Here is a 57,671-nt window from a genome sequence, read left to right on the forward strand (position 1 = left end):
CTCGGGTTTGCTAGAAAAAGTCGGACTCAAAGAAAAAGCGGGACTTTGGCCTTCGCAGCTCTCTGGGGGACAGCGTCAACGGACCGCTTTGGCACGGGCTTTATCGCATAAACCACGGATTTTATTGCTCGATGAACCTTTGGGAGCACTCGATGCCTTAACCCGCTTAGACATGCAGAATTTGATTGAAAAATTATGGACGGAACAAGGCTTTACCGCCATATTAGTCACCCATGATGTTAGTGAGGCCGTTCAACTGGCCGATCGGATTATTTTGCTAGACCGTGGCCATATTGCCAAAGAGTTTCAAGTCGACCTACCCCGCCCTCGCGTCAAAGATATGCAGTTCAATACCCTTGAACAGCAGGTGTTAAATGCAGTTTTAGCCACATAAGTAGACTAAAAAATCCTTAACTTTAGGGCTAAGGATTTTTTATGCTGAATTTCAGTAAAAAAGCAGAAGACTGTCATATGACTTAAGCATACTTTATTTTAAATAATGTAGGACTTACGCATTGACGGATTCAAAAAAGTATTAAAATACTTTATAAAGTATCTGTGATCAGACGAATTAAACATGCTTCTACAGCAACTTGTACATTACCCATTTATATGGGCTTTCTCATGACAGAACCGAACTCTATTAGCTGCACACAACTTGCCGAGACTTATAACATCTCGCATGATAGTGTAAATCGCTTTCTAGAACGTGAAGACTACACACCTCACGACCTATATCAAGAAGCAATTCAACATATTGATAATAATAAACTTATAGTCAGTATTGATGATACTGTTTTAGATAAACCCTATAGTCAACATATGGACTTGGTTAGCTATTTTTGGTCAGGCAAACACCACCGATCCGTCAAGGGTATTAATCTCATTACCTTGTATGCGACAGATCAGAATGGTCAAAATATTCCAATTAATTTCCGAATTTATGACAAATCTGAAAGTAAAACCAAGAATGATTACTTTATGGATATGTTAAGTGAAGTACTCAGTTGGGGTGCAAAGATTCAATTTATTACAGGTGATAGTTGGTATTCATCGACTGGAAATCTAAAAACCATAAGAAAATATGGTATTCGATTTATGTTTGGTATCGACTGTAACCGTAAGGTTTCCCCAGAAAAAGGACAATGGTTTCAACTGCGTTTATTGCCAAATTTCCATCAGGGTCAAGTGGTCTGGCTCAAAGATTTTGGCTTTGTACAATTATTTAAGACTCAGTTAAAAGAACAGCAGAGGTTTTATATTGTGCATCAAGATGAAGATGATTTATTGTCCTTTGAGGGTTTTCATGAATTACATTCAAGTCATTGGAAAATAGAGCAATATCACCGGGTGATTAAACAGGTTTGTCATATTGAAAAGTTTCAAGTAAGACGATCTAAACTGATTTTGAATCATATTTTTTCAGCCTTGATGGCCTACGTCGAGATACAAAAGAACCAGTTTGAGCGGATCTTTGAAAATGTATATCGTTGGCAGAAGAAATTATTTAGACCAGTTATCAAAAACTTCATTGATGACTTTATTCTCGATAAAAATCATCTGCTACCACAGAGAATCTATAAATAATAGTGCGTAAGTCCTATAATGTAATAAATTTCATGTTATTTTTATCAAAACATACCACTTCACATTGAATCATTTCATATAGTTTAGACAAAATAGTTTTTATATAATTATATTTTATTGGACAACTTTTAGAATTTATCGCAATTTAAGAGCCAATCTACAGAATAAATGATCATTATTCAAAAAATTAAATTTCCACTTTGTGCACAAATCTGATGATTTGCCGTACAATTTGTCCTTCCCCCTTTTTATTGTTTTTTAAATTAGAGAATGGAACAGAAAAAGAGTACTCAAAAACGCCACCAGCTGCTGAATGCTGCACTAGACGTCTTCTCGCTCTATGGATTTAATGGAGCAAGCTTAGATGAAATCGCACAGATTGCTGAAATGCACAAATCGAATATTTTCTATTACTATGAAAATAAAGAAGCTTTGTACGTTGAAGTTTTAACGACGGTTTTACAAAAATGGTTAGCCCCACTACAGATGTTAGAAGCTGACTTAGAGCCGGAAGAAGCGATCACCAACTACTTATTGCAAAAGATTGAGGTTTCTCGGACTCAACCAAAAGCATCTCGCTTATTTGCGTTAGAAGTGATCCAAGGGGCTCCGCATATTTTGGAAATCCTCAAAGGGCCTTTAAAGAAGTTGGTCAAACGTAAAGCCAAAGTCATTAGCAATTGGCAAGAGCAAGGTAAAATTTCAACTGAAATAGACCCTGAGCTGTTAATCCTCAACATTTGGGCATTAACACAAAATTATGCTGACTTTGCCACGCAAATGGAAATGGTAACAGGTAAAACCCTACGTAACCGTAGTATGCAACAACGAGTCATTCAACATACCGTGCATATGATGCTGTATGGCGTGATCCCGCGAACACCGTCTGAATTATTCAAAGCTGAGTAATTTTGGCATACGACCATAGCACTCTATGGTCGCCGAATTGAAAAAGACAGAATCAAAACCTCAGATACTTTCAAATAATGCTAATAATTTCTGAGCTCCCAATAACAAATTGTCTTCCCAGTCCAAATGCGCGGTGTCGTTGGCACCATCTGAAATATATTTGACCGAAATCAGACGGACACCCTGTTTTTTACAGACCTTTGCCAGCGCATATCCTTCCATATCAACCAAATGACACGGTACTTTGGGTTCACCCGTTTCAAAGCTATCCCCTGTTCCACAGATACCAGTGCGGAGCTGCTGGAAAAATGGTTCTAAATGAATTTCCGCAGGATGCATGGTGTCAAATGGGGTAAAACCGACAGCAAAACCGAGTGGCGAGACATCCATGTCGCGTTGTACAAATTGAGAGACTTCAACCAATTCATGCTTATCAAAATACGTACTGCCTGCTGTACCTAAATTAATCAGGGTTTTACAGCCTGTTTTTTGAATCACTTCAAATGCTTTATAAGCCGCGTTGACTTTACCAATACCACTGTAGTGAACTTCAATCCCTGCTTGCTCAAATAATCCTTTAGACTCATTTGGCAAAGCCATGATTAGTGCAATATCCGACATAAAATACTCAAAGAACAGACTTCATTCATGCCATTAGAAAACAAATCGATCCGAAAGAAAAGCGCCTCTGGTCTCTGCTCAAACAACCTACATAAGATCAGATGGCGCTTTAAACTGAAAGGATTTCAGAGCTCATTTATACTGCTGTTCTAAATAGGTTTTTAAGCACGGTGAAAAGAACAAATGACCTTGATAAAAACCCTGTGCCGTCTTGGTTGCGACCAAACTCCATAACAACATCAGTATGGCTGCAAAAGCATAGCCAACGGCATACAGGAAGGCCAAATTGAGTTGTTGGGCTAGAGTTAAGATTGCCAGTGTATATACGCCCAATGGAAAAGTCAGTCCCCACCAACCCAAATTAAACGGCAAATCCTGTTTGGCATGGTGCAAAGTCGTCAGTACCGCAATCCCCAACCACCACAGCCCAAAACCCAGCAGAATTAAACTGGCCAAAATTCCCGCCTGCTGAAATAACTGACCCAGTTGTGCTAAGCCCAAACTCGCCATCAGCATCGGTGCCTGATGCCCCAGAACCAATAACGCCAAAGCAGCAGTGCCTATCGGTCCCAAAGCCAACCAACTGCTGACCGCCAACTCTTTTTCAGGCAATTTATGTAAGACCAAACGCAACATTAAAATCGTTAAAATTGCAAAGGCAGGTAATACTGAAACACCCCACAACACATAACTACCCAATAAAATCGCAACAGCATGAGTATCAGCTGCCAAATGCCCCAGCAATAAACCACCACTGCTGGCTGCAACTTCACAGGCCACGATCGGCAATAACCACACCGCGGTCATCTGCTGTAAAGCATGCTCCTGATGTCGATACATGGCAAAAGGAACTGCCCACGCCACCAAGAGCGCCAAGACCACATCGGCATACCAGAGCGTTTGCGCAATCTGTACAGCTGTATCGCCATAAATAGGCTGACCATACTTTAAAAAGCCATTGAGGATGGTAGCTAGCGCCATCGGGATCGTCCCTAAGAATAGGCTCATGCTTGGATGTTGAAAAATCTGTTTGGCTTCGTGCGAATAAAATGCCCAACGTAAGCCATATAGCACACTAAAAAGTACGAACAATAAAATATTGAAATACCACAGCCCTGTGCCGAGTTGCCATGTGAGTGCCTTTAACATCGGAAACTCTGATACAATTAACGCCACAACACCTGTTCCCATACTGACAGTGAACCAGTTGGGGGTGAACTGACGAATGATATTGTGGCGCTGTCCAAGTTGTGTAAATGGTTTTTGCATGAGTTCGGCCTCATTTAAAATCTACATTTATACTAATCAAATTTATAAATAAGAAAAATTGATTAATTTATATTAAATAAATCAATAAAATTAATATAAATATACTTTGCACTAAATTTTGCGTTGTCAAAAAACAACCACAAGACGAATGCCCAAGAATATGGCAATATATAAGCCGTTCTTAATTCCAAGCACTTGATTTGCCCATGAAGCTGCTCCGTCTAAATGCTTTGCCTTCACATACCCAATTAGAAAAAACCGCTGTCACCATCGGTAATTTTGACGGGGTGCATTTGGGTCATCAAGCCATGATTCATCAGCTCAAAGCCGTTGCAAAACTACAAAATCTAAAAACAGTGGTGATGATTTTTGAGCCTCAACCACTTGAATTCTTTAAAGGTTATGATGCTCCACCGCGTATTTCATCATTACGTGAAAAAGTCGAATATTTAACTGAGCTGGGTGTGGACTATATTGCGGTCGCGAAATTTGACAACAGCTTCCGCAGTTTAAGTGCAGAACAATTTGCCGATATTTTAAAAGAAAAACTCAATGCCCAAAGTTTGGTTTTAGGCGATGACTTTCACTTTGGTAAAAACCGCCAAGGCAACAGCGAATTTCTCGAAAAGTATGGTTTTCAAGTCCACAATCTAGAAACCATCCTCTCAGAAGGTGAACGCGTCAGTTCAACTCGGATTCGCCAAACACTGGCCGCAGGGGACTTGGCGCTGGCTGCTCAGTTATTAGGGCGCCCTTATAGCATTACGGGTCGCGTACAATATGGCGACCAAATTGGCCGAACCCTTGATTTTCCAACCATTAACGTACGTTTAAACCGACATAAACCCTGTTTAAACGGCATTTATGGTGTAGATGTGATATGTGAAACCACGTCTTTACGCGATAAAGTGAAAGCAGACCATCCTGATCGATTAGGGGTTGCAGGATATGACCATTCAGCGCTTTTTGGTGCGGGTCATGTCGGAACACGTCCAGCCATTCAACAAGCACAGCCAGAATGGCGATTAGAAGTACATTTCCCTGATGTTTCTGCTAATCTGTATGGCTTGTTAATGCGGGTCACTTTCTTGAACTACTTACATGGTGAAAAGAACTACCCTTCGCTGGAAGCACTAAAAGCGGGAATTGATGATGATGTGGTGAAACTGCTTGAGTTCCGCCAAAACACCCCCACATTTCCCTTTTAAATACCAATCAATTTTATGTAAAACGCGTCAGCCGAGCCGCTGATTAAATTGGAAGACATCTTGCATGAGCGATAAGCAAACTACTGAAAATGCAGTGGATTATAAAGCCACACTCAACCTCCCAGGTACCGAATTTGCCATGAAAGCAAACCTTGCGGTACGTGAAGCAAAATGGTTAGAAGAGTGGTATGCCGACAACATTTATCAGCAGATTCGTGCGTCGCGTATTGGCAAGAAAAAATATGTCCTGCATGACGGCCCTCCTTATGCAAATGGCCAAATTCACTTGGGTCATGCGGTCAATAAAGTTTTAAAAGATATCATTATTAAAAGTCGTATTCTCGACGGCTTCGATGCCCCTTATGTACCAGGTTGGGACTGCCACGGCCTTCCAATTGAACTGAAAGTAGAAGAGAAAGTCGGTAAAGTGGGCGTGAAGGTGGATGCTTCTACTTTCCGTAAAGCCTGCCGTGAATATGCTTACACCCAAGTTGAACTGCAAAAGAAAGACTTTGTGCGTATGGGCGTGTTTGGTGACTGGGACAATCCTTACCTGACCATGAACTTTAAGCAGGAAGCAGACATTGTGCGCTCTGTTGGCGCAATTGCGAAAGCAGGCCATATCGAACCAGGTCTTAAACCTGTGAACTGGTGTTTAGACTGTGGTTCAGCTTTGGCTGAAGCTGAAGTGGAATATGAAGATAAAAAATCTGACGCGATTGACGTTGGTTTTACGGTTGTCGACTTAAAAGACTTAAGCGCACGTTTAAATATCAACGTAGAAGCCGCAACAGATATCGTAATTTGGACCACCACACCTTGGACTTTGCCTGCAAACCAAGCAGTTGCCGTCCATGCTGAAATTGACTATCAACTAGTTCAAGTTAGCACCGACCGTGGCGTGCAAAACTTTATTTTAGCTAAAGACTTAGTTGAGTCGGCAGTTGAGCGTTATAAGCTTGAAAACCCTGTGGTTCTCGCTGATTTTAACGGCTCAGCAATCGAAAACCTATTATTACAACACCCGTTACTGACCGATCGTCAAGTGCCTGTGATTTTGGGTGAACATGTCATTGCAACCAGCGGTACAGGGGCGGTACATACTGCACCTGGCCATGGTGTAGACGACTATAAAGTTGGCTTACAGTACAACTTAAAAGTTGAAAACCCAGTGGGTGGTAATGGTGTGTATTTACCAACTTCACCGATTTTTGCAGGCGAGCACATCTACAAAGCCAATCCAAAGATTATTGAAGCTTTGGATGCAGTTGGTCGCTTATGGGCACATCAACCGATCAAACATAGCTACCCACACTGCTGGCGCCATAAAACACCGATTATCTTCCGTGCGACCCCACAGTGGTTTATCAGCATGGATGCACAAGGTCTGCGTCAAAACGCTTTAAATGCGATCGAAAACGAGATCAGCTTTGTGCCTGATTGGGGTAAAAATCGTATTCAAGCCATGATCGAAGGTCGTCCAGACTGGTGTATCTCACGTCAACGTACGTGGGGTGTGCCAATCCCATTCTTCGTGCATAAAGACACCAACGAGCTCCATCCGCGCACAGCCGAGTTGATCGAAGAAGTCGCGAAATTGATCGAACAAGAAGGGATTGACGCTTGGTATAACCGTGAAGCGAAAGACTTTATCGGGGATGAAGCGGAACAGTACAACTGTGTGCGTGACACTTTAGACGTGTGGTTCGACTCAGGCACAACGCACTATGCCGTGTTGCGTGAACGCGAAGAACTCACCGATCCAGCCGATTTATACCTTGAAGGTTCAGACCAACACCGTGGTTGGTTCCAGTCTTCATTGCTCACCTCGATTGCGATCAATGAACGTGCGCCGTACAAAGGTTTACTGACCCATGGCTTCGTGGTGGATGAAAAAGGCCGTAAGATGTCAAAATCTTTGGGCAACATCATCACCCCACAAGACATCATTAAAGATATGGGTGCAGACGGCTTACGTTTCTGGATTGCATCGGCCGATTACCGTTATGAAATGACTGCAGGTAAAGAAATCTTTAACCGTGCATCAGATGGCTACCGCCGTATTCGTAATACTTTGCGCTTCTTGTTAGCGAACCTCAATGGTTTCAAACCATCGACGGATGCACTGCCTGTAGATCAATTGATCGCACTTGATCAATACATCTTGCAACGTGCAGCGGACGTACAGAAAACCATTCAGCAAGCCTATGAAGATATGAACTTCCATATCGTGGCAAATGCGCTGACCAACTTCTGTATCAATGACTTGGGTGGTTTCTACCTCGACATCATCAAAGACCGTCAGTACACCACCAAAGCCGATTCACAAGCGCGCCATTCAGCTCAAACTGCGCTGTATCATTTGGTCCAAGCCTTTGTACGTTGGATGTCACCAATCTTAAGCTTTACCGCTCAAGAAGCATGGCCACTCATTCCAGAACAAACTGAGAAATATGTGTTCACTGCGGAATGGTATGACATTCCTATGGCTTCAAAAGCAAACTTATTGTCTGAAGCCGATTGGCAAACCCTGATTGCAGTGAAGTCTGCTGTGAACAAGTTCATCGAAACTGCGCGTACCGCGAAAATTGTGGGTTCAAATCTCTCTGCCAAAGTTGAACTGTGGGCAGATGCAGAACTCAAGGACGTACTGGATCGTTTAGATGATGAACTTCGTTTTGTTATGATCACTTCACAAGTCTTGGTCAATGCATTCGATGCAACTCAAGGTGAAGCCTCTGATCTGGCGGGTCTGAATGTGCAAGTCTCGGCGGCTGATGGTGAAAAATGTGTACGCTGCTGGCATGTTCTGCCAGATGTAAATACACATGTTACACATCCAGGTCTATGTGGTCGTTGTATTATCAACCTTCCTACAGGCCAAGGCGAAGAGAGAAAGTATGCCTAACCCTCAACAAAAAAAGGGCTTATTCCAATTCTATCCGCACAATTTGGTGTGGGTAGGTTTGGCTATTCTAGCGATTGTCTTAGATCAATGGACCAAATGGATTGCAAGTTCCCATCTGAATTATGCAGATCCAGTACCAGTCCTGCCCTTTTTAAATTGGACTTTATTGCATAACTATGGCGCAGCCTTTAGTTTCTTGTCCGATGCGGGCGGCTGGCAACGTTATTTCTTTACCTCTCTTGCAGGTATTGTGTCTGTCATTTTTCTGTTTTGGCTAATGCGTATGCCTAAAACCGTGAAAGTGCTGCCCATCGCGATTGCCCTAATTTTAGGTGGTGCTATAGGGAATTTAATTGACCGTGTAACCTTAGGCTACGTGGTTGATTTTATTCATGTGTACTATCAAAACAGCCACTTCCCTGCGTTTAATATTGCAGATAGTGCGATTACGCTAGGAACGATCCTTTTGTTGATCGATACCTTTTTTCTCGAAAAAAACCGTATCCAACGTGCCGAAGTAAACCATGACTGATTTTATTAATCCCAATGAAGAAACTCGCGTGAGCGAAGGTTCAAAAGTAGAGTTACATTTTTCTGTTTGTATTGAAAATGGCGTAGAAATTGATAACACACGTAGCCGTGAAGAGCCTGTAAGCCTAGTGATGGGTGATGGCAGCTTACTTCCTGGTTTTGAAAAAGCCCTGTTCGGTTTACGTGCTGGCGACCGTCGTACGGTGAGCCTACCACCAGAAGATGCTTTTGGCCCGTGGAATCCTGAAAACGTACAACAGTTTGATACGGTCAAATTTGAACAGCGTCCTATTGAAGGGCACATGATTGAATTTGAGGACAAAGCTAAACAGAGTCTTTATGGTGTGGTTAAAACTGTAGGTGATGACATCACCGAAGTCGACTTTAACCATCCATTGGCAGGTAAAGATATTACCTTTGAAGTTGAAATCTTCAAAGTGACGCCTGCTGGCCAACAAGGCATCAAAATTATGTAAAGCCACAGATCGAACGTCTGTGTGTCATTTAAAGCTCCTTCGGGGGCTTTTTTAATGCCTCAAACATTTGTCGATCAGATACATATTCAATCTATGCAAAGCCTAATTTTCATACTACCGTAACGTAATCACATTTATTTTCCCAAGGATTTTTCATGAAAATTCAGGTCATTATAGGCAGTGTGCGCGAAGGTCGGACAGCCATTAAAGTTGCGCGATGGGTGCAAAAAGGCTTTGAACAACTTGGACTCAGTACGGTCCAACTCGAATTGGTCGACTTAAAAGAGTGGGATTTACCGATTTTTTCAGGTGCAAATCCCCCAATGACAGGGATTTATGATCAACCCAAACAACAAGCATGGGCCGACCACATTGCCCAAGGCGATGCCTTTATTTTCATTAGCCCCGAATACAATCATGGTTATAGCCCTGCGCTTAAAAATGCCTTGGATTACTTAGGCAAAGAATGGCAAGGTAAACCTGCTGCCTATATCAGTTATGGTGGTACCAATGGCTCACGTTCCATCGACCAAATTCGCCAAGTCGGTACTCAGCTCGGTCTGGTCGATACCAATGCGGTGATTGAAATTCGAGATATTTTTTCACGCAATAAAACCGAAGATTTTGAACCAAATCCTTTTGATGAGAAGAATCTAAAAGCAGCAATTGATAAACTCATTAAATATGTCAGCGCATAAGCATGAAATTCTTCTGTACGCCATTGCTTACAGTAACTTGAGTATTTGTCGGCTTTTCAATAATAAACATCGACGCTATAGTTAAACCATACAGAGACAGGATGTCTCAGATGAAAAACAAAAATAACAACATACACAGCAGGATGCTGATCGGTAGGACAGGAGTTATACCGCTTGAAAGAATTTAAAAAGCCCTCGACAGGATGTCGGGGGCTTTTTAATTGTATTGATTTTTAGCTCAATATTTCTCTAAAAGCCCAAATCACGATCAGATATTAACGAACCTCTTATATGCTTCAATACTTTAGAAGAAACTCGTGAATACAAATCAAATTGGTCTGTCAGGATGACTATCCCAACTTAAATTTTCTAAAAATAACGATATAAAACATATAAATAAATACCAAATGTTTCCCAAGTGATCATTTCCGTCCAACGTATATATTTAAGCGCTAATCTATAAATTAGATCCATCAAATATTAAGACTTTCACCGTTTATCGGTATGTTCTTCTGCACCACAAAATATTACATCTGGCGCTCGAACTACACTTTATACTCTCGCCGACTGAACATCTGCTGCTTCACCCAAATACTTCAGTCCAATACAATAAATTAAAAAAAACAACAATAGAGACCATTCACATGCACCCAAACACCGCACTTTTAAATGATTATTGCAAAATTTATGTTGCTGCCCCCGAATATACAGATGTAGATGCTCTAGTCGCCTATATTAGAGTCCATCGCACAGAACTTATGCAAGAGTTGCATCAGTACGGCATCTTATTATTTCGTGGCTTTAAATTACAACGTCACTATGAATTTCATGAGTTGATCGAACATCATTTTCAGCTTGAACCTTGGCATACATTTACGCCTAAAAAATCAGGTTGGTTCGCCTCTCTCATTCGTAAATATAGCGAGAATCGTGCAAGTGATGATAGACCTTACCTCAACTGCAATACGGTACAATTAGGCGCTGTTGAAAACTCAATTCAAGGTCCAGATGTCGAAGGTGGCCTACATTCGACTCGCTCACGTTTATTGCCTTGTTTTGCCAAGAACCTGCGAACCATGTGCTCGAAACAGGGTTTAATAACCTCGAAAAAATTTGGGCCCATTTTCCAGTCAGCGTACAACAAAAATACTTAGGCGCATGGAATCATTTTTCTTATATTTCAACACGTAAACTCAATCTATTTGATCGCTTGCTATTAAACAAAAGGCCCTTTCGTTTCAACAAACAACCAAATAAAGAAACCAAACTTACTTTAAAACACTCACCTTTCGTTGCCATACACCCGAACACTCAAAAGTTGATGATCCAGCCGTGTGCTTTTGCAAACAATACCAATTCTTTTGCCCACCAAGCTGCACAAAAAAGCTTTAAGAAGCGAGGAAAGCTTCAACTAGACCCCACGGCTAATTGCATGCAACTGTCATGGGAACTTTTCACCCATGAAGGTGAAAAAATTGAATGGACCGATCAGGAAAAACAACACTTCTTTGAAGCCTTATATCACGATGCACTCTTGCTCCAGTGGCAAAAAGGGGATGTCGCCTTGATCGATAATATTAAAATTGCCCATTGGCGGATGAATGGTAAACAAGGACAACGAAAACTGATGCAGATCCAAGCCAATGTCTTCAATGCTGATCGACATGCTGCGCTTTAAGACTGTCTTTCCTCGCAATACTCTGTTTAGGTGATTAATGTGAAAGCAGCTGAATTAAATCTGCATGTTTTCCATCCTCAATCACCCAAATACTGCCATCTTTCGCTTGTTGTAAACCACGGATACGTTCTTTCATATCTATCCGTTGGATTTCTTTTACTGGCTGTGCTGTGGTGTCTACAATAATTAATACTTTAGATGAAAGCCCACCAATGATGGCTTTATCCTGCCACTTTGGAAACATCTGTCCCGTATAAAAAATCAAACTCGATGGAGAAATTACGGGTGTCCAGTCTAATTTTGGCGCTTCAAACTCAGGCCGCGTGGCGTGGTCAGGGATATTCACACCACTATAATGATCACCATTCGAAACGATTGGATAACCATAGTTTTTAGCCTTTTGAATTAAATTAAGCTCATCCCCACCTTTGGGGCCCATCTCCACCACCCAAAGTTGTTTTTTGGCATCCAAAGCCATTCCCAAAGGATTACGATGCCCCAAACTCCATATCTGTTTTGCGATATCCCCCTGCGTCTGAAATGGATTATCTAAGGCAACCGAACCATCATCATTCAAACGAATCATTTTCCCAAGGTTCGATGTCAAATCTTGTGCAGGATCAAACTTTTGCCGTTCTCCTGAACTAATCCATAATTTTCCTGCACCATCAAATAACATCCGATGTGCATAATGCCCCTGCCCACGCACCTTCGGTGCTTGTTTCCATATCATTTTAAGGTTGTCTAATTGTGGCTGCGCCTGATCTAAATTCAAATCAGCACGAATCACAACCGCACCATAACCACCTTGCCCTGCTTCAGCATAGCTAAGATAAATTTGATGGTTTTGTGCAAAATCAGGATGTAAAACAATATCACCCAATCCGCCCTGACCACCGTAAGCCACTTTAGGTATATTCCTAATGAGAGTCTTTGTCTGATCTATAGGATTAAATAAAATCAACTGTCCTGATCTTTCAGTAATTAATAATCGCCCATCAGGCAATACCGCTAATGCCCATGGCTCATTGAATTCAGAAATACGTTTGAGGTGTATAGATGTGCCTAAAGAAGCAGAACTGTCCTGTTGTTCATGTGCTGCTGACTCCGCTGATCTTTGTGCATGACATGCCATTAATCCAAAAAATGCACTCACTGTCATCAACAAACAAAAAGCTTTTTTTCTCAGCATTGCCTTCCCCATTAAACGCACGATCCCAATTCATTGTAGAGAAATCATAAGTACAGCGTTATCCGCTTTGGTAACAAGATGAATCCGTGTAAGTCAAAGCTTACAAAAACTGAGGAAAGTGACCACTAGCCTTAAAACAGCTTACAGCATATATTGAATACATCAGGAGACAGGACGTTTCCCAAACTTAAAACAACAATAATCAGTTTGAGCATCAGGACATGAGATATGACAGGAGTTGTATCTAAGCACTGAAATACAAAGAAACCTCGACAGGATGTCGGGGTTTCTTTTTTATTGAGCACATTAAAACTTAAATGAAACCTTGTTTTGACACATTTTGCATGATCACGAGTTAACTATAGCCATTCTTTCCCAACGGATATAGATGGAATAGTTGTTAAAATTGCTCAGAATATATTCGGATACTTAGTTATAATCTCTTTTAGTGAGTAATAAATCATCAAATTTAAGTGAAAAACTAAATCTCTTAAGTGTTAACAGCTACCTTTTAGCCAATCTTTTATTATCTAACATTATTTAATATATTCAGCATAAAAAAATCCCCCTATCTCATTTGAGTTAGGGGGATTTAGAATTAATGAGCTGGCGATGACTTACTCTCACATGGATAACTCCACACTACCATCAGCGCTAAGAGGTTTCACTTCTGAGTTCGGGAAGGGATCAGGTGGTTCACTCTTGCTATTGTCGCCAGCACAACTGTTTATGACTATTCGTTGGGTCTAACCTCAGAGCAGTGCTCTTCGTGCCTAACTTTCATCAAATGAGTTATTAACAGACATATTTGAGTTGGATATTTTATCTAGCTTTATAACTAAATCAAGTTGTTTGCAGTGATTTGAACCACAACACCAACTGTTTGGGTGTTGTATAGTCAAGCCTCACGAGCAATTAGTATTGGTCAGCTTCACATATCACTATGCTTCCACATCCAACCTATCAACGTCGTAGTCTTCAACGGCTCTTTAGAGGACATAAAGTCCTAGGGAAATCTTATCTTGAGGTAGGCTTCCCGCTTAGATGCTTTCAGCGGTTATCCCTTCCGAACATAGCTACCCGGCGATGCGACTGGCGTCACAACCGGTACACCAGAGGTTCGTCCACTCTGGTCCTCTCGTACTAGGAGCAGATCCTCTCAAATTTCCAACGCCCACGGTAGATAGGGACCGAACTGTCTCACGACGTTCTAAACCCAGCTCGCGTACCTCTTTAAATGGCGAACAGCCATACCCTTGGGACCTGCTTCAGCCCCAGGATGAGATGAGCCGACATCGAGGTGCCAAACACCGCCGTCGATATGAACTCTTGGGCGGTATCAGCCTGTTATCCCCAGAGTACCTTTTATCCGTTGAGCGATGGCCCTTCCATACAGAACCACCGGATCACTAAGACCTACTTTCGTACCTGCTCGACTTGTGGGTCTCGCAGTTAAGCGCGCTTTTGCCTTTATACTCTACGCGTGATTTCCGACCACGCTGAGCGCACCTTCGTACTCCTCCGTTACTCTTTAGGAGGAGACCGCCCCAGTCAAACTACCCACCAGACATGGTCCTCGTCCCGGATAACGGGACAGAGTTAGAACCTCAATATTACCAGGGTGGTATTTCAAGATTGGCTCCACCGAAACTAGCGTCTCGGTTTCAAAGCCTCCCACCTATCCTACACAAGTAAGATCAAAGTTCAATGTCAAGCTGCAGTAAAGGTTCACGGGGTCTTTCCGTCTAGCCGCGGGTACACCGCATCTTCACGGCGAATTCGATTTCACTGAGTCTCTGCTGGAGACAGCGCCCCCATCATTATGCCATTCGTGCAGGTCGGAACTTACCCGACAAGGAATTTCGCTACCTTAGGACCGTTATAGTTACGGCCGCCGTTTACTGGGGCTTCGATCAAGAGCTTCGCTTACGCTAACCCCATCAATTAACCTTCCAGCACCGGGCAGGCATCACACCCTATACGTCCACTTTCGTGTTTGCAGAGTGCTATGTTTTTAATAAACAGTTGCAGGGGCCTGGTTTCTGTGGCTGCCAATAGCTCAAGGAGTAAATCCTATCACCGTCGGCAGCGTACCTTCTCCCGAAGTTACGGTACCATTTTGCCTAGTTCCTTCAGCAGAGTTCTCTCAAGCGCTTTGGTCTACTCGACCTGACCACCTGTGTCGGTTTCGGGTACGATTCCTATGTAACTGAAGCTTAGAGACTTTTCCTGGAAGCATGGTATCAGCCACTTCACTGTACAAGTACAGCTTGCTATCAGTTCTCAGCATAGAGTACCCCGGATTTGCCTAAGATACATGCCTACAACCTTCCACCTGGACAACCAACGCCAGGCTGACTTAACCTTCTCCGTCCTCTCATCGCATTACATAGAAGTATTGGAATATTAACCAATTTCCCATCGACTACGCCTCTCGGCCTCGCCTTAGGGGTCGACTCACCCAGCCCCGATTAACGTTGGACTGGAACCCTTGGTCTTTCAGCGTGCGAGTTTTTCACTCGCATTGTCGTTACTCACGTCAGCATTCGCACTTCTGATACCTCCAGCATACTTCTCAATACACCTTCATCGGCTTACAGAACGCTCCCCTACCACTTGCAATAAATTGCAAATCCGCAGCTTCGGCATATAGTTTTAGCCCCGTTACATCTTCCGCGCAGGCCGACTCGACTAGTGAGCTATTACGCTTTCTTTAAAGGGTGGCTGCTTCTAAGCCAACCTCCTAGCTGTCTATGCCTTCCCACATCGTTTCCCACTTAACTATAATTTTGGGGCCTTAGCTGGCGGTCTGGATTGTTTTCCTCTTGACTACGGACGTTAGCACCCGCAGTCTGTCTCCCGGATAGTACTCATTGGTATTCGGAGTTTGCATCGGTTTGGTAAGTCGGGATGACCCCCTAGCCGAAACAGTGCTCTACCCCCAATGGTATTCGTCCGAGGCGCTACCTAAATAGCTTTCGGGGAGAACCAGCTATCACCGAGTTTGATTAGCCTTTCACCCCTATCCACAAGTCATCCCCTGGCTTTTCAACGACAGTGGGTTCGGTCCTCCAGTTAGTGTTACCCAACCTTCAACCTGCTCATGGATAGATCACCCGGTTTCGGGTCTACACCCAGCAACTAAACGCCCTATTAAGACTCGATTTCTCTACGGCTCCCCTATGCGGTTAACCTTGCTACTGAATGTAAGTCGCTGACCCATTATACAAAAGGTACGCAGTCACCGAACAAGTCGGCTCCCACTGCTTGTATGCATGCGGTTTCAGGATCTATTTCACTCCCCTCACAGGGGTTCTTTTCGCCTTTCCCTCACGGTACTGGTTCACTATCGGTCAGTCAGGAGTATTTAGCCTTGGAGGATGGTCCCCCCATATTCAGACAAGGTTTCACGTGCCCCGCCCTACTCGACATCATCATATAAGCCCTTTCGTGTACAGGACTATCACCCACTATGGTTGCACTTCCCAGAGCATTCCACTAGAACTTATATGACTTAATGGGCTTTTCCCCGTTCGCTCGCCGCTACTGAGGGAATCTCAATTGATTTCTTTTCCTAAGGGTACTGAGATGTTTCACTTCCCCTCGTTCGCCTCGTATGACTATGTATTCATCATACGATACCTGCCTTATGACAGGTGGGTTTCCCCATTCAGAAATCTCCGGATCACAGGATATTTGCCGCCTCCCCGGAGCTTATCGCAGGCTATTACGTCTTTCATCGCCTCTGACTGCCAAGGCATCCACCACATGCACTTAATTACTTGACTATACAACCCCAAACAGTCGTAGCACCTACAAGTAGTACTAGGACAGATCGATTGCTCGATCATACAGTTTGTTGTTCTGTGTACTTAAACACCGTACAGCTTCAATTCAATTCACATACCAAAACGCTTGATTCAGTTAATTTCGCTAGTAACTCATTTCTTCAATCTTCATCATCCAGTAATAAATCACTGTTAATGTCGATCTTAAAAACGAGTATGAACAAATTATTTCAACTCAAATATATTCTGTTAATGATTTTTCCAGCCTTCGTCAGGTCAGGAAACTGTGATAAATCACAGAAGTTAATAAGCTTCAACTTACTAAATTCTATAATCCAACCTATCTGCGCGAAGCATAGCTTCTTGCTTAAATTTCAAGGAAAAGCCTTAAAGCAGTGCTTTAAGTTTTCTTGTCTTGAAATTTGGTGGAGACTAGGAGAGTCGAACTCCTGACCTCCTGCGTGCAAAGCAGGCGCTCTACCAACTAAGCTAAGTCCCCAGCTTATCATCTGTGATTCGATGTATCGTAAACTGTGTTAAGGCGAATGCTTAACTCGAGCATAGCTCTCGTCTTGCGCTCGGGCGAAACATGTTTCGCTGACCCTCGCTCATGGTGGGTCTGACAAGACTTGAACTTGTGACCCCACGCTTATCAAGCGTGTGCTCTAACCAACTGAGCTACAGACCCTCAGATACATCGTCATGAAGAACAACTTGTTGTGGATTCTTACCAATCGTCAATCTTTCGTTAAGGAGGTGATCCAGCCGCAGGTTCCCCTACGGCTACCTTGTTACGACTTCACCCCAGTCATCGGCCACACCGTGGTAAGCGTCCTCCTTGCGGTTAGACTACCTACTTCTGGTGCAACAAATTCCCATGGTGTGACGGGCGGTGTGTACAAGGCCCGGGAACGTATTCACCGCGGCATTCTGATCCGCGATTACTAGCGATTCCGACTTCATGGAGTCGAGTTGCAGACTCCAATCCGGACTACGATCGGCTTTTTGAGATTAGCATCCTATCGCTAGGTAGCAACCCTTTGTACCGACCATTGTAGCACGTGTGTAGCCCTGGTCGTAAGGGCCATGATGACTTGACGTCGTCCCCGCCTTCCTCCAGTTTGTCACTGGCAGTATCCTTAAAGTTCCCGGCTTAACCCGCTGGCAAATAAGGAAAAGGGTTGCGCTCGTTGCGGGACTTAACCCAACATCTCACGACACGAGCTGACGACAGCCATGCAGCACCTGTATGTAAGTTCCCGAAGGCACCAATCCATCTCTGGAAAGTTCTTACTATGTCAAGACCAGGTAAGGTTCTTCGCGTTGCATCGAATTAAACCACATGCTCCACCGCTTGTGCGGGCCCCCGTCAATTCATTTGAGTTTTAGTCTTGCGACCGTACTCCCCAGGCGGTCTACTTATCGCGTTAGCTGCGCCACTAAAGCCTCAAAGGCCCCAACGGCTAGTAGACATCGTTTACGGCATGGACTACCAGGGTATCTAATCCTGTTTGCTCCCCATGCTTTCGTACCTCAGCGTCAGTATTAGGCCAGATGGCTGCCTTCGCCATCGGTATTCCTCCAGATCTCTACGCATTTCACCGCTACACCTGGAATTCTACCATCCTCTCCCATACTCTAGCTTCCCAGTATCGAATGCAATTCCTAAGTTAAGCTCAGGGATTTCACATCCGACTTAAAAAGCCGCCTACGCACGCTTTACGCCCAGTAAATCCGATTAACGCTCGCACCCTCTGTATTACCGCGGCTGCTGGCACAGAGTTAGCCGGTGCTTATTCTGCGAGTAACGTCCACTATCCTAGAGTATTAATCTAAGTAGCCTCCTCCTCGCTTAAAGTGCTTTACAACCAAAAGGCCTTCTTCACACACGCGGCATGGCTGGATCAGGCTTTCGCCCATTGTCCAATATTCCCCACTGCTGCCTCCCGTAGGAGTCTGGGCCGTGTCTCAGTCCCAGTGTGGCGGATCATCCTCTCAGACCCGCTACAGATCGTCGCCTTGGTAGGCCTTTACCCCACCAACTAGCTAATCTGACTTAGGCTCATCTATTAGCGCAAGGTCCGAAGATCCCCTGCTTTCCCCCGTAGGGCGTATGCGGTATTAGCATTCCTTTCGGAATGTTGTCCCCCACTAATAGGCAGATTCCTAAGCATTACTCACCCGTCCGCCGCTAGGTTAGGTAGCAAGCTACCCTTCCCCGCTCGACTTGCATGTGTTAAGCCTGCCGCCAGCGTTCAATCTGAGCCATGATCAAACTCTTCAGTTAAAAATCATTAGTAGCTTATGGCTACAAATCTTGGCTCATCAATTTTCTGACAAATATTTCTCAAATAAACTTCGAGTAATTTTTACCTTCAATCAATGAAATATTTTCGATCGATCAATCAGTAAAAATCCACACAAGTTGTTCTTCATAATCTCTTAATGATCTTTCTAACACCTCGTCAGTGCTAGAAGCTGGACTCAATATACTCAACAACTCAGCACTTCGTGCTTCGTTCGTTTCCGTCTATCTCGTCGGTATGGGGTGCATTCTAGAGGATTTCTAAAGCTTTGCAACCCCCAAATTCACTTATTTGAAACGGGCGTTGGTTTTTTCTACAAAACTTAAGAAAAATCGTATTTTTCATCTATTTTTTGATCATATTTATCATTTTTTCTCTTATTTCTTTCAACATGAGCATTTCATTTCCAATCTTTAAAAGTCTTTTAAGCTTGAAATTTAAGCCTTAGCATTTATTTTTTCTTTCAGCAGAGTCTTACCAATCTTCTAGCAACGTTGTTTTCAGGCTTAAAATCACTCTTTATTCCGTTCATCTCTGTATTTTTGATAAATCATCTTTCTAAAGACGTAGTTCTTTATTTAATACACGCCTAAGCTGAAAAACTGCCGCATTGCTATAAAAGCACCTAATATTTAGCAAGAATGGAATGCTTAGTCTGTTTTTATTTCATTCGCGTAATAGCAAAGCCCTCTTCTATCTATACCATGGTCAAGATAATTCAAGACAGAGCTGAAATAACAACTACGATAAATCTTGATGATACAAAACATCTGGATAAATGCAGCGCTATACACCTGTAAAGGTGATAACCTTCTTTATTTAAAAGCCTATTGCACCCAACTTTTATGACAGCTCGTTATTTGTCTGCGAGAAACTGATTTTAAAAAACTAAATTTTTGCCAATAAAAAAGGAAGAGATCTCTCCCAAAACCTCTTCCTCGGAGTTAGATCGTTATCTGATCCATAGATGTCATTATTATAGTTATCTTAAAAAAGTCCCTTGGGGAAGAGACTTGAAAACTGTGGAGAGTTATTCTTATTGACCCTTCTAGCGATGTTAAAAACATCAACTAGACGTTGAAATCTTATACACAATCATTTTAAATTGCAATATTTTTGGAAAAAATTAAGCATTGTTTTTATAAGGTTTTTTTTGAATTTACTTATTTGATTTTTTTATAAAGATTAAAAAATAAAAAGCAGGCCGAAGCCTGCTTTTATATCAATAACTTAAAGCATATATATGCACTAACTTAGTCAGTAAAAGTGACTTTCGCAATGGCTTTTTTACCCGACTGGATAATTAAAGTGGCATTTTCTTTAACAGAGAAGCTCATATCAACCACGTTCCAATCGACTTTGACCGCACCACGACCCACGGCATCTTTTGCCGCTGCAGCATTTGGGTTTAAGCCCGCTACGCGAAGAATTGTTGCAATAAACAACTCGCCACCAAATTCTGCACGTGAAATTGTCACTTCTGGTGTCCCTTCGGGTAGTTCACCCTCAGTAATCAGGTTGCCTGCACCTTTATGTGCATTTTCTGCTGCTTCTGCACCATGGAAACGCTCTACCAACTCAAGGGCTAGAATTTTCTTCACTTCTTGTGGATTACGCCCTTCAGCAATTTCTTTTAGCAGGACTTTAATATCATCAACGGATTTAAAGCTGAGTAAATCGAAATAGCGTTCAATTAATGCATCTGGCATCGAAAGGACTTTCTGATACATCGCCCCTGGTGCATCAAATACCCCAATATAATTACCCAAAGACTTAGACATTTTGTTCACACCGTCTAAACCTTCAAGGATTGGCACTGTAATGCAGACTTGCGCTTCTTGATCATAACGACCTTGAAGTGTACGCCCCATCAATAAGTTAAAGGTTTGGTCCGTACCGCCTAACTCAACATCTGCCTCAAGGGCAATCGAGTCATAGCCTTGAACCAATGGATATAAAAACTCATGAATTGCGATTGGTTGATGGTTGTTATAACGCTTGGTGAAGTCATCACGCTCAAGCATACGTGCAACCGTTTGCTGTGATGCCAACTGAATTAAATCAGCCGCTGTTTTGGTTGCAAACCATTCTGAGTTGAAGCGCACTTTGGTTTTATTAGGATCAAGAATTTTAAACACTTGTTCTTGATAGGTTTTTGCATTTTCAAGCACTTGCTCACGCGACAATGGTGGACGTGTTGCACTTTTTCCAGTTGGGTCACCGATCATCGCGGTATAGTCCCCAATCAAGAAGGTCACGTCATGACCCAAGTCTTGGAAAGTTTTCAGTTTATTAATTAAAACCGTATGCCCCAAGTGCAAGTCAGGCGCAGTCGGGTCAAAGCCCGCTTTAATTTTTAAAGGACGATTTTCTTTTAATTTCTTCAGAAGATCTTCTTCAGAAATAATTTCATGCGTGCCTCGTTGAATGAGAGCAAGTTGTTCTTCAGCCGGCAGGAAATTTGACATCACAAAACCCAAACACATCAGTTATTCAATTTGTGCGATATACTAACACTTTTTCAGCACATTGCAGGCTTTAGAATAATCATGACAGCGATCTATATTGGGGTAATGACTGGCACCAGCATGGATGGTGTTGATATTGTTGCTGCTTCTTTTGATCCTTTAGAGATTCACGCGACACTCACCCTTCCTTTTGATCCAGACCTTCGCGATGAACTCATGGCACTCACTTTGCCAGATGACAACGAAATTGATCGTATGGGTAAAGCCGATGTCGCACTGGCTCAAATGATTGGTCATGGCATCAATGAGATGATTGAGAAAAATCAGCTTGATCGTAGTCAAATCAAAGCCATTGGTTCGCATGGTCAGACTATTCGACATCGTCCTGAACATGGTTTTACTCTGCAAATTGGTGATCCCAATATTATTACTGAGCTCACTCAGCTCCCAGTAATTTCAGATTTTCGCCGTCGTGATATGGCTGCAGGTGGTCAAGGGGCACCGTTGGTACCTGCATTTCATCAAGCGCTCTTCCAACACGATAGTATTCACCGTGTGATATTAAATTTGGGTGGTATTGCCAATGTTAGCATGTTGCCTGCAGGTCAACCTGAAGCCGTGTATGGCTTTGATACAGGTCCAGCTAACATTTTAATGGATGCTTGGTGTGAACGTTTTACTGGACAGCCCTATGATGAAAATGGCAATTGGGCAGCCTACGGCCATCCGATTCGCAGCCTGCTCGATCGGCTACAATCCCATGAATATTTTTCCAAAGAACCACCAAAAAGCACTGGCCGTGAAGACTTCAACCTCGAATGGTTAGATGAACAAATTGCCGACTGGCGCAATGACCTTGAATACGACGAGCTTGAAGACAGTCCTGAAAATATTCAGGCTACATTAATGAAGCTCACCACGCGCGCCATTAAAAAAGCCATCTATCGCTCCGATATGGATACGGGTGAAGTCTACGTCTGTGGTGGTGGTGCCTATAATTCACACCTTTTAGAACAGTTACGTTGGCGCTTACGTAAACATAATTGGTCTGTACAAACCACCTCCGCGATTGGCTTAGCCCCAACTTGGGTGGAGGCGACTGCCTTTGCTTGGTTGGCCATGCGTTTTATCCAGCAACTCAGTGGCAACTTACCGACAGTGACAGGCGCACAAGGTAACCGTATTCTCGGAACGATTACCGCGGTTTAAACATCAAAATGCTTCTGGTCTTTTAGACGCAACCCAAGCAAATCAAAAAAACCAGTCAGGTGAATAACCGACTGGCTTTTTCTTTAATTTATATCAACGATTTTTTTTGCTGTTAATGTTAACGCATCATCAACTTGGCATTTTCCTGACGGAAGGCTTTTAAAATTTGCTGCCCCGCTCGTCCCGTCGGACTTAAGCCTAAACGAATTTGCTCCTGACGAATCGCTTGACGAGTTTTATCACCAATCAAGCCATCCACCGCACCAATATCATAGCCACGATTCAGTAAAAACTGCTGAATTTCACGACGTTCAGAACGCGAAGTGCCTGCATCATCAGTTGGCCAAGTTGTACTAAACCCACCTTGCCCTTGTAAGCGGTCTGATAAATGCGCAATCGCTAATGCATAACTTTCTGCTGCGTTATAACTATAGATTGCATCAAAGTTTTTAAACACTAAAAATAGTGGACCATTTTCACCAGCGGGCGCCATCAACCCAGCTTGTGAGCTAGAAGATAAATTGCCTTGAATTAACGCTGAGCCATCTGCGCGTACCAAGCCGTTTTGCATCCAGTAAGATAAGGACTTCTTATTACGACGACTTTCACCACTTAGAGAGATCGCTTGCGGATTTTTTACTTCAAATCCCCAAGGCTGCCCAGTTTGCCAGCCGCGTTTTTTGAGGAAATTGGCTGTTGATGCCAAAGCATCTGTGGTACTCGACACCAAATCACGGCGTCCATCACCATCAAAATCGACCGCCAGCTCTTCATACGTCGATGGCATAAACTGGGTATGGCCAAACGCACCTGCCCATGAGCCTTTCAGTTGTGGCTCCGTTAAATCGCCACGCTGTAAAATACGCATAGCGGCAAAAAACTCTCCACGGAAATAGCTTTGGCGGCGCCCTTCACAACTCAATGTGCCTAAAGCTTGTAATAATGGATATTTACCTGAAATATCGCCAAAATTACTTTCCACGCCCCACACGGCAACCACAGTCTCCGCAGGCACACCATACGCGGCCGCAACACGATTCAACACTTCACGATGCTGCGCCAATTTTTGCTGACCTACCGCAACACGCTCATCATCCACCAATCCTGACAAATAATCCCAAATCGGCGTGGAAAATTCAGGTTGGTAATTTAATTTTTCAATCACAGAATAATCAGGCGCTAAATTTTGTGTGTAGCGATCATAAGTGGACGCAGACACACCATTCGCCATCGCTTGGCTTTTTAAATTGGCAATACAGCTTTGAAATGAATTCTGAGGACGATAATCGGAAGTTGCGACATTTGAACTGCCTGTAACTTTTTGACCATTAATAATAAGCTCAGCATTCGCCTGAGTCGCCGCTAAAAAAAATGAACCTAAAAGAAAAGCAAAACGGTGCATAAAATCCCTAATGATTCTTTATCTCTGAATTATGCTTTTAACCTTAACACTTTCGATTTCACTTTTCTGAATCAAAACGTAAATGAATATTCATTTTGGTTTAAATTCAAAACCATCTTTTAAATTTAAAACCACTTATCCACAACACTACAGATCTCAACTTTTGAATTCAAAAACAACCTTTAGTTCAGCAAGCACTTTAAATTCAATCATCTTGTTTTAAATTTATTTTATCCACATTTTTATTTAACCTTCATAATCAACAATATACAAAGAATTAAACTTCGAAACCCAAGCTCAATATTTTTAAATTCAAAACTTTAAATTCATCTCACAGACTTTAAATTTATTGTTTTGAATTTAAATTCAAACAGCATCAAAACTTTTAAATTCATTTTAAATTTAAACACTCGATTTAAATTTAAAACCCACTTTTAAATTCAAAATTTTACTTCTATTTTTTAAATTCAAAATAGACTTAAAAAGATATCCACATACCCAAGTTGATAGAGCTCTCTACTGTTTCACTTTCTTTTAGGTGAAAACCAGTGTCACATTCAATCGTAGACGCTGTTTTAAACGTGCTTCTCTGCACAAAACTCGCTTTATTTTGCTTTCAGTTTATTTTTCTATGCGCTAATTTTATCAAAACGGATAAAAAACACTCAATTTATTTCAATTTTGATCCGATTAACGGTCACTTTTTTCAAAGAGGCGCAATCATGCCTGAATGAGTCCAAATAAAAAAGCGACCACTATCGTGATCGCTTTTTTTAACAACAACTGAAGCTTTAGATGGTCATATCTTCGCTCAGTGCCAATGGATTTGGTAAGATTTTAGCCAACTGGCGACATAGCATCGTGAGTTGAGCGGTATCATTCGGCATTAAAGTTAGGTGACCAATCTTACGACCTTCACGTTCTTCCTTATTATAAAGATGTAGATGTACACCTTCTAAGGCCAAGACTTGTTCAGACTGTGGATACTGACCAATAATATTGATCATGACCGTAGGGCGAACGACTTCAGTTGAACCCAAGGGTAAGCCTGCAACTGCACGAATATGGTTTTCAAACTGAGAGCATACTGCGCCTTCAATCGACCAGTGTCCTGAATTATGCACACGTGGCGCCATTTCATTGGCATACAAACCTTTGTCTGTGACAAACAGTTCTAAGGTCAACACGCCAACATAATTCAAATGATTCAATAGGCGAGTGATGTAGTCTTGTGCAACGGGTTGTAAGTCCGCACTATTCGGTGCAGGAACAATCGAATGCGACAAAATACCATGATGGTGATGGTTTTCAGCCAATGGCCACGTTTTCACATCGCCATTTTGACCACGTACCGCAATGATCGAAACTTCACGCGAGAAGGTCACAAAGCTTTCTGCAATTAAACTTCCAGCAGGGCCTAATTCAGCCCATGCTTGTTCAATTTGTTGTTCAGAACGCAATACAAACTGACCTTTGCCATCATAGCCACCTGTGGCTGTCTTCAGCACAATCGGTAAACCCAGCTCAGCAACTGCAGCGCTTAAACTTTCTAGAGAATCTACCGCTTTATAAGGCGCAACAGGAATCTCAAGCTCATCAAATAACGCTTTTTCAGACAAGCGATGCTGTGCAATAGCTAAAGCCTGACGCGGCGGATGCATATCTTTTTGCTTGGTCAAAACATCAACATCGGACAAAGGCGTATTTTCAAACTCAAGGCTGAAGACATCGGCACTAGCAATAAAGTCTTGTAAACCGTTTTCAGTTTTGCTTGAAATCACAGTTCCTAAAGCCGCTGAAGGGCAGTCTATACTCACATCAAAGAACGTACATTGAATATTCAGTGGCAAAGCCGCTTGCGCCATCATGCGACCCAGCTGCCCACCACCAAAAATACCGATGGTTTTATTCATGAGGAATGCCCCGTATTAAGCTTGGCCTGGAATATTGTTGCTTGCGACTTTGTCGGTTTGTGCAGCACGGAAATCGGCCACATTTTTTGCAATTTCAGGACGTGTCAGACCTAAAATTTGTGCTGCCATAATCGCGGCATTGGTTGCGCCTGCTGGACCAATCGCCAAAGTACCCACTGCAATACCTGCTGGCATTTGCACAATCGATAACAGTGAATCGACACCGTTTAAAATCGAAGACTTCACTGGCACACCAAGTACAGGCAAATCAGTTTTCGCCGCACACATTCCTGGTAAATGCGCCGCACCGCCTGCACCCGCAATAATCACTTGGATACCACGGTCACGTGCTTGTTCAGCATATTCAAAAAGACGATCTGGCGTACGGTGCGCAGACACAACTTCCGCTTCAAATGGGACACCAAGTTGCTTAAGCATATTGGCAGTGTGTTCGAGAGTAGCCCAATCTGATTGAGAACCCATGATAATTCCAACGAGAGGAGTGTCTTGTGAAGCGGCCGCATTCATTGCAATGTTTCCAGAGATAGTTAAGAGAGATAAATCTCGACTAGCGCCAAGCTTTAATAAGAGCCCCGTATTATAGACTGATTTTTCAGCTCTCCAAAATTTAACCGTACAACTAAATGCAGATTTTTCTTGTTTTTTTATCGAGTAGCATAAAACTTAAATAAAAAGAGGACTGTAGCCTCACTTTTTGATTTATTGGCTGCGAAAAACAAAATAAACACAACCAAATAAACACAGTCCTGCCCACAAATAATCGAGCTTAAAAGGCTGTTTAAATAAGAAAAGCATAAACGGTACAAAAACCAATAGCGTCACCACTTCTTGGGTGATTTTCATTTCGCCCATTGACCAGCCTTGCTGTGACAGCATACGGGTCGCAGGAATCATAAAACTGTATTCCACCAACGCGATGAACCAGCTAAATAAAATGGCTTGCCAAAGCGGCACACCCGGTAAAAATTTTAAATGTCCATACCATGCAAGTGTCATAAAACAGTTGGCAATAATCAATAAAATAAAGGGCAGGGACATGAAGCAAGATCGCCGAATTTAGGAGCATTTTATTGTACGTTTTTTGCGAGGAAATTCAGCAAATATTGCACTTTTCAGCCAGCTTTTTTACAAAATAAAAGCGTTGTTCAAGCCGCAGAATAATTAAACGATTAGATACAAGAATCACTATCTTTTCGCTAAGCGCCTTGCTATGGTTGCTTTCACATCGAATTAATCACGACAACAGCACCAACAATACGTGATGTGTCTATAAAAGCAGTGGAGTGAGGCGGAATGCATCTGCATATTTTGGGTATTTGTGGCACCTTTATGGGGTCTTTAGCGCTTTTAGCACGTGATCTTGGCCACACAGTGACGGGTTCGGATCTAAACGTTTATCCTCCCATGTCGACCCAACTCGAAAATGCAGGCATTACCTTAATGCAAGGTTATGACCGCAGTCATTTACAACCTCATCCTGATTTGGTCATCGTCGGCAATGCGATGAAACGCGGGATTGATGCCGTTGAATACATGCTCAATGAAGGCTTGCCCTATATTTCAGGCCCACAATTTTTGGCCGATCATGTGCTCCAAGGCAAACACGTACTTGGTGTAGCAGGGACCCACGGTAAAACCACCACCACCACCATGTTGGCTTGGGTATTGGATCAGGCAGGTTTAGAGCCAGGTTTCCTGATTGGCGGTGTACCGTTAGGTTTCTCTGAAAGTGCGCGTTTAGGTGCTGGCAAATACTTCTGTGTTGAAGCCGATGAATATGATTCTGCCTTTTTCGACAAACGTTCGAAGTTCGTGCATTACCATCCCAAAACAGCCATTTTAAATAACCTCGAATTTGACCATGCCGACATTTTTGATGATCTAGCAGCGATTCAAAAACAATTTCATCACTTGGTTCGTACCATTCCAAGTGAGGGTCGTATCATTGCTCCAATTACTGAAACCAATATTGATGAAGTTTTAGAGCAGGGCTGTTGGACACCTGTGGTTCGTACCTCTTTAGAGGCCCACGACAAGTCTGAATTGTATGCCGAACAACTAAGTGCTGATGGTTCGCACTTTAAAGTACTCCAACACGGCGTGGTAAAAGGCACAGTGCAATGGAACATGACAGGGCAGCACAGCGTAGCCAATGCTTTGGCGACTATCGCTGCGGCTGAACACGTCGGCGTGAGCATTGAAACAGCGTGCGAAGCACTGTCTAACTTTGGCGGCGTGAAGCGCCGTATGGAGCTTTTAGGCACGGTGCGTGGCGTTGAAGTGTATGATGACTTTGCCCATCACCCAACCGCAATTGATACTACGCTAGAAGGCGCACGTAAGCGTTTAGGCGAACGTAAGTTGTGGGCAATTATTGAACCTCGTTCAAATACTATGCGCATGGGAAGCCATAAAGATGGACTTGCGCACTCTGCGCGTTTGGCGGATGAAGTGATTTGGTATCAACCAGAAGGTTTGGACTGGGACTTGCAACCTGTCATTGAAGCTGCTTCAAATAAAGCCGTGGTTGCTCGCTCACTGGAAGATATTATTCAAACGGTGGTCAGTGAAGCAGGTGAGGGCGATGCAGTGGTGATTATGTCGAATGGCGGTTTTGGCGGGTTACATCAAAAATTGATCAGCGCCTTAAACGAAGAATAAGCGGTACCTGCTTAGAAAAAACCCGCATATGGCGTAATGCCAGTCAGTTAAGCAAAAAAAGTTAAAATGCTGTAAAAAGAGCGTATGTAAATACGCTCTTTTTTTATGAATTTATCTCAGAATCTAGATTTAACATTAAAACAAACCTTACCTTCACTTTCACAATTCAGTGAATTGATTGATTTAAACTGGATTGAAGATTGCTTAGACCAAACAGGTAAAGCATCAATTCGAAAAAGAAAACTGCCTGCTGAACATGTTGTTTGGCTGGTAATCGGACTTGCTCTATTTCGAAATCAACCGATTTGGTATGTGGTTCAACAATTGCAACTTGTTTTCGGTACGGCAGAATACTGTGTACCGAGTGCATCCGTACAAGCAAGACAACGCTTAGGCTTAGAACCCATGAGTGCTTTATTTTCGACATTAAGTCAGGCATGGTTTAAAGACTCACAACAACAATATAGCAACTTTCACGGTCTATGCGTTTGTGCTGTAGATGGTGTGGTTTGGTCTATGCCTCATACAGAAGAAAACTTTAAGCACTTTGGTTCATCCAAAGGCAAAACAGCAGCTGCACCTTACCCACAAGTTAGAGCGACTTGCCTGGTGAATACCAATACCCATGAAATGATTGATGCCCAAATGGGCAGTATGGATCAAGGTGAATTAACCTTAGCCAGTCAATTAAAAGCACCAGTTCGCAGTATTACCCTATTTGATCGTGCTTACTTCTCTGCTGATTTTTTAGTGAGCTGGCAATCTCAGGCAGAAGAGAGTCATTGGTTGATGCGAGCAAAGGACAACCTGCGTTATGAAGTGATTCATCATAATGCGGCCCATGACTTTCAGATCAAAATGCCTGTTTCAGCAAGAGCAAAAAAGATAAATCCGTCATTGGGTGACTATTGGGAAGCACGTTTAATTGAAGTTGAATATGCAGGAAAAATAAGACGTTACATTACATCATTAACAGATTCTAAAGTTTATCCATTCAAAGACCTTGCAATGCTTTATATCCAGCGTTGGGAAATAGAAATGTGTTATCGGGAAATTAAAAGTGATTTACAGGATGCAAGGATTTTAAGAAGCAAACAACCTGATTTGGTCTATCAAGAATTGTGGGGGGTATTTATTGCATATAATATCTTAAGAAGACAGATGAGGTTTATCGCTGAACATGCAAAGGTGAGTCCTTTAAGGATCAGTTTCCATGTTGCATCTATGAGTATTATCAATATCTTAAGGCACACACCTTTAGAATCAGCAGGAAACCTACCCAAACATTTAGCGCAATTATTTGAACAATCTAAAATATTTGTATTACCTGAAAAAAGGCAAAGGCAATGTCCGCGAGTAGTGAAAATTAAAGCACAAAAATATCCAAGAAAATGCCAGTCAATTTCTTAACTGACTGGCATTACGCATATGGCGGGTTTTTTACTAGCTTATCTAATTAAAAACCAGACATCGTGCCCGTATATTCAAAATCTTCTCTGTACACGACAAATTTCATAGGACCCTTGTCCTATCAGGCTTTTTCTTTCTTAAAATTGCTAGCACTTTCTTAAATTCTTCTTTTTTTCCAAAACCAATCAAACGTAGAATAGCCATTTGAACATAGTCCAAACCGTAGCGAAATAAACTTACTGAAAGTCGTCCATGCTTCTTTATTTTTATCGCTTTTTTCCGATCATGTTGCCATTCACCTGTTAAATAGCACCAACAGAAACCCATAGCTAGCACTGCTATCAATTTCTTGACTCGTCTAGGGTCTGTTAAACGAGTATTTTCAAGATTGAATCCACGTCCTTTGAGACAACTAAATAACGTTTCGATTTCCCAGCGTAATGCATAATCACGAATAGCAGAAGCATTAAACATAGGAGAAACAACAAGTAAAAGTTCTCCATCTTCTAATCGTAGCGCACTAATATACAGTTTCACTCGACCAACCCAAATACGTCGTTTACGACATTCAGTTTGACCAACTTGAAGATGACGAAATAAATCACTAATTTTATGATTCTTGGCTAAGTGATTGGTCACAATAAAGTTTTTTTAACACGTATACAGAAGTTAATGTCATTTTCAATTAACCATGTAAACCATTTCTCACCGATAAATTCTCTGTCTGCAAACACATTCACAATACGATCTTTACCAAAAATGGAGATAAAGCGTTGAATCAAAGCAATACGCTCTTTTGTATCTGAATTTCCACGTTTATTGAGCAATGTCCAAACAATAGGTATCGCTATTCCACGATAGACGATGGCTAACATCAAGATATTGATATCTCGTTTTCCCCATTTCCAATTAGTTCTATCCAAAGTTAATTGGACTTTATCAAATGAAAATATATTGAAAATTAACTGAGAAATTTGACGATAATCGAAATACTGACCTGCAAAGAAGCGTTGTATACGTCGATAAAATGATTGTGGTAAGCACTTGATGGGTAAGGCTTTAGATGCAGAAGAAAGATTACATGTCTGTTTTACAATTAATGCAAGCATAATCAGTGTAAAACATTTTGCATGTGACTTGTTCCACTTTAGATATTTGTTTAAGATGAGATATAACTCATTGAAATGTGTCATCATATTCGTCTTCAGAAAACAAGTATTATGCCATTATTTCAATGAGTTATCTTTTTTTGTCGTGTACAAAGCAAAATCTTTTAGTTTTGCCCAGCCTTGAACCGTGTCTCCCAAGCGCTTGCTGAAATACATCATCGAAACCCACTGTTCTTGGCCATCATCATAGGTGCTATAAGCAGTGATATGATCATTTTTAATCATAAACAGATCTTTGATTTTACAAGCATTGCTCGGTGCTGAATGAAAATACACTCTGGTTGGAGCAATCACTTTCATGCCCCAACGTGGAATAATCTGAACTTCTTTTTGTTCTGCCTTTTCCTCAAGTTTTACACAATCTTCAGCATGCAATAAAGGGGCAACTGAACAGAATAGGCCCATAGATAAAAGCGTCTTCATATACTTTAATTCCATCATGTTCAGCATTGTAAAGTCCAAATTAGAACTGCAATGGCAGCTATATCGATCTCATTTTAGTTTAACGCTTAGAACCGCGATGAATGTTGTGAACAATTAAGCCGCGACATTTTCAAAACATTTCTCACGGCGAAACATCACATCGACATAAGAACAGGTCGGGATAATCTTCAGGTTTTTCTCACGCGAAAAATCAACGAGAGTATCCAACAGCAAACGCGCCACACCTTGACCTCGCAGTGAATCATCGACCCAAGTATGGTTGGCATCAATGGTTGTCTCGTCCCGCCAAATATAGCTAATTTCAGCAATGCGCTGACCGTCTGCATTATTTAAAAAAAACTCACCTTTTTGATCACGATCTACATGTTGAAATTGCATAGCACACTCATTGAATGGATTGATTTATCGTTCTCTATCTTAGTGGAATAAAACATCATGAATAGATGGATCTTTGTCGAATACCGATTTGGAAAACGGACACAAGGGTAAAATTTTCACGCCCTTATCACGGGCAAAGTTAACCAAAACATCCAATAACTGACGCCCCACATGTTGCCCACGGAGCAACTCACTGACCCAAGTGTGATCAATAATAAATTTATCATCCCCAGCCCAACTATAAGTCATTTCCGCCACACGCTCGTTTTCTTGCTCAACAAAAACTTCGCCTTTACTACCTGTTTCTTGATGTTGAATTTTCATTATTATTCCTCTTTGGTTTACTGTTTTTTTTTAGCTTGCCACAAATTGAAGTAAAATTTTGTCTCATTTATATTTCATCTACAATTTTCTTTAATATTTGCTCAAACCATAAAAATATGCGATGCTTAACTCACTTTTGGATCAAATCCAAAACCAAATTTATGTTGAACAAGGGGAGTAGCCTCCTCCAAACGTGAAAAATAAATGCCATGCATCACTTTCACGTGTCAGATTATCGTCATTACACTTTGCAAAAAGTCGGTATCTGAGCATTTTAGCGCACAAAATACATACGCTAAAATGTAGGCAAGACCTTGATCATGTTGTCACAGATATTTTATTTCATCTGGCAGCAGGTCAAGGTTTTTTTGTGGCCGATTGCTGGATGTGGAGGATTTCATGGAATCTATCGGCAATTTATGGCTATACATTGCTTTTTTCGGCATTGTTACCGTGATGCTACTAATCGACTTTTTAGGCTTTAAACAAAAAGAAGGTCAAGAAGTTAAAATCAAAACCGCCGCGTTATGGAGTATTGCGTGGGTTTCCGTCGCATCACTCTTTGGTGCAGGTCTCTGGCTGTATTTACAACAAACTGCAGGTGTTACTGTGGCCAATACAAAGGTCATGGAGTATTTTGCAGGTTATTTACTTGAAAAATCTTTAGCCGTTGACAACGTCTTTGTCTGGCTGATGATCTTTGCTGCTTTTGCCATCCCACCTGCATTACAACGCCAATTACTGCTTTACGGTGTCTTGGGTGCGATTATTCTACGTACCATCTTTATTTTTATTGGCGCGTGGTTCGTACAAGAGTTCTCATGGATTCTGTATATCTTCGGTGCGTTCTTGGTGTATACGGGCTTCAAATTCTTCAAAGGACAAAACGAAGAAGAAACCAATATCGAAGATATGGCGATATTAAAATGGCTACGTAAACATATGCGGATTACCCCGCAACTGCATGGCAACAAGTTCTTTGTCCGTCAAAACGGGATGTTATGGGCAACGCCGCTGTTCTTGGTGTTGATTCTAGTTGAAGCGTCGGATGTGATTTTCGCGGTGGACTCCATTCCTGCAATTTTCGCGGTGACTTCTGATCCGTTTATTGTGTTGACTGCAAACTTAATGGCAATTTTGGGTCTACGTGCGATGTTCTTCTTGTTGTCTGGTGCAGCAACCAAGATGCATTATCTCCCGTATGGTTTAGGTATTATCTTGGTATTCATCGGCTTTAAGATGCTCATGCTGGATGTGTTCCACATGCCAATTTGGATTTCACTGGGCTTTATTGTGTTGGTGCTTACCATCACTGCAATCTTGTCGATTCGATACAGTAAGAAACATCATCAAACCACCCTCTAATGTTTAAAAAAAGCCTTCCTCTGGGAAGGCTTTTTTTATGACCAAATTTTAGTATGCACAATACTTAATCCTATGATTTTCTGTGTAAATGCACTGTACTTTATGCAAACAGCTCCCTATGATAAGCGGGCTTAAAACCCTTGGTTTTACCAGTAAAAATAAAAGAACCTGAAGGTTGCTCATCCATGCGTACCAAAAAATTAACTCTTGTTGTAGTGCCAGTTTTACTCACGGCATGTAGCGGTTCTAAAACCCTACAACAGGATGTTTACAATAACCAATACAACTGCTACCAAGACTGGCATTTTGAACTGTGCGAACCTGCTAACGAAAATAGCGAATCGAGCTATAGTGGCTCTACTGGGGTTTATATCGGCCCACAATATTATAAAAATAACCGTAAAGTCCGTTACATGGGCCAAATCTTGAAAGCTCGCGGACGTCATTCGACGGGCACACCTAGAATCTCGACTCACGTTTTTAGCCATGCCAAATCCCAACCCATTCGTGGAGGCTTCGGCCGTGGCGGAGGCTCGTTCGGAGGTTAATACATGAAACGAGTTCTATTCCCTGAGCGTGCAAACTGGCAACAGGCGCATCAAGAGATCGGTTTTGACTACTACAACTTGCCGTCGCGGGATGGTTCAATGTATTGGTCAGAAGGGGTAGCTTATGAGTTTAGCCTCAAGCAAATTGAACAGCTTGAAGATGCCTCGAACGAATTACACCAAATGTGTCTTGAAGTGGCAGGGGATATGATTCAACGCGGTCATTATCCCGAATATTTTCAACTCCCCCCAGCAGCGATTCCTCTGATTGAGCATTCATGGAAAAACCAAGCGCCAATGCTGTATGGTCGTTTCGATTTTGCCTATGATGGTCAAGCCATCAAAATGCTGGAATACAATGCCGATACGCCAACGGGTTTACTCGAAGCCTCAGTTGCACAGTGGCATTGGATTGAACAGGTCGAAAATATTGCAAACCGTGATCAGTTCAACAGCATTCATGAAAAGCTCATTGAGCGCTGGAAACAGCTCTATCCTGCGCGAAGCCGTGTCCATTTCGTAGCCTGCCAAGAAGCAGGACGTGAAGATTGGGGCAATTTAGAATACCTCATGGATACTGCTTTTCAGGCAGGCTTAAATGTCAGCGAACTGTCGATGGAAAACATCGGTTGGAATGGCACAGCCTTTGTCGATTTGCATCAGCAAGAGATTCAGCATTTATTTAAGCTGTATCCGTGGGAATGGATTTGGGAAGAAAGTTTTTCACAATTTCTCAAACCTGAAACCGAATGGATTGAACCGTGTTGGAAAATGCTGCTCTCCAATAAAGCCCTATTGATCGAGCTATGGAAACGCTTTCCGAATCATCCATTGTTGTTAGAAACCCATGCTTATGATGCGCACGCCCACTACGCAGGGAAATGGGTGCGTAAGCCCATCTTAGCGCGCGAAGGCGCAAATATTCATATCCTACAAAACAATGTCGATTGCGGCGCAGCCTCAGGTAGTTTTTACTTCGATGACTACGACAAATATGGTTATGTCATGCAGCGCTGGGTAAAAACTCCGTTGCATGAAGGCATGCTGCCCACCTTGGGACTTTGGATGGTCGGAGATGAATGTGCGGGGATGTCACTGCGTGAAGATGTGTTTGATGTGATCGGCAATGATGCCCATTTTGCTGCGCATTATTTTGTGGAATAAAGTGGCGCTCTAAATCACCTATTTAAAATAGGTGTCCAAAGATTAATGCGGGTCTGTTCAGGCATTTTAGTAGGAGCACCATCACTTTTAGGTTATTCACGGCGGAGTCTTATCTTTTTTTAGTTCAATACTGGGAGCTTAGTTATTCTTTTGTTTCGCCAAATGAGAAGCGAAGCTTCGTAAGAAAAGCATTTGTCCTCCGCAAAACCTGTTCACTTTCTATAATTAAAAAAATTTGTGTTGCAAAAACAATCTATTCCAAACACTACGCAGGTTGCGGATGACGCTTCCGTGTATCAAATAATGTTTAAATTGAAAAAGAAAATGCCTGTCAAATCTAAAACTGACAGGCATACATTCGAAAACAATATTTTTTTCAAGCTTAAATGGTATGCGCTTTAACCCGCTTCATATAAGACACTAAACGCGTGAAAAACGAGATTTGCAGGAAGATGGTAAATAGCGAAATAGTCCATTCATACCAATCATCAAACGCCGTGCCTTCTAGATTAAAAGCAAAATAAAGGCCTAATAACACTGCACCAAACACAACACCAGCCACGGTGGTTTGTACCAAAATGGGAAAAGACAACGCTGTGATTCGACCTAGGAAATGCTCGCCATCATCGCCATCGTTGGCTTTATAAGCGCTTTGAATCCCGATAAACATAATCAATAAAGTCAGAAGCCCCTCTACACCAATCACTCGGACATCCCCATAGGGTGAATACATGCCGTAGTAATACACCACTGAAACCAGTAAGGCGGTGACTAAGTAATAATTTTTATAATGCTTTTTATCGAGGGTATTGCTAGATAATTCATGTGCTAATGCTTTGGTATTCCAAAAATACATGCCGGTCATTGTCTCTTATTTTATCAATGCCGACACTGTACTGACTCAGCATTTAAAGATAAAGACTTTCTCAACAAAATTTTGCGAATAGATTGAATCATTTAAGCTCAAAGCTTGTGCTTATACATTGCATAAAAAATCATGATCTTATCGATGGCACAGGTACATGTCTGGTCTTAAAACAGTTCAATTTTTTATAAAATACTGCTCCAGTCTTTCATTTAAAATCTAGCGTTCACAACACACATAAAAACTTCAGTAAATAGCCGTGAAAAAAATCCAGTTTACGGTACAATCAATCGAAAAAAAGTCAAAACGCAGGTTTAAAATGTCTTCTGTAGTTGCAACGACGGCGGTTCGCGGTCGCTTCCTAGATATTCAGAATACGGTTGCCCAAGCGCGTGAAATTCACGACCAAGTGCGTTACGTAGAAGATGGTTTACTGATTAGCCAAAATGGCAAAATCCAATGGTTTGGATCTTGGCAGGAGGGGCAGCAGTACCTTCCTGTTGGCGTCGAGGTTCAGCACTATCCTGAACAATTGATTGTGCCGGGTTTTATCGACACCCACATTCATTTTCCACAAACAGAAATGGTGGGGGCCTATGGTGAACAGCTACTCGAATGGCTCAATACCTATACCTTCCCAACTGAATTACAATTTTCCGATAAAGCCTATGCCGACCAGATTGCCCAATTCTTTGTGCAAGAACTGCTGAAAAATGGCACCACCACAGCCTTAGTCTTCTGTACTGTGCATACCGAATCAGTCGATGCAGTATTTGAAGCAGCAGGGCAGCACCAGATGCGTCTGATCGCAGGTAAAGTCATGATGGACCGTCATGCACCTGAAGATCTGTGCGACACACCTGACAGTGCTTATGCGGACTCTAAAGCATTGATTGAGAAATGGCATGGCAAGGGCCGTAACCTTTATGCGATTACGCCACGTTTTGCCCCAACCTCAACACCAGAGCAATTGGCTAAAGCAGGGCAGCTCAAAGCTGAATACCCAGATGTGTATGTGCATACGCATTTAAGTGAAAATAAAAATGAAATTGCTTGGGTAAAAGACTTATTCCCTGAACAGCAAGGTTATCTCGATGTTTATCATCACTTTGGTTTAACCGGTTCGCATTCGGTCTTTGCCCACTGCGTGCACTTAGAAGATGCGGAGTGGGATTGCATGCATCAGACTGACTCTGCCATTGCTTTCTGTCCGACCTCCAACCTATTTTTAGGCAGTGGTTTATTTCCGTTGAACAAGACTTGGGAAAAGCAGGTAAAAGTTGGACTGGGTACAGACATTGGTGCAGGGACCTCTTTTAACCAACTACAAACCCTCAATGAAGCCTATAAAGTGCAGCAGCTTCAGGGCGATAAACTGTCTGCTTTTGAGTCGCTCTACCACGCTACGCTTGGCGGTGCCAAAGCACTGAGCTTGGATGATAAACTCGGTAACTTTAATTTGGGCAAAGAAGCTGACTTTGTGGTGCTCGACCTTAAAGCAACCGCGCTGCAAGCATTACGTCAGCAACGTGCAAAAGGGATTGAAGATGCGTTATTTGCCCTAATGACCATGGGTGATGACCGTAATATTCATGCGACTTATATTTTTGGTCAGAAAGCCTATGTGCAAAACTAAGTAGCAAATAGCGAAAATTTAAGCAGCTAATCGAGTTTTGAAACAACTTTGATTTTCGCCTCTAAGCCAAGCTGCATCCCGTCTGCAATGAAATGATTACATTTTCAGCGGGCAAAAGGGGGTGCATCTCGTTTAGAGATATATTAAAATTAATGCATATATAGAGGTGTTGCAGGTCAACGCCTTTTTTATTTTTGATTTTTTTAATTTTAGGTATCTACCCATGACCGTTCAAATGAGCGTAATGATTTCTACTGAAGAGATTCAAGCGAAAGTAAAAGAGCTTGGTGCACAAATCGATGCGCATTATGCAAACAGTGATAAGGAACTCGTACTGATTGGTTTATTACGTGGTTCAGTCATTTTCATGGCAGACTTATGTCGTACCATTTCAAAACCCCATGAACTCGACTTCATGACGGTTTCGAGCTACGGCGGCGGTACGGTATCTTCACGTGATGTAAAAATTTTAAAAGATTTAGACGGTGAAATTCGCGGTAAAGATGTTTTAGTCATTGAAGACATCATCGACTCAGGCAACACCTTGAGCAAAGTATTAGAAATTTTAGAAACACGCTCTCCCAACTCAATTGAGCTATGCACCTTAGTCAGCAAACCTTCACGCCGTGAAATTGAACTCGATGTGAAGTTTTTGGGCTTTAATGTCGAAGATCGATTCATTGTTGGTTATGGCTTAGACTACGACCAAAAGTACCGTCATTTGCCATTTATTGGAGAAATTGGTCTTTAAGACCAATCAAGAAAAGAGTGGCCGAAGGCCACTTTTTTTATTTTTATCGTGAGCTAAGTACATAAAACATACAGTTTTTAGCAGATTCGCTCTACTGCACAGTCGCATTATGCCTGATGATATTTTTGCACATGATGTAAAAACAAAGACATGATAAAAAAAGGAGCTGGCTCATGTGGTCACTTATTGTTGCAATCGTGATTGGTTTTATTGCAGGTCTCATCGCACGTGCTATCCATCCTGGCGATGACAAAGCAGGATTTATTATCACCACTTTACTGGGGATTGCAGGTTCTCTCGTAGCCACTTATGGTGGTCGTTTACTTGGTCTCTATAGTGAAGGCTCTGCCGCAGGCTTTATTGCTTCAGTTATTGGGGCCATCGTTATTCTATTCATCTACAACATGGTCACCAAAAAAACCTAAACTCAGCCATTAAAAAAAGCACCGTTTCAGGTGCTTTTTATCTGTATGTTTGAACTCTTATAAGCCCAGTTCACGCCACATATTTTCAATGGTGGTTGAAGGCACAGCGCCATTCACTTTAAAGCCATTTGAGAAAATAACCACGGGCGTCCCTTGTAAACCCAGACTACGACCGAGTTCAATGTTGCGCTCAATTGGATTGGCACACGGTTTTTTCGACGTCGGTTGAGTCCCTTTCGCAATCAAATTTTTCCATGCGAGGGCAGGATCTGCTTCACAAAATACTTGTTTCGACGGTGCAATCGATTGCGCCTTAATAGCATAAATAAAGGTGTAGATGGTCACATCATTCAGTTTATTCAGCTCAGCCTCTAACTGCTTACAGTAAGGACAGTTTGGGTCTGAAAAAACCGCCAATTGGCGTTTGCCGTTGCCTTTAACGCTTTTAATGGCATCTTTTAGCGGCAGCTTGTTCCAATCAAGCGAGTTTTGTTGCACATATAAGGCAGCACTTAAATTTTTCTGATCTTTTAAGCGCACCATCGAACCTGCAATCACATGCTCAGCCGCTTCGCCTAAATACACAATTTCGCCATCTAAAGATCCGCTATAAATGCCCGACATTTCTGTTTTTTGAATATTTTGAACATTAATATTTGGATAATTCTTTTTTAAGTTGGCTTGAACACTTTCTACGCTGGCCATACTCATGCTTGCAATTGCACTTGTGAGTATTGCCAAACCCAGTTTTTTTATCATCACTTTTTGCTCTTTCAATCGGAGAACCACGGCGCTAGTGTAGAGCGTATTATTCAAGCATTGAATCATTTTTTCCTTGGCTTTACCGAAACCCAACACGCCTTACTTATGAACTGGCCAAAGTTTCACGTGGAACAGTGAGAGCCTTGCTATTAATTTCCACCGAGACATGAACAATTTCCTCATGAATCGAGAGCATTGCCCGCACGCGATCCGCAGTTAAGTCTACCGTCGTTTCTAAAGCCAAAATGCAGGAAAACTTGCCTTTGCCTACTTTCCAAACATGTAAATCGGTCAAGGTCGTATGCGGTAGTTCTACCAACACTTCGCGAATTTCATCCACCACATGATGATCCATTTCAGCATCTAACAAGGTTTTTCCCGTTTCTTGCATTAAGCTCAATGCCCATTTGGCTACCAGTATTGATCCCACGATTCCAAGGGCAGCATCGAGAAAATCCCAGCCCAAATATTTACCAAAAATCAGTGCGATAATGGCAAAAATGGAAGTCACTGCGTCTGCCACTACATGCATAAATGCAGCTTTCTGATTTAAATCATGATGATGGCTATGTACTTCTACTACATGATCATGAGCGTGATGGTGATGGTGATGGTGATGGTGATGGTGATGGTGACCATCATGCAGCAACCATGCACAGATTAAATTCACCAATAAGCCTAAAATCGCAATTGGAATCGCTTCGTTATAATGAATTTGTACAGGCGAGAATAGACGCTGAATCGAGTGAAAAGCCATAAAACCCGCCACCACCATCAGCAAAATAGCACTGCTGTAGCCTGCAAGAATTTCAATTTTCCATGTGCCGAAACTAAAGCGCTGATCATAGGCATAATGCCGCGCAGCACGATAGGCAAAATAAGCCAAACCCAGTGCCAACATATGCGAACTCATATGCCAACCATCTGCCAGCAAAGCCATTGATTGGAAAATCCATCCACCAATCACTTCTAATAACATCATGACTGCCGTTAAAATGGTCGCCATTAAAATCCGTTTTTGTGCCAGTGGATTACCGTCATCAAAATGATGCTTATGCTGACGCGATGGGGTATTTTGCATTTTAAATCATTTACCAATATACTCCCCCTTAGTATATTTATTTTTGGAGCAATGTGTTGAGTCATTTGCATGAAGATAAAAAAATTTTAAACCGTGTGAAACGCTTACAAGGACAGGTCAAAGCCGTTGAACTCTCGATCACACATCCCGATGCCAATTGTATCGACGTTTTACAACAAGTCGCTGCTATTAAAGGCGCGGTCAATGGGCTGATGAATGAACTGGTTGAAGCACACTTACGCCATCATGTATTAGCACAAGCTGAACAGGTCAATGAAGAGGAGTTGGCTGAGTTCTTAAAACTGCTGAAACGCTATGGCTAAGTTTTATTGCGTTCTTTTTCAAGTTTCTAGTTGACCATTTTTTCCACAAACCGATACACTGTTGCTCTCTATCCTTTTTCTCTTGGGCATCAAAATATTCTTGTTTTGACCGAGAGAGCCGCATGGCATTTGCATGACAACAACCACTTCTTGGCGTCCATTTTGTATGGTCAGCCTCGCCTTAATGATGGGAACGATGGGGACTGCCTTAGCCAGTCCACTTTACCCGCTGTATCAAGCCTTATGGCATCTGGTGTCGAGTCAGATCACCTATATTTTTGTGGCTTATATGTTTGGTTGTCTCGCTACTTTACTGTTTCTTGGCCGGACCAGTAATAGCATTGGCTATTTACGCACCTTACAAGTAGGGTTGGTGTTTATTAGCATCGGGTTGGTGATTTCCGCTTATGCTTCTGATGCTCTCATCTTATCTTTGGGGCGCTTTATTATTGGTATTGCATCTGGTTTGATGACCACTTCGGCCTTACTGGGACTGATGTATACCGTGCCCAAAAGCCATCAACAGATTGCGCCGCAGCTCAGTTCGATTATTACCGCAGTAGGCTTTGGCTTAGGCCCACTGATTGGTGGCCTGATAGCTCAATTTTCAGAATATCCGTTGGTCAGTCCTTATCTACCCGTTATTCTTGGCGCTGTACTGTGTTTCTTTGGTTTATTTTGGGTTGAGTCTCCCACATTTATCTCACAGCCCTTTAGTATTGCCCCAAAGCTACTCCGACCAGAAGTGCAATATCATCAGTTGTTTTTGATCGTTGGATTTACCGCATTTAGTGCCTTTGCCGCGTTTAGTTTATTTGCATCCTTATCACCTTCATTTGTGCGGGATATTTTGCCATGGCACGGCCCTCTCATTAGCGGTTCAGCCATTACCAGTATTCTCATTGTCTCTGCCGTGGTGCAGTATTTTGCCAGAAGTATTCCTGCTTATAAGTGCCTCAACTATGGCTTAATTACCTTGATTGCAAGCTTAGGCATTTTGGCGCTGTGTATGCTATTTCAACTGAGTGCATTTTTCTTTATCAGTGATTTTCTCGTTGGTGTCGGACATGGCCTGACCTTGATTGGTTCCTTTGGTCTCATTCATGCCATGACCAGCTTAGAGAATCGTGCTGCGGTGATGTCGACTTATCTTTTTATTGGTTATTTGGGTACGATTGTGCCTATTGTAGCTGTGGGTTATCTGGCAGATCACTTTGGATTAAGTTTCGGGGTCATTAGCTTTTGCATTGCCATCGCTTTATTGTGTGTTTATCTGTGGTTTGCGCATAAAAGCAGTATACGTCTGATTTAAATATCAAAAACCCTGTGATCAGGGCTTTTGATATTTAGCGATGTTATTTTCCAATACAGAACGATCCAAAAATTTTCCCAAGCAAATCATCCGCACTAAAATCCCCTGTAATTTCACTGAGGGCATTTTGCGCCAAACGTAGCGACTCTGCGACCAACTCACCTGCGTTATACACCACCAATTGTTCACGCGCTTCAGCAAGGTAAAGCTGAGTGCGTTTCATTGCGTCTAAATGGCGTGTACGTGCAATAAAGCTATCTTCTTCAGGCTGGAAGCCTGCATGCGCTGTAATCGCTTCTATGAGCGCTTGAACGCCAGTTTCTTGTTTTGCCGAAACCATAATATGACGGAAGCCGTTAAAGTCTTCGATATGCGATGTCGTTTCCATCAAATCACACTTATTACCAATCAGCATTAAACGTTTCGGTTCAATATGCTCAGCAAAATATGCTTGCGCCAGTTTGAGTGGGTCTTCGCCTTGGCTTAAGTCATAGACTAAAAGTAACAGGTCGGCTTGCTCAATTTCTTTTATGGCACGACGAATCCCTTCTTTTTCGACAATATCGCCGGTTTCACGTAAACCCGCGGTATCGGTTAAGGTAATGGGTAAGCCATTCAGGGTAATTTTTTCATGTAATACATCCCGCGTCGTACCTGCAATATCCGTCACAATAGCGCGTTCAATGCCTGCTAATGCATTGAGCAGTGATGACTTACCCGCATTCGGTTTTCCTGCAATTACCACTTGTAAACCTTCACGCAGCAACTGTCCTTGACGAGCCGATTGTTGCACTTGGTTCACAGCAGCCGTAACGCCATCTAAAAGATTTAAAATTTTCCCGTCCACAAGAAAATCAATTTCTTCTTCAGGAAAATCAATCGCAGCTTCCACATGCAAACGTAGATGAATCAATTGCTCCAACACATGATTCACTTTAGTTGAAAATGCACCTTGTAATGAACGTACCGCAGAACGTGCAGCCGCTTGAGACGTCGCATCAATCAAGTCAGCGATTGCTTCAGCCTGTACCAAATCCAGTTTGCCATTTTCAAAAGCACGCATGGAAAACTCACCGGCTTTTGCTGCAATCGCACCGAGCTCCAACAAACGCCCCAGTAAAGCATTTTGAATGACAGGGCCACCATGACCTTGCAACTCAACCACATCTTCACCAGTAAACGAGTTCGGGTTCGGAAAACAAATCGCTAAGCCCTCATCCATCACCTCGCCAGACGCATCATAAAACTGGCGAAAACCTGCAAAACGGGCTTTCGGTAAATCTTTTTGGGTCAAGGCCTGTGCAATCTCATAAGACTTGGGACCAGATAGGCGAATGACCCCCACACCACCACGCCCAGGTGGTGTTGCAATGGCAGCAATCGTGGTTCGGTTGTACATAACATTCACCTAAAAAATCTTAAAAGTCACACAATGAAAAATCCGCCTAAGATTACCATCTTAAGCGGATTTATTCAGCTTTTCGCGAAAAGTTGCCTCGATTAACTCGACGCACTTTCCTTATTCAAACGGTCTTTTTCAACAGATTTGTTGATCAAGGTCTGCTGAATAATCGTGATACTGTTGTTGACAATCCAGTACAACACGAGACCCGCAGGGAAGAACAACATAAAGACTGTGAAAACAATCGGCATGATTTTGAAAACTTTCGCTTGCATTGGATCAGCCGGTTGTGGATTTAAAGACTGCTGAATGAACATCGTTGCGCCCATTAACAGCGGTAAAATAAACCACGGATCCATCGCTGACAAATCTTGAATCCAAAGTAACCATGGCGCATGACGAAGCTCAACAGACTCCATCAACACCCAGTACAGCGCAAGGAAGATTGGCATTTGTAATAACAATGGCAAACAACCCGCAAGCGGATTGACTTGTTCACGTTTATACAGTGCCATCATTTCTTGAGAGAAGCGCATACGGTCTTCACCGAACTCTTCTTTCATACGCTGCATTTCAGGTGCAATGACACGCATTTTCGCCATTGAGCGATAGCTCTTAGACGACAATGGCCAAAGAATCAATTTCACCAAGACCGTTAACAAAATAATTGCCCAGCCCCAGTTACCCACTAAACCGTGGAAGAACTCAAGACCCAAGAACAATAATTTCGCAATTGGCCATAACCAACCATAATCAACAGTTTGGTTTAACCCTGTTGCAAGCTCTTTTAACTCAGATTGAACTTTAGGACCTGAATAGAAGGTCGCGTCAATCTCAGCCACTGTACCAGCAGGCACAGTAATCGTCGGTGAAGTAAAACCAATGATATTCATATCATCCGTTGACTTACGCGACTCTAATTTCGCAACATAAGGTTGACCATTGGCTTGCGTCAATTTTAAGTCACCTGGAATCCAAGCACTCACAAAGTAGTGCTGAACCATAGCAACCCAGCCCCCTTTCGCTTCAACATTCAATTTTTCTTCATTGAAGTTAGCAAATTTAAGCTTGTTATAATGTTCTTCAGGCGAACCCCAAGCACCACCTAAGAAAGTGCCCAGCGTGAAAATACCTTGATCCGATTTGCCTGGATCATCAGAGTTGTCACGTTTGAGTTGACCAAACATTTGACCCTGCCAGTTTTGACCACTGCGGTTCACCACTTTATGGTTCACAACAACAGGATATTCACCTTGCTTAAAGGTAAAGGTTTTAATGATTTCCACACCATCAGCTGTTTTCAGTACCATCGGTACGGTTAACACTTTGATGCTTTTTCCATCTTCAGTTTGAACCGCTTTGGCATCATTTAATGTATAAGCAGATTTTTCAATCTCATACATTGGACGACCGCTACGGTTACTGTCTGGACCATTAAGACCAATTAAACCAGACTGCGCCACATAAGTACGTTTTGCATCACTTTCAAGCATGACAAATGCTTCGTTACTGTCTTTGCTCTTGTCATGGTTTAACAATTCAATACGAACAATATCACCACCTTTAGGATTAATCCAAAGATGATAAAGGTCAGTTTGTACTGAAATAAGCTGTTGATTTACAGATGCTTTTGCTTCTGTAGCTGGTTGCTGAGTCGCGATATTTGCTTGTGGCATATCAGACGCTGCTGAAGCCGTTTGAGCATTTGGCAAATCTGCAGATACTTCATGTGAAACTGCTGCAGCCTGTTGTGGCTGTGGCTGAGTCTCAGCATGTCCATAATCTTTTTGCCAAGCCAAGATGAGCAAATAAGCGACAACAAACATGGCCCCGAGAATGGCAAACCTGGCCCATTGTTGCATATCGATTACCCCAAGTGGTTAGAGTGATTTTGGTTCAAGAAACAATCACGAAAGGGTACAGCAACCAGATGCTTTTGAGAATCTATTTGCTGAAAAGAGATAAAACGAATCCTTTTGTTTGGAACAGGGTCATACCCCGATCCACCCCAAGGATGACAACGGCAAATACGTTTAGTAGCCAACCACACACCACGCACAGCACCATGTGTATGGACTGCTTCCAATGAATATTGAGAACATGTAGGGATATAACGACAACGCGGTCCAAGTAAAGGACTAATCGCAATTTGATAAAATCGAATTAACCAATGCAGTAACCGGACCATTGGCCATCTCTACTTTTGCAGGGAGGGAGCTATTTTTTGATGCTTTTTGGCAAGACGTTGTAATTTTTGCCAAGCAAATTGTAATTGCTGGTGCAACTCTGCATTAGGCACTGTTTCTATCCCCATTTTAGGCATAACCACAATATCTAAAGTTAATTGCTGTTGATGCAAGCGAAAACTTTCGCGAGCCAAACGTTTTACTCTATTTCTTTCGTGTGCACGACGCACTTTCTTTTTAGCAACAACAATACCCAAACGACTTTGAGGTTGTTCGGTCAGTTTTGCTAGAAATAAGAAATGGGGCTGATGCACTTTAAAAAGCGCACCATCGAAGACACTTTTATAATCGGCAGCACAGCGAATACGAACCTCTGTGCTGAAGCCATAAAGTGTAGTCATAACACCCAAAATCGTTTAAGCGTTAACTATTGATTAAACAGTTAAGCTGTGACGACCTTTTGCACGACGACGAGCTAATACTTGGCGACCAGCTTTAGTAGCCATACGAGCACGGAAACCATGAACGCGCTTACGCTTTAATTCAGATGGTTGGAATGTACGTTTCATATCGAAACTCCAAAAATGATCATTCAATGAAGGTTCGCGAGTTTAGTGTTCATTGCTTGAGCTGTCAATGGAAAACCGATTTTCTTGTGAAATTAAGCCTTTTTATTTGTAACAGCAGCTTGAGCTTGCTCTTTTCTCGATAACATTTAAACAACTGCACTTTTTTCTTATACACAACCTAGATTATTGTTTATTAAAGTGATATAAGTTACCAACAAGATTACCCACACAATTATCCACAAGTCTTTAAATTCACTTGCTGCACATGTTTTTAAATTTAAATTCATTTGGGATCTGCAGTTATCCCCAGAAAACAGGTCTCTTATAAATAAATTCAAATTTATAAATTTAAATTTATTACTATTAGGGAGGTCTTTTTCTGTGGAAATGACACTTTTTTAATTATAAAACAATAAAATATGGTGTGGATAAGATTGTTTTTATAAAATTAATAGTTTGTGGATAACTTTGTGCTATATTCTATCCACAGTTTGCGGATAAACTTATCCACACCAGTATTTGAATTTAAATTTATTTTCATAAGCAGGCTTTTTGAGCAATATCTGCAGAATTTTCCATGACAGATGTGGATAACTTGGTTAGAATGGCGACCCGCTTCGGTGGGTACATAGTGTTTTTATTAATTATCGATGGAATGAATAGGGGTTTCACATGCTTTGGACGGACTGCTTAACTCGCTTGCGACAAGAGCTCTCTGGGAATGTCTTTACAATGTGGATACGCCCTTTAGTTGCAGAAGAGTTAAATGACACACTACGTCTTTATGCTCCGAATCCCTATTGGACACGTTACATTCAAGAACATCACCTAGAGTTGATTACAATTTTAGTGGAGCAGCTCTCTGAAGGGCGAGTACGTAAAGTTGAAATTTTAGTCGACTCACGCCCAGGTGCAATTTTATCTGCGAGTGAGCAACCTGCAACGACGACTGCGGCTTTAGAGTCTGCTCCAGCACCTGTTGTACGTCCGAAAAAAGAAAAAGAAGAAGGGAATTCTAAAAACAGCCGTAAACGCCAGTTAAATCCTTTATTTTCCTTCTCACTTTTTGTGGAAGGTCGTTCAAACCAAATGGCTGCTGAAACGTGTCGTAAGGTTTTAACTCAGTTAGGTGCTTCTCAGCACAATCCCTTATTTTTATATGGCCCGACTGGTTTAGGTAAAACACACTTAATGCAAGCAGTGGGCAATGCCTTGTTGCAAGCCAAACCGAATGCACGTGTCATGTATATGACGGCAGAAAGCTTTGTTCAAGATTTTGTTAGTTCTTTACAACAAGGCAAAGTGGAAGAATTTAAAAAAAATTGCCGATCTTTAGATCTATTGTTGGTCGATGATATTCATTTGTTGGCGGGTAAAGAGGCGAGTTTAGTAGAGTTTTTCTATACTTTTAACGCACTTTTAGATGAATCTAAGCAAATTATTCTGACTTCAGATCGCTATCCAAAAGAATTAACGGAATTAGATCCACGTTTGGTTTCACGCTTTTCTTGGGGCTTGTCGGTTGGGGTTGAGCCACCAGATATTGAAACCCGTATTGAAATTTTGCTGAAAAAAGCAGAAAGCAATGATGTGGAATTACCACGAAACTGTGCGTTATTTATTGCGCAACAAGTGGTTGCAAACGTACGTGAATTGGAAGGTGCGCTGAATAAAGTGGTGGCCATTTCACGCTTTAAGGGTACAGCTATTGATTTGGATGTTGTGCGTGAGTCATTAAAAGACGTCTTGGCCATTCGTGCACGAACCATCAGTACTGAAAATATTCAACGTGTGGTGAGTGAGTACTTTAGAATTCCACTCAAAGAGTTGGTTGGGCCTAAACGGACCCGTATTTATGCTCGTCCACGCCAATTGGCAATGGGCTTGGCACGTGAGTTAACGGGAGACAGTTTCCCTGAAATTGGTATGGCCTTTGGCGGTCGAGATCACAGTACCGTCATGCATGCTTGTGAAAAAGTTTTAAGTCTGCGCGATGAAGATCCGATCTTCAATGAGGACTATAAAAACTTGCAACGCTTGCTGCAAAGTTAAGCAAAATTGCTCAAATTCTATTCTTGCAATGCGGCATGTTCTGCCGCATAGTACACTGCTAAAAACACATTTATTTATTATTTTATCTTCAGTTTTTCGAGGAATGTATCGTGCGTTTAAAAATCGCGAAAGAAAGCTTACTTAATGTTCTATCACATGTCGTAGGAGCGGTTGAACGTCGCCATACTTTAAATATTCTCTCAAATGTTAAAGTACAAGTAACCCAAGCGTCGTTGACGATCACAGGTTCAGACTTAGAAGTCGAATTGGTTGCAAGTACCCCTCTTACAGAAGGGGCGTGTTTACAAGCGGGTGAAACGACCGTTCCTGCACGTAAGTTGATGGATATTTGCAAATCTTTACCGACTGCAGCACTGATAGACTTACAAATTACTGAAGATCAGCGTTGTATTTTAAAGTCTGGTAATAGCCGTTTTGTGTTGGGGACTTTACCCGCTGAAGATTACCCGTTATTGACCACAGAGAACACGCAAGGCACGCAAGTTGCGGTGACACAGCGTGAATTAAAGCGCCTATTTGAAAAAACTGCATTTGCTATGGCGGTGCAGGATGTGCGTTTTTATCTCACGGGAACCTTACTTGAAATTGATAATAATCAACTGCGTGCAGTGACCACAGACGGCCACCGTTTAGCTCTGTGTGAAACTGTCGCTAGCTCAAATGCCACTCAATTGATTCAAGCGATTGTTCCACGTAAAGCAGTGGGCGAATTACAACGTTTATTGAGCATTGAAGATGAACAATTGGCGTTGTTAATCGGTCGTGAACTATTGAATGTGACTATTTCTATTGCCAGTCGTGACAAAGAACAAGGGGATACCACGGTTCGTTTCACCACAAAACTGATTGACGGTAAGTTCCCTGATTATCGCCGTGTGATTCCACGTGGTGGGGATAAAAATGTGTTAATTGCACATGATGTCTTTAAGCAATCTTTACAACGTGTTTCGATTTTAAGTAATGAAAAACTACGTGGTGTGTTCTTAAACTTTGCCGCAGACACTTTGCAGCTGCGTGCCAATAACCCAGAGCAAGACGAAGCCGTAGAGGATTTGGCGATTCAATATAATAATGCGCCAATGGAAATGTCTTTTAATGCCCAATATATCTTGGAAGTCTTAGGCGCATTGGATGGTGATGATGTGTCAATGACGATGACCGAAGCAAATCAATCGGTTCTAGTGCAAGATCCAGCTCATCAAGATCAGACCTATGTGGTCATGCCAATGCGTGTTTAAGCCCTAGGTTCAGGCATGCAAATCACGCGTTTAAACATCGAACGTGTTCGAAATCTCAGAACGGTTGCTCTCCATGGATTGCAACCGTTTAATGTTTTTTATGGACAAAATGGTTCAGGTAAAACCTCAATTTTAGAAGCCATTCATCTGTTGGCGACTGGGCGTTCCTTTCGGACCCATATTCCGAAACACTATATTCAAACCGACACCCAAGACGCGATTGTCTTTGCCCAATCCAGTTCTGAAAAAATAGGGATGCAAAAGCTGTTGTCTGGTGAACAGCTCATCAAGGTCAATGGCGACAACATTGCCACTCAAGGCCAGTTGGCTAAGATTCTTCCTTTGCAACTGATTGATCCGCAAAGTACCGATATTATTGATCATGGTGCCAAGCCTAGACGGCAACTATTAGATTGGCTGATGTTCCACGTGGAACCTGAGTTTTATCATGCATGGCAATATTATTCACGGGCATTAAAACAGCGTAATAGTTTACTGAAAACACGACGGAATCTAAGTCTGGCAGATTTGGAGCCGTGGAACAAAATGCTTGGTGATTATGGGGAAATGCTGCATTCGCAGCGCGTCAGCATTGTGGAGCAGTGGAAGGGCTTTTTTGAGCAAGATTTAAAACACCTGCTGCCAGATATCGAGGTTCAGTTAGAATATAGCCCTGGCTTTCATACCGAGGTAGGGTTGCTGCATGACCTGCAAAGTCATCATCAAAAAGACCTTGAACGGCGCTATACCGAGTATGGTCCACACAAGGCAGATTTGCGTTTAAAAACAAGCCTTGGCGATGCCGATGTCGTACTGTCACGTGGACAAAAAAAGCTGTTAATCATAGCCTTAAAACTGTCACAGATTGCAATGCTGCATGCTTGTAATAAGGAAACTGTGGTATTATTAGATGATCTGACAGCAGAATTAGATTTAACAGCACAACAACGTTTAATTGAGCGATTGAGCCAACTGGGTAGTCAAGTTTTTATTACCACTTTAGAGTATGAATCAGTCAAAAATCACTTACATGATTTATCTATTTCTTATCAATTATTCTGTGTTGAAAACGGTCAAGTTCAAGTTGTCGCACAATGATTTTAGATTTTACCCATCACGGGATAGACCTATTTTTCGCTAGGGAGAAACCATGAGTTCAGAAGATCAACAAGCTGCTTCTCAAACGGAACAAACCACAGAAAAAGCTTATGATTCCTCTAGTATCAAAGTATTACGTGGATTGGACGCAGTACGTAAACGTCCGGGTATGTATATTGGTGATACGGATGATGGTTCAGGCTTACACCATATGGTGTTTGAGGTGGTGGATAATGCGATCGATGAGGCGCTTGCAGGTCACTGTGATGAAATTTTGGTGACGATTCACGAAGATGAATCTGTAAGTGTATCGGACAATGGGCGCGGTATTCCGACCGATATTCACCCTGAAGAAGGGGTTTCTGCCGCAGAAGTGATTTTAACCATTCTGCACGCAGGTGGTAAGTTTGATGACAATAGCTACAAGGTTTCAGGTGGTCTACATGGTGTAGGTGTATCGGTTGTAAATGCCTTGTCGCGTAAGTTGGAACTGACGATTCATCGTGCAGGTCATATTCATCAACAAGAATATAAACACGGTGATCCGGTTTACCCACTGACTGTTGTGGGGAATACGGATACGACAGGAACAACTGTCCGTTTTTGGCCAAGTGCTGAAACTTTTAGCCAAACCATTTTCAATGTCGATATTCTAGCGCGTCGTTTACGTGAATTGTCTTTCTTAAACGCGGGCGTGCGCATTGTTTTGCGTGACGAGCGTATTCATGCAGAACATGTGTTTGACTACGAAGGTGGTCTGTCTGAGTTTGTGAAATATATTAACCAAGGCAAAACCCATCTGAACGACATTTTCCATTTCACCGTACAGGCTGAAAATGGCATTGGTGTTGAAGTGGCGTTGCAGTGGAATGATACCTATCAAGAAAATGTACGTTGCTTTACCAACAACATTCCACAAAAAGATGGTGGAACGCATTTAGCGGGTTTCCGTGCGGCATTAACGCGTGGTCTAAACAGCTACATGGAAAACGAAAACTTACTCAAAAAAGAGAAAGTAGCGGTTTCTGGTGATGATGCCCGTGAAGGTTTAACTGCGATTGTTTCAGTGAAAGTGCCTGATCCGAAGTTCTCTTCTCAGACCAAAGAAAAGTTGGTTTCAAGTGAAGTGAAACCTGCGGTTGAGCAGGCAATGAATAAATCATTCTCTGAATATTTGCTTGAAAACCCGCAAGCTGCAAAATCAATTGCAGGCAAAATCATTGATGCGGCACGTGCTCGTGATGCAGCACGTAAAGCGCGTGAAATGACGCGTCGTAAAAGTGCGTTAGACATTGCAGGCTTACCAGGCAAACTTGCGGATTGCCAAGAAAAAGACCCAGCATTATCTGAATTGTATCTGGTCGAGGGTGACTCTGCGGGCGGTTCAGCTAAACAAGGCCGTAACCGTAAGATGCAAGCGATTTTACCGTTGAAAGGTAAAATCCTAAACGTGGAACGTGCGCGTTTTGACAAGATGATTTCATCTCAAGAAGTCGGTACGCTGATCACGGCATTGGGTTGTGGTATTGGTCGTGAAGAGTACAATCCGGACAAGTTGCGTTATCACAAAATCATCATCATGACCGATGCTGACGTGGATGGTTCGCACATTCGTACGCTGTTGTTGACCTTCTTCTTCCGTCAAATGCCTGAGCTGGTGGAGCGTGGTTATATCTATATTGCTCAGCCACCGCTGTATAAGCTGAAAAAAGGCAAGCAAGAGCAATATCTGAAAGATAATGATGCGCTTGAAACCTATTTAATTTCAAACGCGATTGATGAGCTTGAATTGCACATCAGCGATGCTGCACCTGCGATCCGTGGTGAAGCTTTGGCGAATGTGATTGCGGACTATCAAACGTCTCAGAAGAGCTTACAGCGTTTAACTGTACGTTATCCTGCCAGTGTCTTAGATGCGTTGATTTCGGTTGAAGGCTTTAAGCTTGATCAAAACCATGACCGAGCTTATGTTGAGCAGTGGGCTGAACAAGTGCGCAGTGCTGTGGCAGAGATTCAACCGAGCTTGCGTCCTGAGTTAAGCTTAGAAACGTTTGAGAAAGAACTGGCAGATGGTCAAAAGATCGAGACTTACTTACCCCGTATCACCATCTATGTACACAATCTGCCGCACAGCTACTTATTAGATGCAGGCTTATTGGGTTCTGGTGAATATGCACGTTTGTTGAAAAACTCCAAGAGTTGGTTCACGTTGTTGGAAGATGGCGCATACCTACAAAAAGGTGATCGCAAGATTGCAGTCACTAACTTCCATCAGGTATGGCAGCATATTTTGTCTGATTCGCGTCGTGGCATGATGATTCAACGCTATAAAGGCTTGGGTGAGATGAATGCGGACCAGCTTTGGGAAACCACTATGGATCCTGAAAACCGCAACATGTTGCAAGTTACCATTCAGGATGCGATTGAAGCCGATCGTATGTTCTCTTGTTTGATGGGTGACGACGTGGAACCACGTCGTGCATTCATTGAAGAAAATGCATTGAATGCGGATATTGATGCCTAAGCGCTTTACAAAATAAGCCATAAAAGCACCCTACGGGGTAATGCCAGTCAGTTAAGCAAAAAAAGTTAAAATGCTGTAAAAAGAGCGTATGTAAATACGCTCTTTTTTTATGAATTTATCTCAGAATCTAGATTTAACATTAAAACAAACCTTACCTTCACTTTCACAATTCAGTGAATTGATTGATTTAAACTGGATTGAAGATTGCTTAGACCAAACAGGTAAAGCATCAATTCGAAAAAGAAAACTGCCTGCTGAACATGTTGTTTGGCTGGTAATCGGACTTGCTCTATTTCGAAATCAACCGATTTGGTATGTGGTTCAACAATTGCAACTTGTTTTCGGTACGGCAGAATACTGTGTACCGAGTGCATCCGTACAAGCAAGACAACGCTTAGGCTTAGAACCCATGAGTGCTTTATTTTCGACATTAAGTCAGGCATGGTTTAAAGACTCACAACAACAATATAGCAACTTTCACGGTCTATGCGTTTGTGCTGTAGATGGTGTGGTTTGGTCTATGCCTCATACAGAAGAAAACTTTAAGCACTTTGGTTCATCCAAAGGCAAAACAGCAGCTGCACCTTACCCACAAGTTAGAGCGACTTGCCTGGTGAATACCAATACCCATGAAATGATTGATGCCCAAATGGGCAGTATGGATCAAGGTGAATTAACCTTAGCCAGTCAATTAAAAGCACCAGTTCGCAGTATTACCCTATTTGATCGTGCTTACTTCTCTGCTGATTTTTTAGTGAGCTGGCAATCTCAGGCAGAAGAGAGTCATTGGTTGATGCGAGCAAAGGACAACCTGCGTTATGAAGTGATTCATCATAATGCGGCCCATGACTTTCAGATCAAAATGCCTGTTTCAGCAAGAGCAAAAAAGATAAATCCGTCATTGGGTGACTATTGGGAAGCACGTTTAATTGAAGTTGAATATGCAGGAAAAATAAGACGTTACATTACATCATTAACAGATTCTAAAGTTTATCCATTCAAAGACCTTGCAATGCTTTATATCCAGCGTTGGGAAATAGAAATGTGTTATCGGGAAATTAAAAGTGATTTACAGGATGCAAGGATTTTAAGAAGCAAACAACCTGATTTGGTCTATCAAGAATTGTGGGGGGTATTTATTGCATATAATATCTTAAGAAGACAGATGAGGTTTATCGCTGAACATGCAAAGGTGAGTCCTTTAAGGATCAGTTTCCATGTTGCATCTATGAGTATTATCAATATCTTAAGGCACACACCTTTAGAATCAGCAGGAAACCTACCCAAACATTTAGCGCAATTATTTGAACAATCTAAAATATTTGTATTACCTGAAAAAAGGCAAAGGCAATGTCCGCGAGTAGTGAAAATTAAAGCACAAAAATATCCAAGAAAATGCCAGTCAATTTCTTAACTGACTGGCATTAACCCTACGGGGTGCTTTTTTTTACAGCATTTTTTATGCTTTTGAATAAAATATAAGCAATGTACACTGTTATTAAACTGACTTATAGCGATGTCATGATGTGAGTATCAAGTCTTTTGCACAGTGCAAAATGTGAGGTCATTATGATGGATAACCAACTAGAACAAGTACGCGACATTTGGGTGAATGCATTTTTTACGGGCAATTATGAAGTTTTAGCTCAATATGAAGATGAGCATTTTAAGGTGGTCTATGAGCAAGCTGATCGTGTGGAGAGTAACTATACCCGCTATGAAAAGATCGCACATGCTGTGAAAAATGGGGTTTGGAAACCTCAAAAACCCGATGTCGAATTTGAAGAATTTGAGTTTAACCGTGACCAAACACGCTGTCAGGTCTTGATTGGTTTGGTTGAAAATCGCCAACAAATCCAAGAAACATGGGTCTTTGATCAGGGGTGGAAAATACAAGAATTACGTTTTTTAAAGGCGCAAAGAGCCGTATTAAATTAAGGAAAAAGAGCGCAAAAAAGAGGATGGATTTGCCTAAAACAACTGAATAAATAAACAGCGCTGGCCTGTGGATAAATAAAAATAGCACTTTATATCAGCTGCTAAAATACGTATAATTTTATCCACAGATGTTTTAAGTGCGGTCTTTAAATTTAAAACCCTGCCTTATTTTTTAAATTTAAATCAGATCTTTTAAATTTATTTCCTCTTTTTAAATTCAAAACTTATTGTGCTGAAAGGTGCATGTCTGCACATGATGGATATTCGCTGTCTATTGTGAAGGTTGTATTTGGTTTTATGTTGTGAAATGCATGTAAATAGGGCTGTATATAGCTGAATATTCAATTAATTAAGCTAAATTAAACAATCCTATTTTTCACTTTTTAAGAATATCTAAACAATAAAAATCCATCAATTTATCGCTTTATTTATTAAGCAATAATTTTAATTTCAATCACTTATATTTTTAAAATGCTCAGACTATGCGTGTCTTATTGAATTACATGTATAGACCGAAAAGGCACGTTTTTGGAAATCGATTGGTGTTGCAGCAAAGTAAATAGTTCAAAATGGTTAGGACATAAAAATGCCCGCCATGCATAAACAGAGCGGGCAGGGTGTATGAAGAAAGATTATTCGTTTTCGAATGAGCTTTCGAGCTCTTCAAGTTCCATCATCAGCTCTAGCATTTGTTCTTCAGCTTCACTGACTTGGTTTTTAAGTTCGGTTTGCTCATTCATCAGTTTCATGAGTTCATCTTTGCGTGCAGCGTCATATAGGCCAGCATCACCGAGTAAACTTTCGATGTCGAGTAAACGTGGTTGGTGTTTTGCCAGTAGGCTTTCACATTTTTCGATATTTTTACGAATCGGGCGCGTTTGTTCACGGCGCTGTGCAGCTAATTTACGCTGCGCTTCTTTATCAACCTTTGAAACGATGGTTTTTTGAGTGCTGACTTTAGACACGATCGGCGCTACGATTCCGCCTTGTTTAATCATTTCTAGGCGCGCTTGGCGTAACCAGTTGGCATAATCGTGTAGATCGCCTTCAAATTCGGTCGATTTTCCAGCATGGACTAAAATGAGGTCATCACATACGCTGGCAATCAGTTGGCGTTCGTGCGAAACCAAGACCACAGCACCTTCATAGTCTTGTAAAGCCATGGTCAGCGCATGGCGCATATCTAAGTCTAAATGGTTGGTCGGTTCATCTAGAATTAAGACATTGGGACGTAACCATACGATTAAAGCCAGTGCTAAACGTGCACGTTCACCACCAGAGAAGCTCTCGCAAGGGGTATCCATTCGCTCGCCACTAAAGCCGAAACTGCCTAAAAAGGCACGTAAGGTCGCTTCACTGATTTTTTTATCCGCAATCCGTGCCAATTGCAGCATTGGGCTGGCCGACTCATCCAGTGAATCCATTTGATGCTGTGCAAAATAGCCAATATTGAGTAGCTCTGAGGCTTTGCGTTGTCCTGCCAATAAAGGTAAATCGCCGACTAAGGATTTGATTAGGGTTGATTTACCTGCACCATTCATCCCCAATAAGCCAATTCGGCTCGTCGGGGTGATTTGTATGTTGATATTGGTGGCAATCAGTTTGTCGCCATAACCAATATCAGCCTGTTCTAGAGTGAGCAGTGGTGAACTCATTTTAGTGGGTTCACGGAAGCTAAAGGTAAATGGGGTATCGACATGCGCAGGGGCAAGCAGCTGCATCCGTTCCAATTGTTTAATTCGGCTTTGTGCCTGACGTGCTTTAGTGGCTTGGGCTTTAAAACGGTCAATATATTTTTGAATATGTGCCCGTGTTTCGAGCTGTTTTTCATAGGCTTGTTG

The 57,671-nt window shown here is 42.1% G+C and carries 48 protein-coding genes, 2 tRNA genes and 3 rRNA genes (2 of these 53 running past the window's edge); 27 read left to right on the plus strand and 26 right to left on the minus strand.

The window, feature by feature from the left end:
- The 3 genes from AC4CU3_RS08850 to AC4CU3_RS08860 all read left to right on the plus strand — a co-directional run.
- Positions 1–394, plus strand: partial view of an ABC transporter ATP-binding protein gene (locus tag AC4CU3_RS08850; protein ID WP_004684173.1) — the 3' portion only. It extends 407 nt beyond the left edge of the window; only the last 394 of its 801 coding nucleotides appear in the window; its start codon lies off the left edge, out of view; it ends in the stop codon at positions 392–394.
- A 164-nt stretch (positions 395–558) separates the two neighbouring features.
- Entirely contained in the window at positions 559–1,587 is a 1,029-nt protein-coding gene (locus AC4CU3_RS08855; protein ID WP_007116247.1) for an IS701 family transposase, read from the plus strand.
- A 270-nt stretch (positions 1,588–1,857) separates the two neighbouring features.
- Positions 1,858–2,496: a TetR/AcrR family transcriptional regulator gene (locus AC4CU3_RS08860; RefSeq protein WP_004684172.1), complete on the plus strand. Its 639-nt coding sequence runs from the start codon at positions 1,858–1,860 to the stop codon at positions 2,494–2,496.
- 60 nt (positions 2,497–2,556) lie between these two features.
- Here the strand turns inward: AC4CU3_RS08860 and AC4CU3_RS08865 are convergent, their stop codons facing one another.
- Together AC4CU3_RS08865 and AC4CU3_RS08870 are read right to left on the minus strand one after the other, a co-directional pair.
- Entirely contained in the window at positions 2,557–3,117 is a 561-nt protein-coding gene (locus tag AC4CU3_RS08865) for a phosphorylase family protein (protein ID WP_490738120.1), read from the minus strand.
- A 132-nt stretch (positions 3,118–3,249) separates the two neighbouring features.
- Positions 3,250–4,386, minus strand: coding sequence for a TDT family transporter (locus AC4CU3_RS08870; RefSeq protein ID WP_490738121.1), 1,137 nt, complete (start codon positions 4,384–4,386; stop codon positions 3,250–3,252).
- Between the two features lie 206 nt (positions 4,387–4,592).
- Here AC4CU3_RS08870 and ribF point away from each other — a divergent pair, with 206 nt between their 5' ends.
- The 7 genes from ribF to AC4CU3_RS08905 all read left to right on the plus strand — a co-directional run bounded on the left by ribF (position 4,593) and on the right by AC4CU3_RS08905 (position 11,885).
- Positions 4,593–5,594 (plus strand): bifunctional riboflavin kinase/FAD synthetase, encoded by a 1,002-nt coding sequence (gene ribF, locus AC4CU3_RS08875; protein ID WP_159151860.1) that lies wholly within the window; start codon positions 4,593–4,595, stop codon positions 5,592–5,594.
- Between the two features lie 64 nt (positions 5,595–5,658).
- Positions 5,659–8,502, plus strand: a complete 2,844-nt coding sequence (ileS, locus tag AC4CU3_RS08880; RefSeq protein ID WP_490738122.1) for an isoleucine--tRNA ligase — start codon at positions 5,659–5,661, stop codon at positions 8,500–8,502.
- Positions 8,495–9,034, plus strand: a complete 540-nt coding sequence (gene lspA / locus AC4CU3_RS08885; protein WP_490738123.1) for a signal peptidase II — start codon at positions 8,495–8,497, stop codon at positions 9,032–9,034. Before ileS ends, lspA begins: the two co-directional genes overlap by 8 nt.
- Positions 9,027–9,509 carry an FKBP-type peptidyl-prolyl cis-trans isomerase gene (locus tag AC4CU3_RS08890; protein ID WP_004684162.1) on the plus strand — a complete coding sequence of 161 codons (483 nt, stop codon included), beginning with the start codon at positions 9,027–9,029 and terminating at the stop codon, positions 9,507–9,509. The genes lspA and AC4CU3_RS08890 overlap by 8 nt, the downstream gene beginning before the upstream one ends.
- A 155-nt stretch (positions 9,510–9,664) precedes the next feature.
- On the plus strand, positions 9,665–10,207 hold the full coding sequence (locus AC4CU3_RS08895; RefSeq protein ID WP_078426653.1) for an NADPH-dependent FMN reductase: 543 nt from the start codon (positions 9,665–9,667) through the stop codon (positions 10,205–10,207).
- 644 nt (positions 10,208–10,851) lie between these two features.
- A complete protein-coding gene (locus AC4CU3_RS08900; protein ID WP_490738124.1) occupies positions 10,852–11,361 on the plus strand; it encodes a hypothetical protein in 510 nt (169 codons plus the stop codon).
- The gene (locus tag AC4CU3_RS08905; RefSeq protein ID WP_490738125.1) at positions 11,286–11,885 is read left to right on the plus strand and encodes a hypothetical protein; all 600 of its coding nucleotides are present in this window, start codon (positions 11,286–11,288) and stop codon (positions 11,883–11,885) included. Before AC4CU3_RS08900 ends, AC4CU3_RS08905 begins: the two co-directional genes overlap by 76 nt.
- A 34-nt stretch (positions 11,886–11,919) precedes the next feature.
- On the opposite strand, the gene AC4CU3_RS08910 is transcribed toward AC4CU3_RS08905, so the two are convergent.
- The 7 genes from AC4CU3_RS08910 to tyrS all read right to left on the minus strand — a co-directional run bounded on the left by AC4CU3_RS08910 (position 11,920) and on the right by tyrS (position 21,657).
- Positions 11,920–13,077: a PQQ-dependent sugar dehydrogenase gene (locus AC4CU3_RS08910; RefSeq protein ID WP_490738126.1), complete on the minus strand. Its 1,158-nt coding sequence runs from the start codon at positions 13,075–13,077 to the stop codon at positions 11,920–11,922.
- Between the two features lie 604 nt (positions 13,078–13,681).
- Positions 13,682–13,796: ribosomal RNA gene (rrf, locus tag AC4CU3_RS08915) — 5S ribosomal RNA — on the minus strand.
- A gap of 175 nt (positions 13,797–13,971) precedes the next feature.
- Positions 13,972–16,865 (minus strand): 23S ribosomal RNA (locus tag AC4CU3_RS08920).
- A gap of 423 nt (positions 16,866–17,288) precedes the next feature.
- Positions 17,289–17,364: transfer RNA gene (locus tag AC4CU3_RS08925), tRNA-Ala, on the minus strand.
- A gap of 112 nt (positions 17,365–17,476) precedes the next feature.
- Positions 17,477–17,553, minus strand: a tRNA-Ile gene (locus AC4CU3_RS08930).
- A gap of 61 nt (positions 17,554–17,614) precedes the next feature.
- A 16S ribosomal RNA gene (locus AC4CU3_RS08935) occupies positions 17,615–19,152 on the minus strand.
- The 16S, 23S and 5S rRNA genes sit together here with 2 tRNA genes alongside, the layout of an rRNA operon.
- A gap of 1,272 nt (positions 19,153–20,424) precedes the next feature.
- Entirely contained in the window at positions 20,425–21,657 is a 1,233-nt protein-coding gene (gene tyrS / locus AC4CU3_RS08940; RefSeq protein WP_490738127.1) for a tyrosine--tRNA ligase, read from the minus strand.
- Positions 21,658–21,720: 63 nt separating this feature from the next.
- Between tyrS and AC4CU3_RS08945 the strand changes: the two genes are divergently transcribed.
- The gene (locus AC4CU3_RS08945; protein ID WP_490738128.1) at positions 21,721–22,848 is read left to right on the plus strand and encodes an anhydro-N-acetylmuramic acid kinase; all 1,128 of its coding nucleotides are present in this window, start codon (positions 21,721–21,723) and stop codon (positions 22,846–22,848) included.
- A gap of 118 nt (positions 22,849–22,966) precedes the next feature.
- On the opposite strand, the gene AC4CU3_RS08950 is transcribed toward AC4CU3_RS08945, so the two are convergent.
- From AC4CU3_RS08950 to AC4CU3_RS08965, 4 genes are all read right to left on the minus strand, one after another.
- Complete coding sequence (locus AC4CU3_RS08950) at positions 22,967–24,250, minus strand: lytic murein transglycosylase (RefSeq protein ID WP_278345303.1); 1,284 nt, start codon at positions 24,248–24,250, stop codon at positions 22,967–22,969.
- Positions 24,251–25,041: 791 nt separating this feature from the next.
- A complete protein-coding gene (locus AC4CU3_RS08955; RefSeq protein ID WP_159151807.1) occupies positions 25,042–26,163 on the minus strand; it encodes a 5-(carboxyamino)imidazole ribonucleotide synthase in 1,122 nt (373 codons plus the stop codon).
- A 15-nt stretch (positions 26,164–26,178) separates the two neighbouring features.
- Positions 26,179–26,691: a 5-(carboxyamino)imidazole ribonucleotide mutase gene (gene purE / locus AC4CU3_RS08960; protein WP_004697498.1), complete on the minus strand. Its 513-nt coding sequence runs from the start codon at positions 26,689–26,691 to the stop codon at positions 26,179–26,181.
- Positions 26,692–26,883: 192 nt separating this feature from the next.
- The gene (locus AC4CU3_RS08965; RefSeq protein ID WP_004977754.1) at positions 26,884–27,222 is read right to left on the minus strand and encodes a DMT family protein; all 339 of its coding nucleotides are present in this window, start codon (positions 27,220–27,222) and stop codon (positions 26,884–26,886) included.
- 255 nt (positions 27,223–27,477) lie between these two features.
- On the opposite strand from AC4CU3_RS08965, the gene mpl reads away from it, so the two are divergent.
- Positions 27,478–28,845 (plus strand): UDP-N-acetylmuramate:L-alanyl-gamma-D-glutamyl-meso-diaminopimelate ligase, encoded by a 1,368-nt coding sequence (gene mpl / locus AC4CU3_RS08970; RefSeq protein ID WP_183175993.1) that lies wholly within the window; start codon positions 27,478–27,480, stop codon positions 28,843–28,845.
- A 105-nt stretch (positions 28,846–28,950) separates the two neighbouring features.
- A complete protein-coding gene (locus AC4CU3_RS08975) occupies positions 28,951–30,255 on the plus strand; it encodes an IS4 family transposase (protein WP_062032364.1) in 1,305 nt (434 codons plus the stop codon).
- Positions 30,256–30,357: 102 nt separating this feature from the next.
- Here the strand turns inward: AC4CU3_RS08975 and AC4CU3_RS08980 are convergent.
- From AC4CU3_RS08980 to AC4CU3_RS08995, 4 genes are all read right to left on the minus strand, one after another.
- A protein-coding gene (locus tag AC4CU3_RS08980) for an IS4-like element ISAba33 family transposase (protein WP_155115347.1) occupies positions 30,358–31,448 on the minus strand; the annotation gives its coding sequence in 2 pieces (ribosomal slippage) (positions 30,358–30,908 and positions 30,908–31,448; 1,092 coding nt in all).
- Positions 31,449–31,481: 33 nt separating this feature from the next.
- Entirely contained in the window at positions 31,482–31,874 is a 393-nt protein-coding gene (locus AC4CU3_RS08985; protein WP_490738129.1) for a hypothetical protein, read from the minus strand.
- A gap of 87 nt (positions 31,875–31,961) precedes the next feature.
- Positions 31,962–32,246 (minus strand): GNAT family N-acetyltransferase, encoded by a 285-nt coding sequence (locus AC4CU3_RS08990; protein WP_490738131.1) that lies wholly within the window; start codon positions 32,244–32,246, stop codon positions 31,962–31,964.
- Positions 32,247–32,285: 39 nt separating this feature from the next.
- Positions 32,286–32,570, minus strand: coding sequence for a GNAT family N-acetyltransferase (locus tag AC4CU3_RS08995; RefSeq protein ID WP_062031177.1), 285 nt, complete (start codon positions 32,568–32,570; stop codon positions 32,286–32,288).
- A gap of 399 nt (positions 32,571–32,969) precedes the next feature.
- Here AC4CU3_RS08995 and AC4CU3_RS09000 point away from each other — a divergent pair, with 399 nt between their 5' ends.
- The 3 genes from AC4CU3_RS09000 (at position 32,970) to AC4CU3_RS09010 (ending at position 35,647) form a co-directional block, all read left to right on the plus strand.
- Entirely contained in the window at positions 32,970–33,935 is a 966-nt protein-coding gene (locus AC4CU3_RS09000; protein ID WP_078390285.1) for a TerC family protein, read from the plus strand.
- A gap of 185 nt (positions 33,936–34,120) precedes the next feature.
- Complete coding sequence (locus AC4CU3_RS09005; protein WP_058952476.1) at positions 34,121–34,483, plus strand: hypothetical protein; 363 nt, start codon at positions 34,121–34,123, stop codon at positions 34,481–34,483.
- Positions 34,484–34,486: 3 nt separating this feature from the next.
- Complete coding sequence (locus AC4CU3_RS09010; protein WP_078390284.1) at positions 34,487–35,647, plus strand: glutathionylspermidine synthase family protein; 1,161 nt, start codon at positions 34,487–34,489, stop codon at positions 35,645–35,647.
- A 382-nt stretch (positions 35,648–36,029) separates the two neighbouring features.
- On the opposite strand, the gene AC4CU3_RS09015 is transcribed toward AC4CU3_RS09010, so the two are convergent.
- On the minus strand, positions 36,030–36,503 hold the full coding sequence (locus AC4CU3_RS09015) for a hypothetical protein (RefSeq protein WP_490738132.1): 474 nt from the start codon (positions 36,501–36,503) through the stop codon (positions 36,030–36,032).
- Positions 36,504–36,831: 328 nt separating this feature from the next.
- On the opposite strand from AC4CU3_RS09015, the gene guaD reads away from it, so the two are divergent.
- The 3 genes from guaD (at position 36,832) to AC4CU3_RS09030 (ending at position 39,324) form a co-directional block, all read left to right on the plus strand.
- Positions 36,832–38,148, plus strand: coding sequence for a guanine deaminase (guaD, locus tag AC4CU3_RS09020; RefSeq protein ID WP_490738134.1), 1,317 nt, complete (start codon positions 36,832–36,834; stop codon positions 38,146–38,148).
- A 223-nt stretch (positions 38,149–38,371) separates the two neighbouring features.
- Positions 38,372–38,899, plus strand: a complete 528-nt coding sequence (gene hpt, locus AC4CU3_RS09025) for a hypoxanthine phosphoribosyltransferase (protein ID WP_004697480.1) — start codon at positions 38,372–38,374, stop codon at positions 38,897–38,899.
- Between the two features lie 173 nt (positions 38,900–39,072).
- Positions 39,073–39,324, plus strand: a complete 252-nt coding sequence (locus AC4CU3_RS09030) for a GlsB/YeaQ/YmgE family stress response membrane protein (RefSeq protein ID WP_395474967.1) — start codon at positions 39,073–39,075, stop codon at positions 39,322–39,324.
- A gap of 57 nt (positions 39,325–39,381) precedes the next feature.
- On the opposite strand, the gene AC4CU3_RS09035 is transcribed toward AC4CU3_RS09030, so the two are convergent.
- The gene (locus AC4CU3_RS09035; protein WP_490738463.1) at positions 39,382–40,083 is read right to left on the minus strand and encodes a DsbC family protein; all 702 of its coding nucleotides are present in this window, start codon (positions 40,081–40,083) and stop codon (positions 39,382–39,384) included.
- A 106-nt stretch (positions 40,084–40,189) separates the two neighbouring features.
- Positions 40,190–41,167, minus strand: coding sequence for a CDF family Co(II)/Ni(II) efflux transporter DmeF (dmeF, locus tag AC4CU3_RS09040; RefSeq protein WP_490738135.1), 978 nt, complete (start codon positions 41,165–41,167; stop codon positions 40,190–40,192).
- Positions 41,168–41,223: 56 nt separating this feature from the next.
- Here dmeF and AC4CU3_RS09045 point away from each other — a divergent pair, with 56 nt between their 5' ends.
- The gene (locus tag AC4CU3_RS09045; RefSeq protein WP_279691517.1) at positions 41,224–41,490 is read left to right on the plus strand and encodes a metal/formaldehyde-sensitive transcriptional repressor; all 267 of its coding nucleotides are present in this window, start codon (positions 41,224–41,226) and stop codon (positions 41,488–41,490) included.
- A gap of 133 nt (positions 41,491–41,623) precedes the next feature.
- The gene (locus AC4CU3_RS09050) at positions 41,624–42,802 is read left to right on the plus strand and encodes an MFS transporter (RefSeq protein ID WP_481715530.1); all 1,179 of its coding nucleotides are present in this window, start codon (positions 41,624–41,626) and stop codon (positions 42,800–42,802) included.
- Positions 42,803–42,845: 43 nt separating this feature from the next.
- Here AC4CU3_RS09050 and mnmE read toward each other — a convergent pair whose 3' ends face one another.
- From mnmE to rpmH, 5 genes are all read right to left on the minus strand, one after another.
- On the minus strand, positions 42,846–44,201 hold the full coding sequence (mnmE, locus tag AC4CU3_RS09055) for a tRNA uridine-5-carboxymethylaminomethyl(34) synthesis GTPase MnmE (RefSeq protein ID WP_490738136.1): 1,356 nt from the start codon (positions 44,199–44,201) through the stop codon (positions 42,846–42,848).
- A gap of 101 nt (positions 44,202–44,302) precedes the next feature.
- A complete protein-coding gene (gene yidC, locus AC4CU3_RS09060; RefSeq protein WP_004697434.1) occupies positions 44,303–46,066 on the minus strand; it encodes a membrane protein insertase YidC in 1,764 nt (587 codons plus the stop codon).
- A gap of 5 nt (positions 46,067–46,071) precedes the next feature.
- Entirely contained in the window at positions 46,072–46,392 is a 321-nt protein-coding gene (gene yidD, locus AC4CU3_RS09065; RefSeq protein ID WP_004977726.1) for a membrane protein insertion efficiency factor YidD, read from the minus strand.
- A gap of 9 nt (positions 46,393–46,401) precedes the next feature.
- Positions 46,402–46,791: a ribonuclease P protein component gene (gene rnpA / locus AC4CU3_RS09070; protein ID WP_039890852.1), complete on the minus strand. Its 390-nt coding sequence runs from the start codon at positions 46,789–46,791 to the stop codon at positions 46,402–46,404.
- A gap of 33 nt (positions 46,792–46,824) precedes the next feature.
- Positions 46,825–46,959, minus strand: a complete 135-nt coding sequence (gene rpmH / locus AC4CU3_RS09075; RefSeq protein ID WP_000831329.1) for a 50S ribosomal protein L34 — start codon at positions 46,957–46,959, stop codon at positions 46,825–46,827.
- A gap of 672 nt (positions 46,960–47,631) precedes the next feature.
- On the opposite strand from rpmH, the gene dnaA reads away from it, so the two are divergent.
- The 6 genes from dnaA (at position 47,632) to AC4CU3_RS09105 (ending at position 55,830) form a co-directional block, all read left to right on the plus strand.
- A complete protein-coding gene (gene dnaA, locus AC4CU3_RS09080) occupies positions 47,632–49,011 on the plus strand; it encodes a chromosomal replication initiator protein DnaA (protein WP_004697428.1) in 1,380 nt (459 codons plus the stop codon).
- 110 nt (positions 49,012–49,121) lie between these two features.
- Positions 49,122–50,270 carry a DNA polymerase III subunit beta gene (gene dnaN, locus AC4CU3_RS09085; protein ID WP_159153738.1) on the plus strand — a complete coding sequence of 383 codons (1,149 nt, stop codon included), beginning with the start codon at positions 49,122–49,124 and terminating at the stop codon, positions 50,268–50,270.
- Positions 50,271–50,285: 15 nt separating this feature from the next.
- A complete protein-coding gene (gene recF, locus AC4CU3_RS09090) occupies positions 50,286–51,368 on the plus strand; it encodes a DNA replication/repair protein RecF (protein WP_005401772.1) in 1,083 nt (360 codons plus the stop codon).
- A 52-nt stretch (positions 51,369–51,420) separates the two neighbouring features.
- Entirely contained in the window at positions 51,421–53,892 is a 2,472-nt protein-coding gene (gyrB, locus tag AC4CU3_RS09095) for a DNA topoisomerase (ATP-hydrolyzing) subunit B (RefSeq protein WP_005401771.1), read from the plus strand.
- 109 nt (positions 53,893–54,001) lie between these two features.
- On the plus strand, positions 54,002–55,306 hold the full coding sequence (locus tag AC4CU3_RS09100; RefSeq protein ID WP_062032364.1) for an IS4 family transposase: 1,305 nt from the start codon (positions 54,002–54,004) through the stop codon (positions 55,304–55,306).
- 155 nt (positions 55,307–55,461) lie between these two features.
- Positions 55,462–55,830, plus strand: a complete 369-nt coding sequence (locus tag AC4CU3_RS09105) for a hypothetical protein (protein WP_005401770.1) — start codon at positions 55,462–55,464, stop codon at positions 55,828–55,830.
- 632 nt (positions 55,831–56,462) lie between these two features.
- Here AC4CU3_RS09105 and AC4CU3_RS09110 read toward each other — a convergent pair.
- Positions 56,463–57,671, minus strand: partial view of an ATP-binding cassette domain-containing protein gene (locus tag AC4CU3_RS09110; RefSeq protein ID WP_005401769.1) — the 3' portion only. 732 nt of this gene lie beyond the right edge of the window; 1,209 of the gene's 1,941 nt are visible here — the last part of the coding sequence; the start codon falls outside the window, past its right edge — the gene reads right to left on this strand; it ends in the stop codon at positions 56,463–56,465.

The sequence above is a fragment of the Acinetobacter sp. 802_lipA genome (genome assembly GCF_058242885.1).

Coding starts and splice junctions, on each gene's coding strand:
- AC4CU3_RS08860 (WP_004684172.1), top strand. CDS start 1,858: ATGGAACAGAAAAAGAGTACTCAAAAACGCCACCAGCTGCTGAATGCT.
- AC4CU3_RS08865 (WP_490738120.1), bottom strand. CDS start 3,117: ATGTCGGATATTGCACTAATCATGGCTTTGCCAAATGAGTCTAAAGGA.
- AC4CU3_RS08870 (WP_490738121.1), bottom strand. CDS start 4,386: ATGCAAAAACCATTTACACAACTTGGACAGCGCCACAATATCATTCGT.
- ribF (WP_159151860.1), top strand. CDS start 4,593: ATGAAGCTGCTCCGTCTAAATGCTTTGCCTTCACATACCCAATTAGAA.
- ileS (WP_490738122.1), top strand. CDS start 5,659: ATGAGCGATAAGCAAACTACTGAAAATGCAGTGGATTATAAAGCCACA.
- lspA (WP_490738123.1), top strand. CDS start 8,495: ATGCCTAACCCTCAACAAAAAAAGGGCTTATTCCAATTCTATCCGCAC.
- AC4CU3_RS08890 (WP_004684162.1), top strand. CDS start 9,027: ATGACTGATTTTATTAATCCCAATGAAGAAACTCGCGTGAGCGAAGGT.
- AC4CU3_RS08895 (WP_078426653.1), top strand. CDS start 9,665: ATGAAAATTCAGGTCATTATAGGCAGTGTGCGCGAAGGTCGGACAGCC.
- AC4CU3_RS08900 (WP_490738124.1), top strand. CDS start 10,852: ATGCACCCAAACACCGCACTTTTAAATGATTATTGCAAAATTTATGTT.
- AC4CU3_RS08910 (WP_490738126.1), bottom strand. CDS start 13,077: ATGCTGAGAAAAAAAGCTTTTTGTTTGTTGATGACAGTGAGTGCATTT.
- tyrS (WP_490738127.1), bottom strand. CDS start 21,657: ATGTGTTTGGGTTTTGTGATGTCAAATTTCCTGCCGGCTGAAGAACAA.
- AC4CU3_RS08945 (WP_490738128.1), top strand. CDS start 21,721: ATGACAGCGATCTATATTGGGGTAATGACTGGCACCAGCATGGATGGT.
- AC4CU3_RS08950 (WP_278345303.1), bottom strand. CDS start 24,250: ATGCACCGTTTTGCTTTTCTTTTAGGTTCATTTTTTTTAGCGGCGACT.
- AC4CU3_RS08955 (WP_159151807.1), bottom strand. CDS start 26,163: ATGAATAAAACCATCGGTATTTTTGGTGGTGGGCAGCTGGGTCGCATG.
- purE (WP_004697498.1), bottom strand. CDS start 26,691: ATGAATGCGGCCGCTTCACAAGACACTCCTCTCGTTGGAATTATCATG.
- AC4CU3_RS08965 (WP_004977754.1), bottom strand. CDS start 27,222: ATGTCCCTGCCCTTTATTTTATTGATTATTGCCAACTGTTTTATGACA.
- mpl (WP_183175993.1), top strand. CDS start 27,478: ATGCATCTGCATATTTTGGGTATTTGTGGCACCTTTATGGGGTCTTTA.
- AC4CU3_RS08975 (WP_062032364.1), top strand. CDS start 28,951: ATGAATTTATCTCAGAATCTAGATTTAACATTAAAACAAACCTTACCT.
- AC4CU3_RS08985 (WP_490738129.1), bottom strand. CDS start 31,874: ATGCTGAACATGATGGAATTAAAGTATATGAAGACGCTTTTATCTATG.
- AC4CU3_RS08990 (WP_490738131.1), bottom strand. CDS start 32,246: ATGCAATTTCAACATGTAGATCGTGATCAAAAAGGTGAGTTTTTTTTA.
- AC4CU3_RS08995 (WP_062031177.1), bottom strand. CDS start 32,570: ATGAAAATTCAACATCAAGAAACAGGTAGTAAAGGCGAAGTTTTTGTT.
- AC4CU3_RS09000 (WP_078390285.1), top strand. CDS start 32,970: ATGGAATCTATCGGCAATTTATGGCTATACATTGCTTTTTTCGGCATT.
- AC4CU3_RS09005 (WP_058952476.1), top strand. CDS start 34,121: ATGCGTACCAAAAAATTAACTCTTGTTGTAGTGCCAGTTTTACTCACG.
- AC4CU3_RS09010 (WP_078390284.1), top strand. CDS start 34,487: ATGAAACGAGTTCTATTCCCTGAGCGTGCAAACTGGCAACAGGCGCAT.
- AC4CU3_RS09015 (WP_490738132.1), bottom strand. CDS start 36,503: ATGTATTTTTGGAATACCAAAGCATTAGCACATGAATTATCTAGCAAT.
- guaD (WP_490738134.1), top strand. CDS start 36,832: ATGTCTTCTGTAGTTGCAACGACGGCGGTTCGCGGTCGCTTCCTAGAT.
- hpt (WP_004697480.1), top strand. CDS start 38,372: ATGACCGTTCAAATGAGCGTAATGATTTCTACTGAAGAGATTCAAGCG.
- AC4CU3_RS09030 (WP_395474967.1), top strand. CDS start 39,073: ATGTGGTCACTTATTGTTGCAATCGTGATTGGTTTTATTGCAGGTCTC.
- AC4CU3_RS09035 (WP_490738463.1), bottom strand. CDS start 40,083: ATGATAAAAAAACTGGGTTTGGCAATACTCACAAGTGCAATTGCAAGC.
- dmeF (WP_490738135.1), bottom strand. CDS start 41,167: ATGCAAAATACCCCATCGCGTCAGCATAAGCATCATTTTGATGACGGT.
- AC4CU3_RS09050 (WP_481715530.1), top strand. CDS start 41,624: ATGACAACAACCACTTCTTGGCGTCCATTTTGTATGGTCAGCCTCGCC.
- mnmE (WP_490738136.1), bottom strand. CDS start 44,201: ATGTACAACCGAACCACGATTGCTGCCATTGCAACACCACCTGGGCGT.
- yidC (WP_004697434.1), bottom strand. CDS start 46,066: ATGCAACAATGGGCCAGGTTTGCCATTCTCGGGGCCATGTTTGTTGTC.
- yidD (WP_004977726.1), bottom strand. CDS start 46,392: ATGGTCCGGTTACTGCATTGGTTAATTCGATTTTATCAAATTGCGATT.
- rnpA (WP_039890852.1), bottom strand. CDS start 46,791: ATGACTACACTTTATGGCTTCAGCACAGAGGTTCGTATTCGCTGTGCT.
- rpmH (WP_000831329.1), bottom strand. CDS start 46,959: ATGAAACGTACATTCCAACCATCTGAATTAAAGCGTAAGCGCGTTCAT.
- dnaA (WP_004697428.1), top strand. CDS start 47,632: ATGCTTTGGACGGACTGCTTAACTCGCTTGCGACAAGAGCTCTCTGGG.
- recF (WP_005401772.1), top strand. CDS start 50,286: ATGCAAATCACGCGTTTAAACATCGAACGTGTTCGAAATCTCAGAACG.
- gyrB (WP_005401771.1), top strand. CDS start 51,421: ATGAGTTCAGAAGATCAACAAGCTGCTTCTCAAACGGAACAAACCACA.
- AC4CU3_RS09100 (WP_062032364.1), top strand. CDS start 54,002: ATGAATTTATCTCAGAATCTAGATTTAACATTAAAACAAACCTTACCT.
- AC4CU3_RS09105 (WP_005401770.1), top strand. CDS start 55,462: ATGATGGATAACCAACTAGAACAAGTACGCGACATTTGGGTGAATGCA.